At 61.0% G+C, this 57671-nt stretch carries 43 protein-coding genes and 2 pseudogenes (1 of these 45 running past the window's edge); 20 read left to right on the forward strand and 25 right to left on the reverse strand.

Annotated elements, in window-relative coordinates:
- The 3 genes from MMS95_RS09775 to MMS95_RS09785 form a co-directional block, all read right to left on the reverse strand.
- Positions 1-892 (reverse strand): sugar phosphate isomerase/epimerase (locus MMS95_RS09775; RefSeq protein WP_242141609.1); only part of this gene is annotated, 892 nt, incomplete at its 3' end.
- Positions 893-902: 10 nt separating this feature from the next.
- Complete coding sequence (locus tag MMS95_RS09780; RefSeq protein ID WP_103085275.1) at positions 903-2078, reverse strand: Gfo/Idh/MocA family oxidoreductase; 1176 nt, start codon at positions 2076-2078, stop codon at positions 903-905.
- 66 nt (positions 2079-2144) lie between these two features.
- A complete protein-coding gene (locus tag MMS95_RS09785; RefSeq protein ID WP_242141610.1) occupies positions 2145-3068 on the reverse strand; it encodes a substrate-binding domain-containing protein in 924 nt (307 codons plus the stop codon).
- A 317-nt stretch (positions 3069-3385) separates the two neighbouring features.
- Between MMS95_RS09785 and MMS95_RS09790 the strand changes: the two genes are divergently transcribed.
- Positions 3386-4408: a LacI family DNA-binding transcriptional regulator gene (locus tag MMS95_RS09790; RefSeq protein ID WP_060559671.1), complete on the forward strand. Its 1023-nt coding sequence runs from the start codon at positions 3386-3388 to the stop codon at positions 4406-4408.
- 34 nt (positions 4409-4442) lie between these two features.
- On the opposite strand, the gene MMS95_RS09795 is transcribed toward MMS95_RS09790, so the two are convergent.
- The gene (locus MMS95_RS09795) at positions 4443-5105 is read right to left on the reverse strand and encodes a hypothetical protein (protein WP_242141611.1); all 663 of its coding nucleotides are present in this window, start codon (positions 5103-5105) and stop codon (positions 4443-4445) included.
- A 174-nt stretch (positions 5106-5279) separates the two neighbouring features.
- Between MMS95_RS09795 and MMS95_RS09800 the strand changes: the two genes are divergently transcribed.
- A complete protein-coding gene (locus MMS95_RS09800; RefSeq protein WP_033633032.1) occupies positions 5280-5660 on the forward strand; it encodes a nuclear transport factor 2 family protein in 381 nt (126 codons plus the stop codon).
- A 253-nt stretch (positions 5661-5913) separates the two neighbouring features.
- On the opposite strand, the gene MMS95_RS09805 is transcribed toward MMS95_RS09800, so the two are convergent.
- Positions 5914-6255 (reverse strand): GrpB family protein, encoded by a 342-nt coding sequence (locus tag MMS95_RS09805; protein ID WP_050501253.1) that lies wholly within the window; start codon positions 6253-6255, stop codon positions 5914-5916.
- Positions 6256-6526: 271 nt separating this feature from the next.
- Here MMS95_RS09805 and MMS95_RS09810 point away from each other — a divergent pair, with 271 nt between their 5' ends.
- On the forward strand, positions 6527-6904 hold the full coding sequence (locus tag MMS95_RS09810) for a VOC family protein (protein ID WP_033633031.1): 378 nt from the start codon (positions 6527-6529) through the stop codon (positions 6902-6904).
- A gap of 85 nt (positions 6905-6989) precedes the next feature.
- On the opposite strand, the gene MMS95_RS09815 is transcribed toward MMS95_RS09810, so the two are convergent.
- Positions 6990-7448, reverse strand: coding sequence for a YbaK/EbsC family protein (locus MMS95_RS09815; protein WP_016927702.1), 459 nt, complete (start codon positions 7446-7448; stop codon positions 6990-6992).
- Between the two features lie 168 nt (positions 7449-7616).
- On the opposite strand from MMS95_RS09815, the gene MMS95_RS09820 reads away from it, so the two are divergent.
- Both MMS95_RS09820 and MMS95_RS09825 read left to right on the forward strand, forming a co-directional pair.
- Positions 7617-8042: a DUF2231 domain-containing protein gene (locus tag MMS95_RS09820; protein ID WP_021503704.1), complete on the forward strand. Its 426-nt coding sequence runs from the start codon at positions 7617-7619 to the stop codon at positions 8040-8042.
- A 10-nt stretch (positions 8043-8052) separates the two neighbouring features.
- Positions 8053-9354, forward strand: coding sequence for a sorbosone dehydrogenase family protein (locus MMS95_RS09825; protein ID WP_103085278.1), 1302 nt, complete (start codon positions 8053-8055; stop codon positions 9352-9354).
- Positions 9355-9394: 40 nt separating this feature from the next.
- On the opposite strand, the gene MMS95_RS09830 is transcribed toward MMS95_RS09825, so the two are convergent.
- On the reverse strand, positions 9395-10003 hold the full coding sequence (locus tag MMS95_RS09830; RefSeq protein ID WP_242141612.1) for a class I SAM-dependent methyltransferase: 609 nt from the start codon (positions 10001-10003) through the stop codon (positions 9395-9397).
- A 231-nt stretch (positions 10004-10234) separates the two neighbouring features.
- Between MMS95_RS09830 and MMS95_RS09835 the strand changes: the two genes are divergently transcribed.
- From MMS95_RS09835 to MMS95_RS09845, 3 genes are all read left to right on the forward strand, one after another.
- Positions 10235-10636 carry a DUF2946 domain-containing protein gene (locus MMS95_RS09835; protein ID WP_072010104.1) on the forward strand — a complete coding sequence of 134 codons (402 nt, stop codon included), beginning with the start codon at positions 10235-10237 and terminating at the stop codon, positions 10634-10636.
- Between the two features lie 280 nt (positions 10637-10916).
- On the forward strand, positions 10917-12929 hold the full coding sequence (locus MMS95_RS09840) for a TonB-dependent copper receptor (protein WP_347340951.1): 2013 nt from the start codon (positions 10917-10919) through the stop codon (positions 12927-12929).
- A 140-nt stretch (positions 12930-13069) separates the two neighbouring features.
- The gene (locus MMS95_RS09845; RefSeq protein WP_015377897.1) at positions 13070-13231 is read left to right on the forward strand and encodes a hypothetical protein; all 162 of its coding nucleotides are present in this window, start codon (positions 13070-13072) and stop codon (positions 13229-13231) included.
- Between the two features lie 19 nt (positions 13232-13250).
- Here MMS95_RS09845 and MMS95_RS09850 read toward each other — a convergent pair.
- The 3 genes and pseudogenes from MMS95_RS09850 to MMS95_RS09860 form a co-directional block, all read right to left on the reverse strand.
- Positions 13251-13451, reverse strand: a pseudogene (locus MMS95_RS09850) (LysR family transcriptional regulator); the annotation flags it as partial.
- Positions 13452-13455: 4 nt separating this feature from the next.
- A pseudogene (locus tag MMS95_RS09855) lies at positions 13456-13568 on the reverse strand (LysE family translocator); the annotation flags it as partial.
- A 92-nt stretch (positions 13569-13660) separates the two neighbouring features.
- Entirely contained in the window at positions 13661-14215 is a 555-nt protein-coding gene (locus tag MMS95_RS09860) for an NAD(P)H-dependent oxidoreductase (RefSeq protein ID WP_033633026.1), read from the reverse strand.
- Between the two features lie 101 nt (positions 14216-14316).
- On the opposite strand from MMS95_RS09860, the gene MMS95_RS09865 reads away from it, so the two are divergent.
- A complete protein-coding gene (locus MMS95_RS09865; protein ID WP_004937947.1) occupies positions 14317-14676 on the forward strand; it encodes a helix-turn-helix domain-containing protein in 360 nt (119 codons plus the stop codon).
- 4 nt (positions 14677-14680) lie between these two features.
- Here MMS95_RS09865 and entS read toward each other — a convergent pair whose 3' ends face one another.
- Genes entS through fes form a run of 4 tightly spaced genes read right to left on the reverse strand, consistent with a single transcriptional unit; the run spans position 14681 to position 26143 of the window.
- Positions 14681-15964: an enterobactin transporter EntS gene (gene entS / locus MMS95_RS09870; protein WP_103085280.1), complete on the reverse strand. Its 1284-nt coding sequence runs from the start codon at positions 15962-15964 to the stop codon at positions 14681-14683.
- Between the two features lie 58 nt (positions 15965-16022).
- Positions 16023-24533, reverse strand: coding sequence for a non-ribosomal peptide synthetase (locus MMS95_RS09875; protein ID WP_242141613.1), 8511 nt, complete (start codon positions 24531-24533; stop codon positions 16023-16025).
- Positions 24534-24581: 48 nt separating this feature from the next.
- Positions 24582-24806, reverse strand: a complete 225-nt coding sequence (locus MMS95_RS09880) for an MbtH family protein (protein ID WP_033633649.1) — start codon at positions 24804-24806, stop codon at positions 24582-24584.
- A 29-nt stretch (positions 24807-24835) separates the two neighbouring features.
- The gene (gene fes, locus MMS95_RS09885; RefSeq protein ID WP_242141614.1) at positions 24836-26143 is read right to left on the reverse strand and encodes an enterochelin esterase; all 1308 of its coding nucleotides are present in this window, start codon (positions 26141-26143) and stop codon (positions 24836-24838) included.
- Positions 26144-26367: 224 nt separating this feature from the next.
- On the opposite strand from fes, the gene MMS95_RS09890 reads away from it, so the two are divergent.
- Positions 26368-28557 (forward strand): TonB-dependent siderophore receptor, encoded by a 2190-nt coding sequence (locus tag MMS95_RS09890; protein WP_044031220.1) that lies wholly within the window; start codon positions 26368-26370, stop codon positions 28555-28557.
- Positions 28558-29297: 740 nt separating this feature from the next.
- On the opposite strand, the gene MMS95_RS09895 is transcribed toward MMS95_RS09890, so the two are convergent.
- Together MMS95_RS09895 and MMS95_RS09900 are read right to left on the reverse strand one after the other, a co-directional pair.
- Positions 29298-29918 carry a PAS domain-containing protein gene (locus MMS95_RS09895; RefSeq protein WP_082996789.1) on the reverse strand — a complete coding sequence of 207 codons (621 nt, stop codon included), beginning with the start codon at positions 29916-29918 and terminating at the stop codon, positions 29298-29300.
- Positions 29919-30028: 110 nt separating this feature from the next.
- Positions 30029-31486, reverse strand: a complete 1458-nt coding sequence (locus MMS95_RS09900) for an amino acid permease (RefSeq protein WP_004937969.1) — start codon at positions 31484-31486, stop codon at positions 30029-30031.
- Between the two features lie 619 nt (positions 31487-32105).
- Between MMS95_RS09900 and MMS95_RS09905 the strand changes: the two genes are divergently transcribed.
- Positions 32106-33380, forward strand: coding sequence for a Glu/Leu/Phe/Val dehydrogenase (locus tag MMS95_RS09905; RefSeq protein ID WP_004937972.1), 1275 nt, complete (start codon positions 32106-32108; stop codon positions 33378-33380).
- Between the two features lie 39 nt (positions 33381-33419).
- Here MMS95_RS09905 and MMS95_RS09910 read toward each other — a convergent pair whose 3' ends face one another.
- Positions 33420-34958, reverse strand: coding sequence for a long-chain fatty acid--CoA ligase (locus MMS95_RS09910; protein WP_004937975.1), 1539 nt, complete (start codon positions 34956-34958; stop codon positions 33420-33422).
- A gap of 134 nt (positions 34959-35092) precedes the next feature.
- Between MMS95_RS09910 and MMS95_RS09915 the strand changes: the two genes are divergently transcribed.
- From MMS95_RS09915 to MMS95_RS09945, 7 genes are all read left to right on the forward strand, one after another.
- Complete coding sequence (locus tag MMS95_RS09915; protein WP_033633016.1) at positions 35093-35662, forward strand: DJ-1/PfpI family protein; 570 nt, start codon at positions 35093-35095, stop codon at positions 35660-35662.
- 182 nt (positions 35663-35844) lie between these two features.
- Positions 35845-37005, forward strand: coding sequence for an efflux RND transporter periplasmic adaptor subunit (locus MMS95_RS09920; RefSeq protein ID WP_269814190.1), 1161 nt, complete (start codon positions 35845-35847; stop codon positions 37003-37005).
- Positions 37002-40175 carry an efflux RND transporter permease subunit gene (locus MMS95_RS09925; protein WP_242141615.1) on the forward strand — a complete coding sequence of 1058 codons (3174 nt, stop codon included), beginning with the start codon at positions 37002-37004 and terminating at the stop codon, positions 40173-40175. The genes MMS95_RS09920 and MMS95_RS09925 overlap by 4 nt, the downstream gene beginning before the upstream one ends.
- The gene (locus MMS95_RS09930) at positions 40159-41637 is read left to right on the forward strand and encodes an efflux transporter outer membrane subunit (RefSeq protein ID WP_277951802.1); all 1479 of its coding nucleotides are present in this window, start codon (positions 40159-40161) and stop codon (positions 41635-41637) included. Before MMS95_RS09925 ends, MMS95_RS09930 begins: the two co-directional genes overlap by 17 nt.
- Before the next feature lie 61 nt (positions 41638-41698).
- The gene (locus MMS95_RS09935) at positions 41699-44254 is read left to right on the forward strand and encodes a heavy metal translocating P-type ATPase (protein ID WP_242141616.1); all 2556 of its coding nucleotides are present in this window, start codon (positions 41699-41701) and stop codon (positions 44252-44254) included.
- A 12-nt stretch (positions 44255-44266) separates the two neighbouring features.
- Positions 44267-44737 carry a Cu(I)-responsive transcriptional regulator gene (cueR, locus tag MMS95_RS09940; RefSeq protein WP_048323535.1) on the forward strand — a complete coding sequence of 157 codons (471 nt, stop codon included), beginning with the start codon at positions 44267-44269 and terminating at the stop codon, positions 44735-44737.
- Between the two features lie 73 nt (positions 44738-44810).
- A complete protein-coding gene (locus MMS95_RS09945) occupies positions 44811-45008 on the forward strand; it encodes a heavy-metal-associated domain-containing protein (protein ID WP_164123831.1) in 198 nt (65 codons plus the stop codon).
- Between the two features lie 14 nt (positions 45009-45022).
- On the opposite strand, the gene MMS95_RS09950 is transcribed toward MMS95_RS09945, so the two are convergent.
- The 5 genes from MMS95_RS09950 to MMS95_RS09970 all read right to left on the reverse strand — a co-directional run bounded on the left by MMS95_RS09950 (position 45023) and on the right by MMS95_RS09970 (position 52518).
- Entirely contained in the window at positions 45023-45376 is a 354-nt protein-coding gene (locus tag MMS95_RS09950; protein WP_004937980.1) for a DUF1493 family protein, read from the reverse strand.
- Between the two features lie 155 nt (positions 45377-45531).
- Positions 45532-46974, reverse strand: a complete 1443-nt coding sequence (locus MMS95_RS09955; protein WP_033645806.1) for an efflux transporter outer membrane subunit — start codon at positions 46972-46974, stop codon at positions 45532-45534.
- 1 nt (position 46975) lies between these two features.
- A complete protein-coding gene (locus MMS95_RS09960) occupies positions 46976-50113 on the reverse strand; it encodes an efflux RND transporter permease subunit (RefSeq protein ID WP_242141617.1) in 3138 nt (1045 codons plus the stop codon).
- A 1-nt stretch (position 50114) separates the two neighbouring features.
- The gene (locus MMS95_RS09965; RefSeq protein WP_242141618.1) at positions 50115-51257 is read right to left on the reverse strand and encodes an efflux RND transporter periplasmic adaptor subunit; all 1143 of its coding nucleotides are present in this window, start codon (positions 51255-51257) and stop codon (positions 50115-50117) included.
- 124 nt (positions 51258-51381) lie between these two features.
- A complete protein-coding gene (locus tag MMS95_RS09970; RefSeq protein ID WP_242141619.1) occupies positions 51382-52518 on the reverse strand; it encodes an MFS transporter in 1137 nt (378 codons plus the stop codon).
- Positions 52519-52862: 344 nt separating this feature from the next.
- Between MMS95_RS09970 and MMS95_RS09975 the strand changes: the two genes are divergently transcribed.
- Positions 52863-53912, forward strand: coding sequence for a hypothetical protein (locus tag MMS95_RS09975; RefSeq protein WP_060559688.1), 1050 nt, complete (start codon positions 52863-52865; stop codon positions 53910-53912).
- A 92-nt stretch (positions 53913-54004) separates the two neighbouring features.
- On the opposite strand, the gene MMS95_RS09980 is transcribed toward MMS95_RS09975, so the two are convergent.
- The 3 genes from MMS95_RS09980 to MMS95_RS09990 form a co-directional block, all read right to left on the reverse strand.
- Positions 54005-54751, reverse strand: a complete 747-nt coding sequence (locus MMS95_RS09980) for an IclR family transcriptional regulator (RefSeq protein ID WP_004938000.1) — start codon at positions 54749-54751, stop codon at positions 54005-54007.
- Positions 54752-54999: 248 nt separating this feature from the next.
- Positions 55000-55680 (reverse strand): class I SAM-dependent methyltransferase, encoded by a 681-nt coding sequence (locus MMS95_RS09985; protein ID WP_242141620.1) that lies wholly within the window; start codon positions 55678-55680, stop codon positions 55000-55002.
- A 76-nt stretch (positions 55681-55756) separates the two neighbouring features.
- Positions 55757-56896, reverse strand: coding sequence for an agmatine deiminase family protein (locus tag MMS95_RS09990; protein WP_242141621.1), 1140 nt, complete (start codon positions 56894-56896; stop codon positions 55757-55759).
- A 143-nt stretch (positions 56897-57039) separates the two neighbouring features.
- Here MMS95_RS09990 and MMS95_RS09995 point away from each other — a divergent pair, with 143 nt between their 5' ends.
- A protein-coding gene (locus MMS95_RS09995; RefSeq protein WP_060559691.1) for a LysR substrate-binding domain-containing protein crosses the window boundary here: on the forward strand, positions 57040-57671 show its 5' portion. Its footprint extends 232 nt past the window's final position; only the first 632 of its 864 coding nucleotides appear in the window; its start codon is at positions 57040-57042; its stop codon lies beyond the right edge, outside the window.

Genomic DNA, 57671 nt, shown 5'->3' on the forward strand with positions numbered 1-57671 from the left:
CCCCCACCGACATGGTCAAGTCTTCCATTTCCAGCGACACCCAGTCGTTGTAACCCATCATGCGTACCACCGAGAAGAATTCCTTCCACCACTGCAGATCCCGGCCGCAGCCGACGGCGACATAGTTCCAGGCCCGGCCAGCTACCTCGTCGATCGGTTTGGTCTCCAGCAGCCCGTTGATCTCGACGACGCCGCGCTCCAGGCGCACGTCCTTGCCGTGTACATGGTGAATGGCGGGGCCGAGGGCGCGGGCCACCGCGATGGGATCCGCGCCCATCCAGATCAAGTGGCTGGGATCGAGGTTCAAGCCCACCATTGGGCCAACGGCCTCGCGCAGCCGGAACAGCGTTTCCGGGTTCCACACCAGCATGGCGCTGAAGTTTTCCAGCGCAAAGCGCTCGACGCCGCACGCTTTGGCTCGGGCGACCAGCGCCTGCCAATAGGGGATCGCCACCTCATTCCATTGATAGTCCAGACAGTTTTTCACCGTAGGCGGCCAGCTGACGGTATAGGTGATCCAGTTGGGGATGGTGTCATGCGGGCTGGCCGGCGGCAGGCCGCTCATCATCACGATCTTCTTCACCCCCAGCAGGCCGGCCAGCTCCAGCGTATTGTCGGTTTGGCGCAGATGACGCTGCCCCAGCTCGCCCGGATCGAGCGGATTGCCGGAGACATTGAGCGCGGCGATCTCCATGCCGCGGCTGGCCAGCGCTTGCTGCAGCCGCCGGCGTTTGGCGGGGTTGGCCAGCAGTTCCTCGGTATCCAGATGGGGCGCCGGGGACCAACCGCCGGTGGTCATCTCCACACCGCGCACCCCCAGCTCCAGCAGCCGATCCAGCATCGGCTCGAAGGGTAAATGGCTCAGGCTGTCGGTACAGAACGAAAGTTTCATGGTGCTTTCCTTATTGGTAATTAACCCAGGTGGCGCCGTTGTCGGCGGAACGAACACAGTTCTCAATCCAGCGCACGCCTTCCAATCCGGCATCGATATCCGGATAGATCAGCGCGGCCAGCGTCTGCCGATCGCCGCGCTGACTGGCGCTGATGGCGATGGCGAACTTGAGGTAAATATTGGCCCAGGATTCGGCCAGCCCTTCGGTATGCAATGCGCCGAGCCGTTCCTCGGCCAGCGCGCTGTCGTCCAGATAGGGCATGCCGTGGTGCAGCGTCTGGCTGGGCCGCCCCTGGATCTCATAGCGTAATTCGCCGGGTGTGGAATCACTCCATTGCAGGCTGGCGCGTGAGCCCACCACGCGGATGCTTTGGCTGTCCATCGCGCCCGCGTTGATGGCGGAGGCCCACATGCGCCCGACGGCGCCGTTTTCGTAGTGCATCAGCACCATGGCATTGTCTTCCAGCGGGGCGCGGGAAGGGATAAAGCTCTGGCGATCGCACAGCAGGGAGGCAATTTTCATGTCGGGCATGACCAGCTGTGAGATGTAGAAGGTGTGGGTGGAGATGTCGCCCAGCACAAAGGAGGGGCCGGCGATTTTCGGATCGACGCGCCACTTTTGCGCCTCGAACGTGTCCGCGCTTTCATTGGCGTTGAAGCCATGGGTGTACTGCAATTCGACCATGCGTATTTCGCCGATGTCGCCGTTCGCGATCATGGCGCGCATCTGCATCAGCAGCGGATGCCCGGAGAAGCCGTAGGTCACCCCGACGATCAGGCCTTTCTCCGCCGCCAGCGCCTTGATTTCTCTTGCCTCCGCCGTGGTAAAGAACAGCGGTTTTTCGCAGATGACATGCAGGCCGGCATTCAGCGCGGCGCGCGTAATTTCATAGTGGGTGCCGTTAGGGGTGGCGATGGTCACCACCTCAACGCCATCTTCGCGGTTGGCCTCTTGTTTCAGCAACTGCTGATAGTCTTCATAGCAGCGTTCGGTGGGCACACCGAGATTGACGCCAAACTCACGTCCGCGCGCCGCGTCGATATCAAAAGCGCCGGCAACCAGCCGATAGGCGGTATTGTCGCGCAGTGCGCCGGAACGATGCTTGTAGCCCACCTGGCTGAGGCGGCCGCCGCCGATCATCGCCCAACGCAGCGGGCGAGAGATGCTTCTTTCACCATTTAACATGCTGACTCCTGATATTGTGGTTTTGCACTCGGGTGCAAAACGGGTTGAAAAGAGAGTGGCAACGGTTTATTTCTGGTTCATCTGTGCAAATTGCGGGTAGTTTTCTCGCGTCACGGTGGCATAAGGCACCCAGTTGTAAGACTCGGTTTTGGCGCGATCCAACATCGCTCGGGTCACTTGTACCGCGCCGATCGCCTGGGCTTTGGCATCCTGGAAAATGGTCACCGCCAGGTCGCCATTTTTGATAAATTGCAGGCCGTCGGGCGTGCCGTCGATACCGGCAACCAGTACGCCGTTCTTTTTGGCCTGCTTCAGCGCCATGATCGCGCCGATGGCCATCTCATCGTTGTTGGCGGCGATCGCATCGATCGGTACGCCGTTCAGCAACCAGCCGGAGACCACGTCGACCGCTTCATTGCGCTGCCATTTGGCGGTCTGTTTCTCTACCACGTTCAGGTCTTTGTGTTTGGCGATCACCGCCTCCACCGCGCGGGTGCGTTCGCGGGTTTCTTCGTTGGAGAGGGCGCCCATCAGGATCGCCACGTTGCCGCGGTAATTCATTTTTTTCGCCAGGGCCTCCATCTGCAGGCGGCCGCTGAGCGCCGAATCGGAGCCGACGTAGGCCGTCGCGCCGCTCAGCCGCACTTCGGGTTTGCGGTTGACGAAGATAAGGGGGATAGCGGCGCGTTTGGCGGCCGCTATCATCGGCTGGACGCCTTGCGTATCAACCGGGTTGAGGATAATGGCGTCCACGCCCTGATTAATCAGATCGTCTACCTGCTGCACCTGCAGGGCGACATCGCCTTTGGCATCGACGAACTGGCCTTGCAGCTGTTGCGCAGCCAGTTCTCGCGCCATTTGGCTGCGCAGGATGGAGACAAAGTTGAGATCGAAATTGGCCAGCGCCACGCCGACCTGATAGCTCTTGGCCTGAGCGGTCACGACAAACAGCGAGCAGGCTAACATCAACAGCAGTCTGGTTTTTTTCATTACGGTATCCTGTTGAGAAGAGAGGTGTTATGTAAAAACAGCGTTTCTGCAACCGGGTGCAAATCAGAAGAAAAAACGGCGATGAGTCCCTGAATGCCACCGTGAATGTCGGCCATGGATAAAATTTGGTCAACAGGGGAAAGGTGAAAATAGCGCGGACGATCACAAACTCTTTACGTTTTGCACCCGGTTGCACAGCAAATTGCAATCGGGTGCAAAAACGATACATAATTGCAGCTGATATGCCGGCAGGCGCTTAGGGGATCTGAGCGAGCAGGGTATAGTTTAACTTCACCGAAGCAGGGATCGACGCAACCATGAAAAAACACCACAAAGCCACCGCCAGCGACGTCGCCGAAAAGGCAGGCGTCTCTAAATGGACGGTATCGCGCGCCTTTACGCCCGGCGCGTCGATCTCGGACAGCGCGCGTGATAGCGTGTTGGCGGCGGCGGCCGAGCTGGGCTATCGGCCAAACCTGCTGGCGCGCAGCCTGTCGCAAAAACGCACGCACATCATTGGCGTGGCCATCGACGAGATGAAGAACCCGCATTCGATGATGATGCTCGATATGGTCACCAAACAGCTGCAAACTCGCGGTTATATGGCGCTGCTTCTGAACATCACTGCGGGGGAAAACTACCGGGCGGTGATGGCGATGGCCGATCAGCTGCAGGTCGATGGCATTTTGTTCCTGGCGACGGTGTTAACCAAAGAGTGGGCGGCGATCGCGCAAGATCTGCATCAGATCCCGCTGGTGCAGGTATGTCGCAATACGGAAAGCGAACACATTGATGTGGTCAATATCGACGGCTACCGCGCCGGCGAAGAGATCGCTGCGCTGCTGATAGAACAAGGGCATCGGCGCTTTGGTTACATGAAGGGGCCGGACACGCAAAGCAGCCATTTACTGCGCATGGAAGGCTACCGCGACAGGCTGATGGCCGCCGGCTTTCAGCTGGATCGGGTGCTCACCGCCGGCCACTACGATCGCCAACGCGGTTTCCAGCTGATGAGCGAATACCTGCAGGCAACGCCGGAAAGCGAGCGGGTTGAGGCGCTGTTCTGCGAGAATGACGTGCTGGCGCTGGGGGCGCTCGAAGCGCTCAGGCAAACGGCGCCGTCGTCCGCGATGGCCGTGGTGGGCTTCGACGATATCGATGAGGCCGGCTCAGCCAATTGGGCGTTGACCAGCTATAGCCAACGCATCGACCGGCTGGTTGAAGAAGCCTTGAATCGCCTGATCGACAATCGCGCCACGGCAGACGGCGCCTGGCGGCACGGGGAATTGCGGGTTCGGCGGTCGCATGTGAAGCAAGACAGAATTCAGATCGCTGATTGAGCTCATGGCGGATAACATTTCCGCCATGCAAAAATTATGGCGTTTCATCCGGCACTGAGATAAGCCAGGGTGTAGCTGAGCCATTTTTTATGGCTTCAATATAATTTTCTGCCAAAATCTGATTTTTTGCAGATATTTCACAGAACATTACCAGCTGGCCGAATAGTTCAGTATCATCATTGATTTCATTAGGGATTGCTTCCGGAACGAATGTAACTGCGCGTTTAGACAACGTTCGCACGGTGAATTTTTTACCAATGACAGGTAGGTCATCAAACGCATTAACACCTATCTCAAGTGAATTTAGAGAGGGTGAGTAGACGGCATACCAAGATTTTTTATAGCAAAAAATGTCGCTTTTGAATTCTGGCATTTCTTTGAAATCAATTGAGTTTTCCGTTTTTATTCGCTTTATGGCAGCTAATATATACTTTTTCGTTGAGTATACATCCTTGATTAAGATGGCAACACATAAAGAAAAAAAGCCTGCTGCAATAAAAGAAAATATGGCAATCAGAATGCTAGTGTCAGAAAGGTCTGAATTTAATAAGAAAATTATAACAATGCCGATAACTAGAGAGAAGGCTATATTTATCAACCCATCTTTGCTTTTTATTTCCTTCTTGAACTTCACAATAAAATAAATTAATGCAACAAAGACTAAACCATAAAAAAAGAGTAGTGACCGATCGGGCATGATTCCATTCGCCAAAAAATTGATATTACGTTTAATTTATAGTAATGGTTTAAAATAAGCAATGTCAGGTTTGATTTTCAACCGTTATGGCAGGAGTCACATCAACTCAAATCTGACCCTGTGTGAGTTTCTTGTCTCCAGATTTTACGTAGCGCGATCAAAAAAGAGGGCATTTTGACCTGTTTTGCAGAGTTGCTGAATCTAATCCAGATGCTTGAAGTTGAACTGCATCGGCCAATGGTGCGCCGCGATCCGCGGCGCGTCGCGGCATTGCTGCATGAAGACTTTGAAGAGATTGGCCGTTCAGGGCTGCGTTATGACAAACGCCAAACCGTTGCGGCGCTGGAAATGGAAACTGAACATCCGCAGATTTTTGCCGAAGGTTTTAAGCTGGCGCAAATCAGCAAAGGCGCCGTGTTGCTGACGTATAAAAGTTTTCAGCGTGATGCGCAGGGCCACGCCGTTCGTTGCACCGAACGTTCATCGATTTGGCTTCTGACAGCCAAGGCAGGTTGGCAAATGCGGTTTCATCAAGGCACGCCGACTGATGAGTGATTGCATTTAAAAGCGGCCGAGTGGCAGTAAGCCTGGCGGTAAAACGGGATGTCAGAGGGATGGATAGCGTTGAAGGTGAGGCGGGAGATAATGTGCAGGGCTAAACCCGGTACGTCTCCAGTGATTCAATTTAACATAATATACATTATGCGCACCTAAGTGCGGGTATGTAGATTATGCGTCCAGGCCTGATTCATGGGGTTTCTTCTGTGGCCAACCAGGCCAGCGCCAACTGCTCGTGCCGTTGAATAAATTAGTTTTTCAACCGGCCATAAGCCGCTGGGTTTTGCCGGCAGTCTTCTGCTGCCTGGTATTTGATTGCCGCGTATTGCTGAGCAACACCATGATGCTTGCGCAGATAATCTCTGAACGCCAAATGCCCGATCGCCTGTTCACTTCCCGCAATAAATGCATGCACGTGATGCGTGCGTTTGCCGTTTCCCTTGATGTCGTAACGCCTGCCGGCAATGCCGTTCTCGCCACGCGGCGTATATCCCATGTCACGCATCCTGTCATTCAAGCTATCCAACGCCGGCAGACTTTCAACCTCCAGCAATATATCAATCGTTGGGATCGTGATGATGCGCGCTGACATTTTCCACTCCAATAATGATGACCGGGCATGGTTTCCAATGGCGCATACCTGCCGATATTGGCCAAAAATCCCCTGCTTTTTTGATCGCGCTACGTAAAATCTGATAAAACGTGGCGGCTACGATACTGCAGATTTCTCCCAAACGCGTCATATAAGCGGGCAGTATTTGCACGCTAAATGCGCATTGGCGCGCGTTTCATCACTTTCGGCGCCCACTACGGCGTTGGCTATACTGAATGGGAATATTCCTCCACGCTCCAGGAGCCTCTCCATGTTTGATCATGTGAAATTTGGCGTCAGCGACTTTGCCCTCAGCAAAGCGTTTTTCCTCAATGCGCTGGCGCCGCTGGGCGTAAAGATCGTTGCCGAAGGCGAGCCCGGCTATGGCGTCGAACTTTGTCCCGATCGGGGTAATGTGTCATTGTGCCTGTTTCAAACCGACGAAAAGCCGGCACACCTACACCTGGCATTTGTCGCAAGCAGCCGTGAGCAGGTCGATGCGTTCTACCACGCCGCGCTAAAAGCCGGCGGCAAAGACAATGGCGCGCCCGGTTTACGGCCCAATTACCATGCCCACTACTATGCGGCATTTGTGATCGCCCCGGATGGCCACAATATCGAGGCAGTTTGCCACAATCCGATGGACTAGTGATTTTTCCAGTTAAAACAGCATATTAATCACGAGGTAATACATTGGATTTAACATAACACAATTGTGACATCGTCACTTAAAGTTACCCCGTCACGTCAATCCATTCTGCTCCGGTGATGCTGGCCAGCCGCTGCGGCGCAATTCTCACGCCTGAGTTATCGCTGCCGCCTGCCGGAAGCACTTCACTGTAGCTGCACAGGCTGCGATCGCAGTAAACTCTCACCGTTGCCGGAGCGGCAAAGGGGCAAACGCCGCCGGGCGGATAGCCGGTCAGCGCCTCCACCTCCTCCGCCGGCAGCATGCGTGCCTTTACGCCAAAAAATTGCTTGTACTTCTTGTTATCGATTCTGGCGGTTCCCGCCATCACCAACAACACCACGCCGTCGTTCACGCGAAACGAAAGCGTCTTGGCTATCTGCCCGCCCTCCACGCCAAAGGCTTCCGCCGCCAGCGCTACCGTCGCGGTGTTCTTTGCCAGCACCGTCACCGCCGTTTCCGGCGCGTGCTCGGCCAGAAATCGCTGAACGCGCTCTACACTCATGCCCTTCCTCCAGATGTGGCTAAGCCATTGATAATGCCGTAGTGACGGTTTCGGTTTTAACATCGCATGCTAAAAATGAGAATCAAAATTGTTCAAATCGGTGAATCTGAACAAAGCTTTAAGGGGCCAACGCCTTTTTTATCTATCATTTTTCATGGAGATAACCGTATGACCACGCAAACGACAGCAAGGCCTTCAGCGGCCGCGGTGGCCGTCTATGAATGGCTCAATCCGATACCCTACGGATTTTTTACCGCGGCGCTCATTTTCGACATCATCTATGCCTGCACGGCGAATATTCAATGGGTCAATGGTGCCAGTTGGCTGATCGCCATCGGCCTGATTTTTGCCATTATTCCCCGGCTGATTAACCTGGTGCAGGTGTGGTTCGGCAGCGGCCGGCTACAGGGCTCATCGGTCAAGCTCCATTTCTGGCTGAATCTGTTGGCCATCGTTCTTGCCATTATCAACGCTTTCGTGCATAGCCGGGATGCGTATGCCGTGGTGCCGCAAGGCCTGGTGCTGTCTGCGATCGTGGTCGCGCTGCTGAGCTTCGCCAACATTCTGCTGGCCGTGAGCGCCCGCGCAAAATAAGGAGGTTTTCATGAAGCTATCATCCATTGCGATTGCGCTTTCGGCCGTGTTGGCGCTGGCCGGCTGCGATAACAGCGCCGTCATTTCGCCGGAACAACAAATGGGGCCGGATCCGGCGTTGCCGGCGGCGCAAGACTTCCTGATGCCGCCGATGCAGGTGCCAAAGGGCGTGGGCTGGCAGCAAAACCAGATGCCAAAAGTCGCCGAAGGCTTGAAAATTGACAAGGTGGCAGACGGTTTGCTGCACCCGCGTCAGTTGCTTACCCTGCCCAACGGCGATGTTTTGGTGGTGGAGGCCAACGGGCCGGGTACCGAAGCGGTCAGCACGCCCAAGCAGCTGATCGCCGGATTGGTTAAGGGCAAGTCAGGTAAAGGGGGAAAAGGCGGTAACCGCATCACCCTGCTGCGCCCAACCGCCGACGGCAGTTGGGAAAAGCATGTCTTCCTCGAGGGGCTCGATTCTCCGTTCGGCGTTCAGCTGATTGGCAACACCCTGTATGTGGCCAACACCGGCAATATCATGCAGTACGCCTATCAGCCGGGCGAAACGCGCATCAGCGATCCGGGTAAAGAGCTGGCCGATCTGCCGGACACCATCAACCATCATTGGACCAAGGCCCTGCTGGCCAGCCCGGACGGTAAAAAGCTGTATGTCGGCGTCGGCTCCAACAGCAACATCACCGAAAACGGCCTGGCCGTAGAGTACCGGCGCGCCGCCGTGCTGGAAGTGGACACCGCCTCCGGCGCCAGCCGCATCTTCGCCAGCGGCCTGCGCAATCCGACCGGGCTGCAGTGGGAACCGCAAAGCGGCAAGCTGTGGGCGATTGTCAACGAGCGTGACGAGATCGGCGCCGATCTGGTGCCGGACTACCTGACCTCGGTGCAGGACGGCGGCTTCTACGGCTGGCCTTACAGCTATTTCGGCCAGCACGTCGATCGTCGGGTACAGCCGGCGCGGCCGGATCTGGTGGCGAAAGCCATCAAGCCGGACTACGCCCTCAGCTCGCACGTCGCGCCGCTGGGGCTGCTGTTCTACACCGCGAGCGCTCTGCCGGCCGACTATCGCGGCGGCGCCTTTGTCAGCGAGCACGGCAGCTGGGATCGCTCGCCGCTGAACGGCTATCGGGTCAGCTACGTGGCGTTTGAGCAAGGCAAGCCGGTCGGTAAACTCAAAGCGGTGGTCACTGGCTTTGTCTCCGACGACGAGAAGGAACTCTATGGCGCACCGGTTGGATTAGCGGTCGATAGGGCTGGCGCCCTGCTGATTGCGGATGATGTGGGCAATACCGTTTGGCGCGTCAGCGCTAAATAACGTTAACGTGCAGGTTCCGAAGAACCTGCACGTGACATTGTCACTCAATGCTTTGCGCCAACCAGACCGTTCTTCCCCCGCAGGCGGGATCTTCCACCACATGATCAACCACGCGGAAGCCGTTCTCCTGCAGCAAGCGCGTATACTCCTCAGGCGCCAGGCTGGCGTGAAACAGCGGCTGGCCTTCGAAATTGCCGATCGCCACGCCGTCTTCAGGGCCGCTGGTGAACATCAGTGCGGCATTCGGCTTGGCGTGCCGCCTGAACAGTAGAAACATGCGGCGCTGATCGTCGCGCGCCAAATGGAAGAAGCTGTCCCAGGCCAGCAGGCCGTCGAATCTTGTCGCCAGATTCAGCTGGCGCATATCCATCTGCCGCCACTCCTGCTGTGGAAAACGCTGGCGGCAGCGCGCGATCATCGCCTGCGCACCGTCGATGCCGGTGACTCGATACCCTTGTTCGATAAAATAGGCGGCGATCGGCGCGCCATTGCCGCAGCCGAGATCGAGCAGCCGCGCATTGGCCGGGGTAAGCTGTAAAAAGTGGTCGAGCCACGGCCGCTCAAACAGCGTGGTGGGTCTGAGGCGTTCCCAGGCGGCGGCATGTGCGTCATAAAGCGGAATAATCGTGCTCGCCAGTTCTTCCGTCATTAATATTTTCCCCGTTATGTTATTGGCGCAATAAAAATAGCCTTTGGTCAAAATTAACGCGCTTGTCCGATAATATATTCATCAACAGGCCGTTGACCAGGAAATAAAAGGTTTTAACATTTCGACATAAACCAGTACAATTCCCTATCCTGTGTTAACCCTTTTTTTAGGTTGATTGTGTCGTTAATTCAGCCCCATGCATCGCGAAATCGGGCCGCCGCCTGGTTAGGGATGTTTGCCATTCTGATGTTGTTCATTGCGCCGGTGATCTCGCGATCCCTGGAGCATGCGCGCGCCGGAAGTGCTGGAACGACCGTCATGGCGGATTGCGGCATGGATATGCCGATACATCACGAGATGCACTCGCCGCCGCCTGAACCTGAAAAAGCCGCGCAGCCGCTGATGCAGCACGGCGGCGGCCACCACAACATGGCGATGATGATGGACGACAGCGCCTGCGGCTACTGCGTGCTGTTGTTGCATGCGCCGCTGCTGGACGTGAGCCACGCCCCGCTGTTCTGGTCCCTGCCGCTGGCTTCACGCCCGCCGCCGATCCACTATCTCGTTCCCCTGTTTGCCCACGTCGTTCACACCGAATTACAGCCGCGCGCGCCGCCCGTCTCTTTCCTCTGATTTAACAATAAGCCCATTGCCGTTCTCTGTATTGCCGTTGATCGCTTCAACCCGGCGGAATTAATTCGCCCAATGGTTAATCATCGAGACGACATTATTAGCCCGGTTATTTCCGCGTTCAGGGAATTACCCCCCCGTATTTACCGATGGTGATTTTCGCCAGGCCTCCCCACGCCTGAATAATCCCTCGGCCAAGAACGGAAAAAAGTTAGCTTAAGGAAAGATGATGTTTAAACCCGTTTATAAAAAGAACGCCGCCACCCGCGCCATTACCACCGCCATGCCGCTGTTCCTGCTGGCCGGCCACGCGGCGCAGGCGCATCAGCACCCTACCGACACACAGGTTAATGATGGCGACGTGATCACCGTCACCGCACCGCTCTACTCTCCGCTGACCATCGTGACGTCACCGAAAACCCCGCGCCAGCCGGTGCCCGCCAGTGACGGTTCGGACTATCTGAAAACCATTCCAGGCTTTTCTCAGATCCGCAACGGCGGCACCAACGGCGATCCGGTGTTTCGCGGCATGTTCGGTTCGCGGTTGAAGATCCTCACCGACGGTTCGGAAATGCTGGGCGCTTGCCCATCGCGAATGGACGCGCCCACCTCTTATATCTCGCCGGAAAGTTTCGATCTGCTGACCATCACCAAAGGGCCGCAGACGGTGCTGTGGGGGCCGGGATCGTCGGCGGGCACCGTGCGTTTTGAGCGTGAACGCCCGCGCTTCGACAAGCCGGGCGTCAAAGGCAACGCCAGCGTGCTGACCGGTTCCAACGGCCGCTGGGACGAGAATATCGACGCCAGCCTCGGCGCCGAGCAAGGTTACTTGCGGGTGATGGCCAACAAATCCCGCTCCAACGACTATCAGGACGGCACCCATACGCGCGTGCCGTCGCGTTGGGACAAATGGAACGGCGATCTGGCGCTCGGCTGGACGCCGGATGCCGATACGCTGCTGGAAGTGACCATGGGCCGCGGCAACGGCGAAGCGCGCTATGCCGGCCGCAGCATGGACGGTTCGCAGTTCAAGCGCGAAAGCCTGGGCATGCGGGTGGAAAAATCCAACATCGGTGAGGTGCTGGATAAGCTGGAAGCGCAGGTCTACTACAACTACGCCAACCACGTGATGGACAACGTCACCCTGCGCTCGCCGGGCAGCGGCGGCATGGGTGGGCACGGTGGCCATGGCGGCATGAGCATGGGCGGCCATGGCGGGCATATGATGTCCTCCGGCATGACGATGCAGCTCGATCGCCGCACCGTCGGCGGCCGGGTGATGGGCACCTGGCAGTGGCAGGACGTGAAGCTGGAAAGCGGCCTGGACACCCAAACCAATACCCACCGCAGCATGAGCCGCGGCAGCTGGGAAAAAGACGCCCAGTTCAACAGCTACGGCGCCTTCAGCGAACTGACCTGGTCCACCAGCGAACAGGATAAACTGATCGGCGGCGCGCGCCTCGATCGCACCCTGGTGGAAAACTTCCGCAACGGCGGCGATGCGGAGCGTTCCGACACCCTGCCGAGCGGCTTTATGCGCCTTGAGCACACGCTGGCCGAGCTGCCGCTGATGCTGTACGCCGGCGTCGGTTATACCGAGCGTTTCCCGGATTACTGGGAGCTGTTCTCGCCGAAGCTCGGCCCGAACGGCAGCAAGGATCCGTTCGCCAGCGTCAAGAGCGAGAAAACCACGCAGCTTGATATCGGCGCGCAGTATAACGGCAAGCGCTTCAACGGTTGGGTCTCCGCTTACCTGGGCCGCGTCGATGATTTCATCCTGTTCAAATACGATCCGCACAACGCGCGCCTCAGCCAGGCCGACAACGTCAACGCCAACATCATGGGCGGCGAAATGGGCATGGGCTACCAGCTGAGCGAACACTGGAAAACCGACGCCAGCCTGGCCTACTCCTGGGGTAAAAACACCCGCGACGGCCGCCCGCTGCCGCAGATCCCGCCGCTGGAAGCGCGCCTGGGGCTGACCTACGAGTACGGCGACTGGAGCGGCACCGGCCTGTGGCGTCTGGTCAGCAGCCAAAACCGCGTGGCGATCAACGAAGGCAACGTGGTGGGCAAAGACTTTGCCGAAAGCGCCGGCTTCGGCGTGCTCTCCGCCAACGCCGCCTACAAGGTGAATAAAAACGTCAAGCTGAGCGCCGGTCTGGATAACATCCTGAACAAGACCTACAGCGAGCACCTCAACCTGGCGGGCAACAGCGCCTTCGGCTATTCGGCCAACAGCGCGGTGAATGAACCGGGCCGCACCCTGTGGGCCAAGGTTAACGTCACCTTCTAAGCTATTCACCGGGCGATGGGTAACCGTCGCCCGGTCAGGCGATATGCGATCCGGTTCTTAGGATATGAGTTTTAAGTTTTTCCCATTCGGTTAGGCGGCGATTACTATCATCCTCAGGTTAATCATTGCCCGGAGGGAATATGCAAAAGATCACTCGTTTTCTGGCCCTGCTCGGCGAGCTGATGATCGAAAAAGCCGAAGACACCGCACCACAGGCTGCCCAGCCTGACGATCGTGACGACGCGTTGCCACCGCGCCTTGAGCGTGGCGTTCCGCTGGCCGACCGCTTCCTGTTCATGTAATTTCCCGCGCTGTTTCCGCTCACACTGAACGCACGATATGTTCGCGCAGCCACTGGTGAGCGGGATCCCGATGCGATCGTTTGTGCCACAGCATAGTCATTTCAAAACCCGGCACCGCCAACGGCGGTTTGAGTTGCTGCAATAAAGGGTGGTTGCGCGCCAGCTGCTCCGGCAACATCGCCACCAAATCGGACTGCGTCAGTACCGAGATAACTAAGAGAATTGAGCAGCGCGATACGGCGGCCTAGGCCGATACCCCGGGCCAGCGTGAGCATCATGTCTGGCCCAGGAGAGTGAGTGCAACAAGAAAAGCAATAAACGTTTCGGCCGAAGGCATGGGGGTTATCACCGGCGAGTCATAGGAGACGGTAATCATATTCCTCCCCGGACATTCGCAACAGCACTATCAGGCGCATCAGGGGCGTGTCGTTAATTCAGGGCAGCGAGAAATGCCCGATAGCCCTGCGCGCTGCTGTCCAGCTCGTGCTGCTGAACCTGCTCTGCCGCCCCGTCCGAAGCGGCTTCCTTGCCGTAAAAGGCAAAGAACGAAGCATAGTCGGCCCGCACGTAACCGGCGGTGACTTCAAACGGCCGGAAGATTTCCTCCAGCGAGTAGCGATAACGCCCTTCACGCGCGTAATCTTCTGCGCGCACGCCCGCCGTGACCGCCAGCGCCAGTTTCTTGTTCTGCATCTTATAGCCGCTGCGGGAACCGTAGGCCCAGCCGTAGGTGAGCACGTCGTCCAGCCATTTTTTCAGCAGCGGCGGGCTGCTGAACCAGTAAATCGGGAACTGCAGCACGATGTTGTCATGCGCTTCAATCAACTGCTGTTCTTTGGCAACGTCGATCTGCCAGTCCGGATAGGCCTGATGCAGTTCGTGCACGGTATACAGCGCCGGATAGCGGCGCAGTTCCTCCAGCCAGCGTTTGTTGACCACCGAGTTCGCCATATCGGGATGGGTCACGACCACCAAGGTTTTCATACTGAGTTCTCCAGTCAGGTGTTTCGACGCATCTTAGGGTATGCTGACAGAATGTAAAATACGCACACTCACGACACATACTTACCCTGGAGAAAGTGTAAATGACCGCCGAATCCCGCTGCAGCCCAACGGGCATCAGCCTCGAAGACACCGGCTATGGCTATACGCTGTCGGTGATCAACGGCAAATACAAAATGATTATTCTTTACTGGCTGGCGCTGTATAAGCCGGTATTGCGGTTCAACGAACTGCAGCGCTGTATCGGCACCATTTCGTACAAGACGCTCAGTTCGACGCTTAAAGAGCTGGAAAAAGATCGGCTAGTGGTGAGAAAGGAGTATCCGCAGATCCCGCCCAAGGTGGAGTACAGCCTGTCCGAGCGCGGGCGTTCGCTGATCCCGGTGATCGACATGATGTGCCACTGGGGCGAACAGCACCGGCCGGAGCCGCCGGTGCCATAAGGGGTTAATTGTCCGCCGCCGCTGAGGTTGCCGGAGCGGGTTCATCGTGCTCGACCAACGCGTCTGCCGGCCGGCACTGGCGCAGCGTGCGCACGCTGCAGGCCACCAGCACGCCCAACAAGGCGGCGAACGCACCGAACGACAGCACGCTCATCAACGGGGTAAACATCCTGCCCAGAACGCCGAGCCCCAGCGCGCCGATCGAATCGCCGGTCACGTCCTGTGCGGTGCCGAGGCTGTTCACCCGCCCCAGCAGATGGTCCGGCGTGTTGCTCTGGATCAGCATGAACTGCAGAAGTGAGGCGATGGCATTGGCATAGCCGTAGCACACCAGCGCCAACAGCGCCGGCGCCAGATGGCTGAACAGCCCCAGCGATGCGATGGCGGTGAACGCGACGATAGCGGCGGCCAGGATCAGCACGCCAGGGCGAGAGAAACGCCCCACCCAACCGCTGGTCAGCGCGCCCAGCATCGCACCGAGCGGCACCGCAGAATACATCAGGCCAATTGAGGAGGCGCCGACGTGGTAAGCGTCCTGCGCCAGCGCCGGGAACAGCACCCTGACGGCGCCGACGATGCTCATCAACATCCCCAGCAGCACCACCGAGCCGACCACCTTATTGCGCCAGACAAACTGGAAGCCGCTGGCGAGCGCGCGCAGCGGGTGTTCCGGCTCCTGCTGCTGCGGCAGCAGCGTCGGCAAGCGCACCAGCGGCACAAGGGTGCCCAGCGTCCCGGCCGCCGCGACGGCGAAGGCGAGACCGACGCCGCCGAACACGATGATAATCCCCCCCAGCGCCGGCGCCAGGATCGCGCCGATGCGCACCGTCACCATGCTCAAGGCCCCCGCCGCCGCCAGGTTTTCGCGCCCGACCAGCAGCGGGATCACCGCCATCAGCGCTGTCATGCCCAGCGCGCCAAAGAACCCGTCCCAGGCCGCCAGCAGGTAGAGCGCCCACAGCGAAGGCGCCGGGGTAAAGGCGTTCAGACTCAGGGCGACAAAGCCCAGCCCGCAGGTGCCGCGCGCGAACAGGATCAGCTTGCGGCGATCGTAGCGATCGGCGAGCACCCCGCCCAACATCAGGCCGATAAACATGCCCACCCCGTCCAGCGCCACCGCCACGCCCACCTGCAACGTGGAGCCGGTCATCGCCTGGATCTGAATCGGCACCCCCACCGCCAGCATGCCGAGGGAAAACACCGACAGCATGCGGGCGCAGAAAATCGCGCGAAAATGCGCATTGCTTCTCAGCAAACTGAAATCAAGAAAAAAAGAAGGTCTGGCCATAGTGTCCTGCATATCATGTTTTAGTACGGGCCGTGGCGCACGCCCCGGCCCGGTTGCGTTATATCAACCCGTATTGCCGCGTCAGCAGCGAATGCAATAGCGGCCCAAGCGTCTCCAGCGAGGCCGGCGACAGGATGTCTGCGTGCTCGCAGCCTTGGTGATGGCAGATCAGCCCATCCAGATACGGCGCCCACACGGCGTTGATATCCATCTCTGGCGGCAGCGTCCGGTCGGCGACGAACAGCGTCGCCGTGCCGTGGAAACGCTGACTGCGCGCCTGAGAAAGAAGGCGCACCGCGTCGCGGTAGTTGGCGACAATGCTGTCAAACATCGCCGCCTTCTCCGCCATCAGCGCCGGATCGCCATGATCTTCCGCCATAAACTCGGCCTGCTCCTGCGCCACCTCCTTCTGCGCCTCCTCCTCGGTGGGGCCGGTCCAGTCCTGGCCTTCCGGCGGATAGGTATCCAGCATGCCGAGGAACGCTACCTCCTCCCCCTGCTGCTGCAGACGCGCGGCCATCGAATGCGCCAGCGTGCCGCCGAGCGAATAGCCCAGCAGGTAGTAAGGCCCCTGCGGCTGCAGGCGGCGCAGAGTGGCGAGATGACGATCGACCATCTGCTCAATGTCTTCGCAGGTGGCGATGGCACCATCCGGCCTTGGCGACTGCAGCCCGATAATCGGATAGCTCCCCGGCAGATACCGGCTCAGCCCCGAGTACTGCCAGGCGAAACCGGAAGCCGGGTGCAGACAGAACAACGCCGGGCCTTGGCCGGCCCGCAGCTGCAGGCATTCGCCGACGCCGCGGCTTTCGGCCGAGTTGGCGGCCTGCACGTCATCAAGCAGATGCGCCATCTTCTCCAGGCTACGGGCGAACATGATTTGCCCGACGGTCAATGGCCGAGGGACGCGCCGCCGCAATTCCGCCGCCAAACGCATCGCCAGCAGCGAGTGGCCGCCCAGTGCGAAGAAGTCGTCGTCGGCGTACACGTTTTCACGACCCAGCAGTTCCCCGAACAGCGCCGCCAGTAGGCGCTCGCTGTCGCTGTGCGGCGCGCGGCCGCTCTGCGGGTTCAGCTGCGGCCGTGGCAACGCCTTGCGATCCAGCTTGCCGCTGGCGCTGAGCGGGAAGCTGTCGGTCATGACATAGCTGACCGGCATCATATGCGCCGGCAAACGCGCCTCCAGCGCCTGATGCAGTACGGCGGTATCCAGCGTCACCCCCGGTTGGGCGATCAGCCAGGCGACCAACTGCCGCATATCGGCGCCGCCCAGTCCCGTCGCGCCCTCGCCCAGTTCGATGGCGTGCACCGCCGCTTGCGCTACCCCCGGCTGCGCCAGCAGCGCCTGCTCGATTTCACCCAGCTCAATGCGCTGGCCGCGGATCTTCAGCTGATCGTCGCTGCGGCCCAAATACTCGACGCTGCCGTCCTCCAGCCAGCGGGCGATATCGCCGGTGCGATACATGCGCGCGCCGTTGCCGGCGGGATCGGCGACAAACCGCTGCGCCGTTAATCCCGGCCGATGCAGATAGCCGTCGGCCAGCTGAATGCCGCGCAGGTAGAGATCGCCGGCGCAACCGACGGGCACCGGCCGCAGCATGGCGTCGAGAATGCTCAGTTGGGTGTTCCAGACCGGTTTGCCGATCGGCACGCCGGCGCCGCTCACCGCCGCCAATGCCTCGCCGGACGCCGGTTGATAGGTAACATCGACCGCCGCCTCCGTCGGGCCATACAGGTTATGCAGCGGCGCGGCAACCAATGCCTGATAGCGGGATGCCAGTTCACACGACAACGCCTCACCGCTGCAGAACACGCGTTTCAGGCTGGCGGCGGCGCGCTGCGGCGCCCATTCGTTCAACGCCTCAACCCAGATAGCCAACATCGACGGAACGAAATGCAGCGTGGTCACGCCATAGTCGTCGATCAAGGTCGTCAGCGCCTGCGGATCGCGGTGCGCCTCCGGCGGCGCCATCACCAGACGCGCGCCGACCATCAGCGGCCAGAAGAACTCCCAAACGGAAACGTCGAAGCTGCACGGCGTTTTCTGCAGGACCACGTCCTGCGTATCAAGCGCATACTCATGCTGCATCCAGAACAGACGGTTGACGATCGCCCGGTGGTTCACCACCACGCCTTTCGGCCGCCCGGTCGAGCCGGAGGTATACAGCACGTAGGCGGGATAATCGCCGCTCCCCGCCGCTGGGCGCGGTGCCGGTTCACGCCCGCTGTCATCCAGCGCATCGAACCGCAGCGTCGGCGCCAGCGCGGCGAAGCGGGCATCCAACGCGCTCTCGGTGATAATCAGCCGTGGTTTGGCGTCCTCCACCATGTAGGCCAGCCGCTCGTCCGGGTAACCGGTATCCAGCGGCAGCCAGGCGGCGCCGGTCTGCACAATCGCCGTCAGCGCCAGGCTGAGGCGTACCGAACGCGGCAACGCCACCGCGACGATATCGCCCGGCTGAATGCCGGCCGCCGTCAGCCGTTCGGCCAACAGCGCGGCCTGGCGCTGCATGTCACGGTAGCTGAGGCTGTGCCCGGCGTCCTGCAGCGCGATGCGTTCCGGCGTGCGCCGCGCTTGCTCGGCGATCGCCTGATGCAAGGTGGTGTCCGCCACCGCCTGCCCGGTGCGGTTGACCGCCGCGACCAGCGCCTGCTCCTGCGGCGTTTGCAATTGCCAGTGCGGCAGCGGCAGATCCGGCTGCGCTATCCATTGTTGCAGCAGCGCCATCAGCCGTGCGGCGAAGCGTTCAGGCTGCAGCACCGAATCGCGGTACTCCATCAGCAGACGCAGGCGCTCGCCCGGCAGCACCAGCAGCGTCAGCGGATAGTGGGTATAGCCTTTGTTACGGATGGCATCGCAGCGCAAGGAACCTGCGCCGCCAAGCAAGGCGTCGTTGTCCGGGTAGTTTTCCACCACCAACAGCGTGTCGAACAGCGTGCCCGCCCCGGCCAGATGCTGGATCTCCCCCAAACCCAAATCGTCGTGCTCCAGCAGTTCAATCTGCCGATGCTGCAGTTCGGTCAGTTGATCCGTCAACGAACGGTCATGCTGCAGACGAACCCGCACCGGCAGCGTGTTGCTGAACAGGCCAACGTGTTCCTCAATCCCTTCTATCTGGCCAAAGCGGCCGGAAACCGGCGAGCCGAACACCACGTCCTGATGGCCGCAACAGCTGGCCAGCTGCAGCGCCCAGATGCCCTGCATCAGGGTATTGAGCGTCAACCCGCGTTCGCGGCACAGGGTCAGCAAGCGCCTTTCCTCGGCCGGCGGCAGCGTCATTTCCAACTCATGCACGCGATCGTTATGCGATTCACCGAACAACAACGTCGGGCGCACATCCTGCAGCGTCTCACGCCAGAGGCGGCGCGAGGCGTCGGCATCCTGCGCGGTCAGGCGGCGCACGATATCGGCGTAGTTCGAGCGCAGCGGCGGCAACGCCTGCTCGCCTTCACGCAGGGCCAGCATCAGATCGTTGAGCACCACCGGCGTCGACCAGCCGTCGACAATCAGATGGTGCGCGTTAAGGAACAGCGTGTAGCGTTCGCTATCGCCGTGTTTGATCCGCAGCGCATGCAGCATCGCGCCCGGCTGATTAAACAGATCGCGCCGCAACTCTTCCTGTTCCAGTTCATGCAGCGCCTGCGCTTCTTGCTCTTCGGACAGCGGCGGCAGCTTACGACTGTCCAGCGGCCAATGGCTTTCCTGCGGTATCAGCTGCAGCGGTTCCCCCTCGCGGTTGAACCGGGCGGCCAGCTGCGGATGGCGGCGGATCACCGCATTCAGCGCCTGCTGGAGTTGATGTTCGTCCAGCTCGCCGCAGAGGCTCAGGCGCGTCAGCGAGTTATAGCTGCCGCCCTGCTGCGCCGTCTGCGCATGGAACAGCAGGCCATGTTGCAACGGCAACAGCGGCAGCGCCGCGGCCAACGGCCCGCACTCTTGCTCCCAGGCGCGCACCGTCTCATCGTCAACGTTCGGCTGGGCGATCTCGGCCGCCACAAACGTTGCCGCCGCGCGTTCGGGATGACGCTCGGCAAACTCGCACAGTGAACGCACCGCTTGCTCGATGCCGCTGTGCAGCTGCGCAATGTCGCTCTCGCTGAAAATCGCCTCCAGCCAGCTCCAGTTGATCGCCAGGCAGGCGCCGTCGCGCCGCTCTTCGACAAAGATATTCACCTCCAGGCCATACGACAGCGCCTGCTGCGCATCCTGCGCCACGGCGAAGGCGTCGCGGAAGCGGGTTTGGCTGCGTTGCGGCGTCCAGTTCCCCTCATCCTGGCTGAAACGCCCGAGGTAGTTGAACAAGATTTCCGGCGCATTGCGCTGCGCCAGCGCCGCCAGTTCGTCACGCTGCGGATGCAGATAACGCAGCTGGCCATAACCGACGCCGCGATCGGCCACCGCTCGCGTCGCCCGTTTCACCGCACGCACGGCCTCATTGTGCTCAGCGTCGTGCAGTTCAATGTGCAGCGGATACTCCGCCGTCAGCCAGCCGACGGTGCGGGCCAGATCGATTCCGTCGTCCAGTTCGGCGCGGCCATGCGACTCCAGAGAGAAACGCAGCGAAGCGGCCTGGAAACGGCGGCGGCAGGCCTGAGCCAGCGCGCACAGCATGATCTCTTCAACCTGCGCGCGGTATCCCTGCGGCAATGTGCCGAGCAGCGCGGCGGTCAGCTGGCTGTCGAGCAGCGTGCGTTTTTCCGATACGTCGCCAGTGCGATCGCTAAGCGGATCCAGCGCGCGTCGCCCCAAACGCGGTGCGCCGTCCGCCAGCATCCGCCGCCAGAACGGCAGCTCGGTTTCCCGGCGTTCAGCGTCGGCTCGTAGGCGTGCAGACCACTCATAGAGCGAGGTTTCTTCCGGCGGCAATGTGATCGGCTGCCCCTGCATGGCGCTGTCGGCCACCTGCCGCAGCTCGTCGAGCAGGATGCGCCAGGAAACGCCGTCGACTACCAGGTGATGGATCGCCAGCACCAGCCCCAGGCTCTGCCCGTCGCGCTGCAACAGGATGCCTTGCATCATGGCGCCGGCAGCCGGTTCGAGATGGTCAAGTGCGGCATCAAACGCCTGTTCCGCCGCTAACTCCAGCTCACCGGACACGCTATCAACCTGCATCAGCTCACCGGCGGCGGTGGTTTCAACCACCAACTGACCGTCGCGGATCCGCGCGCCCAGCGCCGGGTGCGCCGCACGCAACTGCTCCAATGCATAACGCAGCTGTTCCGGTTGCAGCTCGGCAGGCACGCGCAGAAAAACGCCGTGCGCGAAACGACGATGCATATCGCCCGTCTCGGCAAACCAATGCAGGATCGGCAGCCCGTCGATCGGGCCTTGTTGCACGCTGCGCGCAGCCTGAGAGTCTACGGCCAGCGGCTGCATCGCCTGCGCCATGCGCGCGGGGGTGTGCAGCGCGAAGATCTCGCGCGGCCGCAGCAGATACCCTTTGCGCCGCAGGGCGGTGCCCAGCCCCATCGCCGAGATGCTGTCGCCGCCGAGCGCGAAGAAATCGTCGTCGGCGCCGATGCGATCCATCCCCAGCAGCTGCGCCATGGCGCCGCAAATCAGCCTTTCCTGCTCGGTGGCCGGCTCGCGAATGCTTTGCGCCAGCGTCTCCTGCGGTTTGGGCAGCGCCTGGCGGTCAATCTTGCCATTCACGTTAAGCGGCAGCTCCGGCATCACCACCAGGATCGCCGGCACCATATAATCCGGCAGACGCTGCGCCAGTTGCCCCAGCAGTTCGCTTTGCAGCGAGGGTGAGGCACGGCGCGCGTCATCCTGTACCGAGCAATAGCCGATCAGGCGATAGGTGGCGCCGATCGGCTCGGCGATCGCTACCGCCCGCCCCACGTCCGGCAAGGCGGCCAAAGCGCTTTCCACCTCACCCAGCTCGACGCGGAAGCCGCGCACCTTGATTTGGTGATCGGTCCGGCCAATGAACACCAGCTGGCCCTCCGCGCTCCAGCGCATCAGATCGCCGCTGCGGTACATCACCTCGCCTTCGGCGAACGGATTGGCGACAAAGCGCGCCGCCGTCAGATCCGGGCGCCGCAGGTAACCGCGCGCGATGCCTTTGCCGGAAATGTACAGCTCGCCCGCCGCGCCGATCGGCACCGGCTGCAGGCGGCCGTCGAGCAGCCAGACTTCGGTATTGGCGAGGGGACGGCCAATCACCGGCTGTTCGGCGGCAGTGACCGGCGCGCCGAGGGTATCGACGGTGTATTCGGACGGGCCGTAATAGTTGTGGATCTCCACCTCCGGATGCTGCTGCATCAGGTTCCACAGCGTCGGCGTCGCCGCCTCGCCGCCGATCATCACGAACGCTGGCAGCGGGAACTGCCCCTTCAGCAGGCCGCAGTCCACCAGTTGCGAGAAGAATGACGGCGTGATGTCCAGCAGATCGATCGGCGTCTGTTGGGTTTGTTCGAGCAGCGCCCAGGGATCGCGGCGCAGCTCCTCATCGAAGATGACCAGTTCGCTGCCCATCATCATGCAGAACAGCGGTTCCCAGGAGGAGTCGAAAGAGAACGAAGCGGTATGGCCGGCGCGCAGGCGGCGCGCATGGCGAGCCTGGAATTTTTCGATCGCCGGGCCAAACAGCGAGGCCTGATGCGACAGGAACAGGTTCAGCAGCCCGCGGTGCGTGGACATCACGCCCTTGGGTTTGCCGGTCGAACCGGAGGTGTAAATCATATAGGCCAGATGCGCCTCGTTCAGCGGCGCACGCCGTTCGGCATCCGTTATCGGCGCAGCTTCGGCGGCCGCGCAGCGCGCCAGGCACGCTGCGTCGTCCAGGCACAATACCTGTGGCAGATCCGGCATATTGATCTGCGTAGCGCGGTGGGTCAGCAACATCGCCGGCCGCGCGTCGTCGCACATCAGCGCCAGGCGTTCACGCGGGTAATCCAGATCGAGCGGCATATAGGCCGCGCCGCTGGCCAACACGCCGAACAGCGCGACCAGCGTGTCCACCGAACGCGGAATGCCGATGGCGACCACGTCTTCCGCGCCGATGCCGCTTTCGATCAGCACTCGCCCCAGCTGCATCACCCGTTCGGAGAGCTGACGGTAGCTGAGGCGCACATCGCCGCAGGCCACCGCCAGCGCCTCGGGCTGCCGCTCAACCTGGCGCTGAAACGCATCCATGATTGACACCATGCCCGCCGGCGGCGTCAGATGCGCGCCGCGCCCCCAGGCCGCGAGCTGCTTTAACTCCCCTTCGCCGATCAACGCCAGTTGACCGTTCGGCTGGTGCGGCTGCCGCGCCAGTTGCTGCAGCCAATGGCCGATGCGCTCCGCGTGGTGATGCAAGGTGCGCGGCGAGTATTTGGCCGGGTTGGCCACCAACGACAGCGTCAGCACGCCGTTGCGAAAGCCGATCTCAAACTCGAGATCGTCGACCGGCCCCATCGCCAGCGTATGGGTAACGGCCGCCTGCCCGTCGAAAGACAAGGCGCTGTGGTAAACCTTGACGTTGATCACCGGGCCGTACAGTTCCTGATGGCCGCCGACCAGGCCGAGATCGCGTTTGATCTGCTCCGCTTCATAGCGTTGATGGCGGCGCGCCTGTTTGATTTGCGCCACGGTCGCCTGGCAGACGTCCGCCAGCGACATCTCCGGCGTCACATTCAGCAGCAGCGGCAGCACGTTAACCACCGGGCCGACCGCCGCCAGCGCTTGGGAGCCCATACGGCGCATGAAAGGAAAACCGAGTGAAAAACGGGTTTCGCCGCTCATGCGCGCCAGATACATCGCCAGCGCCGCCGTGACGATATCGGCCGGTTGCAGCGACTGCAGCGCGCCATCGCGCAGCGCTTCGTCAAACAGCGATTCCGGCAGCACCAGCGCCTGTTTGAGCGGCCGGGCGCCCGGTTCAACCTCCCGACTCTCCGTCGATAACGACAGCGGCGACGGCAAATTGCGCAGATGCTGTTGCCAGAATTCGGCCGCCCGCCGGCGCGCCGGCGACGTTTGCCATTGCTGAAACTCTTCCACCACCTTGCCGAACGGGGTAAACGGCGATGCCGCCGGCGACAGCCCGTGTCGCAGCGCGCGATAGATATCGGCGATCCGACGGGTGATGGCCTCGAAGCTGAAGCCGTCCAGGGTCAGATGATGAAAGCGCTGGTACCAGAACCAGCGATCGGCGCTGACGCGGATCACCGCATGGCGATAGAGCGGCCGTTCGCCGTCCGCCGGCAGATCCTGCGCCAGATCGTCGTTCATCAGCGCCAGCGCCGCCTGCTCGGCGTCCGGCCGCGCGCTGAAATCGAACCACTCCGGCGCCTGCACGCGTGCGGGATCGGCTATCAGCGGTAAACGCTGCACCGGCTGGCCGTCCTGCGCCTCAAAGAATCGCGCCTGAACCGTATCCGCTTCGGCCAGCCCCTGACGGATCGCGCGCTCCAGCGCAGAACGATCGATAGCGCCGTGCAGTTCGGTGTAGTGCGCCACGGCGAAGCTGTTGCGGCGCAGCGCGATTTGGTCGGCGATCCAGATCCCCGGCTGCGCAGCAACCAGCGGATAATCCCGATACTCGACCTGAGTATCCGGTAAAGAAAGCGTTTCTGACATGGTGTCTGTCCTTTCCCTCAAACGGAATATATCGATTGTGCCTGGCGCTTAACGCGCCGCATCCGTCGCTTTCAGCGCCGCCGGCCGCATGTCCTGCCAGTGCGTTTCGATGTAGTCGATGCACTCGCCGCGCGACGCCGGCCCCATCAACACGCGCCACCCCTGCGGCGTATCGGCAAACTGCGGCCACAGCGAATACTGCTGCTGCGCGTTGACCAGCACGGAGAAACGGAGGCTTTCGTCATCGAACGGGTTTTGTTGTTCCTGAGTCATTTTCATTACCTGTCTGTCAAAATGTGGGATTACTTCATTGCGGAAAGCAGCCGGCGCACGCCGTCCACCAGGCCGCCGCGCCAGCAGAGCGCGTCATGTCCGCCGGAATACACGCGGTAGTCGGCGCGGTGCCCGGCCGCCGTCAGCGCCTGGTGCATCTGGCGATTGACGAATTCGATGTCCGCCTCCCGATCGCCGGCCTGTTGGATCACGGTGAGCTTGGGTGCCGCCGCGTTGCGCTGCCGAACCTGGCGTATCAGCCAGCCTTCCTCCAGTTCGTGGCGTTTTTCGAACTGGGTCACAAATTGCACCGTAGGCCACCAGAAGGAGCCGGACTGGCTCAGCACGTGGCCAAAGCGCTCGGGCCAGTGCAAACCGGCGTATAACGCCGCCAGCCCGCCGTAGCTCTGGCCGGCGACCACGGTGCGCGCCCCAGTCTCGCTGAACGCTTCGCGGCGCTGCGCCTGCGGCAGCAGTTCGTCGATCACCGCTTGCCAGAAGGCGGCGTTGCAAGGCAGCTCGTTTTCTCGGTGTTCGCCATCGATCGCATCGATCAGCAACCAGCACGCGGGCGGCAACTGCCCTTTTGCGGTCTCGTTCTCAATCACCGGCAGCAGCGCATGCCTTTCGATCCAGTTTTGGCCGTCGAGCAGCAGCACCAGCGGGCGGTTCGCTTTCACCGCCGCGTCGCCGCTGGCATACAGCCAAACGCGCCGCTGGTTACCCAGCCGTTCGCTGCGCCACTGAAATAGCTGTAGCCGCGCCTCATCCAGCGGCCGATCGGCGGCCTGCCAGGCGCTTTGATCGTCGGCATCCGGCCCTTGCGCCAGGGATACGGGCCGCGGGCGATGAGACGGCCCCAGCGAGAGCCGATTCAGCGGATCGGCGATCGCCAACGGGAACAGCGATACCCACCAGGCACGCTGCTGGCGGGCGCGTAACGTTTCGTCGTCGCTGAAGACGGGGGGCAGGTCTCGCTCGGTAATGGGGATCAGGCTGTAGCTGCCGCGCCAGCGGCGATCGATAACGGCCGAGCCGTACCAAACGTCGGTGCCGGGGAGCCTGGTCAGGCTGCTGGGGGACGTGCTGTGGTGATCGGTAATGCCGTTGATATCGGCGTAAACGCGGCATATCGGCGAGTGCCGTTCATCGCCGGCGGGGTCGCGCCATAGCCAGGTCATTTTGACGTGGCGTTCGTCGAGCGCGTCGACGATGGGCGTGCCCTGCGCGGCAACCTTCTGCCACCACGCGGATTGCCCTACCGCCTCTTCACGCAGCCATTGCGCCGCCAATCCCTCAAGGTCGTTTCCTGGCCTCTTTTCCGGCAAAAACTCCATAGCGCCCCTTACATAACATGAGTGATTTTTACAAAATCTGACAATCGTATTGATACTCATTATCATTTTCAATACTATTTGTCGGATTTTTACCGTCGTGCACATACGGCGTCTCCGCGTCGACGGGTGAATACCGCTCGCCGATATTTCGGGGTTTATCAGGGTGGCATAACACACAACGCAGGTATGCAGGTATGCAGGTATGCAGGTATGCAGGAGAGATAATGAAGATTAAAAACAAAGGGATAGCTAACGGGAATGCGGAGGCGATGTCCGCCAGGCATCTGTTGCTGGGATCGGCGCTGGCGTTATTGCCCTTGGCGCAACACGCGTCTGCGGCAGCGGACGAAACGATTTTGGTGACCGCCGACGCGCAAAACAGCGTGACCGCGCCGGTCAAAGGGATCGTCGCCAAAGAGAGCGCCGCCGGCACCAAGACCGCCGCCTCTCTGCGCAAGACGCCGCAGTCCATCTCGGTGGTCACGCGCGAGCAAATGAACGACCAGGAGCCGGCGTCGGTCGCCGACGCGCTGAACTACACCAGCGGAGTGATCACCACCTACCGCGGCAACTCCAACCGCAATGACGAAGTGATCAGCCGCGGCTTCCGCTATGCGCCCAAACTGCTCGACGGCCTGCACTTTGGCCTCTCGAGCCAAAATGGCGGCGCCGGACAGATCGATCCCTGGCTGCTGGAGCGCGTGGAGATGGTGCACGGCCCGGCCGGCGTGCTGTACGGCCAGGTCAGCCCCGGCGGCGTGGTGGTGATGACCAGTAAACGCCCTACCGCCCAGAGCATTCACGAAGTCAAATTCAGCACCGGCAACCGCCATCTGGCGGAAACGGCGTTCGATTTCGGCGGCAAACTCAACGACGACAACACCCTGTTCTATCGCCTGAACGGTATCGCCAGAACCGAGCACGAGTTCGTCAAAGACAGCAAGCAGCAACGGGTGGCCATCGCGCCGGCCTTCACCTGGCTGCCGAACGAAGACACCAGCTTTACGCTGCTGACCAGCTACCAGAACGATCCGAAAGCCGGGTCGCGCAACTTCCTGCCGCGCGCCGGCACGCTGTTCCCGACCAGCGCGGGCTACGTGCCCTATGACTTCAACGTCAGCGAGCCCAGCTTCAACAAATCGCGGCGCGAGCAGGCGTCGATCGGTTACAGCCTCGAGCACAACTTCAGCGATGCGCTGTCGTTTACCCAGAACCTGCGCTTCACTCACCGCGATGAAGACTATAAATATCTGGTCTATAACGTAAATTCTGACGTTAACGACCACACCGTGACGCGCAGGGCGCAGCATGAAACGCAGATGACCAACGAGTTTGGCGTGGATAACCAGCTGAAGGGCCTGTTCGATACCGGCGAGGTGAAGCACACCGTGCTGGGCGGGCTGGATTACCGCTACAGCCATAGCGATTCGAAGATGTATCGCGATCGCGGCAACGATTACCCGATCGACTGGGCCAATCCGGTTCGCCCCAGCATTGATGGCAGCGCGCTGACGCTGGTTTCCAGCGAATTGAAGACACTGAATCAGGTCGGGGTGTATCTGCAGGATCAGCTGGAGTGGAATAACTGGAACCTGCTGCTGTCCGGCCGCCAGGACTGGTCGCAGGTCAACACCCGCGATCGCACCGCCGGCGGCAAAGAACAGACCTACAACGATGCGCAATTTACCGGCCGTGCGGGGCTGCTTTACGCCTTCGACAACGGCATTTCGCCGTACGTCAGCTACAGCACCTCGTTCGATCCTAACCTGTATCCGAGCGCGCCGGGCGCCGATCCGCTCAAGCCGACCACCGGCAAACAGACCGAGGTGGGCGTGAAGTACCAGATCCCGGGCGGCAATACCCTGCTGACCCTCTCCTGGTTCGACATTACCCAGCGCAATGTGGCGTCCTATAACCGTCTCACCTCCGCCTACGAGCAGATTGGCGAGGTGAAATCCAAGGGGATTGAGGCGGAAGTGCACGCTCAGCCGACGCCGGCGATCAAGCTGACCGCCGCCTATACCTACACCGACGTAGTGACCAAAGACTCCAACTCGGCGGACGAAATCGGCCACAGCCCGGCGGGCATTCCGCGCCACGCGGCGTCCGCCTGGGGCAGCTACAGCTTCCTGAGCGGCGCGCTCAACGGCCTGACCGTCGGCAGCGGCGTGCGTTACATCGGCGATGCGCCGGCCGACGCCACCGGCCAGTACGACGTGCCGCACTACACGCTGTACGACGCCATGGTGAAGTATGACCTCGGTCAGGCTTCGTCGGCGCTGCGCGGCGCTGCGCTGCAGCTCAACGTGCAGAACCTGACGGACAAGAAATACGTTTCGTCGTGCAGCGGCGAGTACGCCTGCTTCTACGGCAGCGGCCGCAGCATTATCGCTTCGGTCAACTACCGCTGGTAACGAAAATGGGCGGCCAGCGCCGTAATGCGTGTCAGTTAGCGTTTTTCTGAAGGTATTGGTGACGTATTTCGGTCGATAAATGTGAGATGCACCATGAAACTCATGCGCCTCGACCGAGCAAGGGACCGTAGGCGCGGTCCCTTGCAACCCGCGCCTTTGCCCTATCAGACGGTTGGCTTTGCCAACTGCCCTCCCTCCGCCATAGCGCATTGAGGCCGGTTGCGACAGGCGTCCCTGCCTGTCTCACCTGAAACCGCCGTCCATGGCGGTTTCGCCTAATGCGCTATGCCTGCGTTCGGCGTCTTCAAGGGCGCCCAACACCGCGCTCATCTCCAACGTCTCTACCACAACCTCATAAGCGACAGATTTCCCGGTAGCCGCCAGCTCAGGTGTTGACCTTGGGCGCGCATCACCGGCTGCCGAGCAAGACGGCGTTGTCAGGGGCAACCGGCCAGGGAAGGCCGGTTGAGGCGAGACTAACAGGGACGTTTGTCGCAGCCGACCCGCCCGACAATGCAGACGCGGCGAGGGTATCCGCATAGCGGACAGACGGTGTTAAGCGAAGGCGCGGGTGTAGGGGCCGCGCCTTCGGCCCCTACAATTGCCGTTCATTGTGGTAACAGAGAAATTCGGGGTATTTACGGCAATTTTTCCTGCACGGCGCTGACAGATACCGGATAAAAAATGCCAGTCAGGTTTACGGCCAGCGCCGCCCCTTTCTTCCGCCTTTCTCGCCGCCTTTACTCCTGCTTCAATTCCCGCAAGTGTTTGTACACCGTGGCGCGCCCCATCGACAGCACGTTGGCGATGTAATCCGCCGCGCTTTTGGCCTTGAACGCCCCCTGATGATAGAGATCGCTGACCAGCCGCCGTTTCTGCTCGCGGCTCAGCGCGCCGAGCGCAGCGTTCTCGCGCCGCAGCCAGTCATGCAGGAAGGTGTTGATCTTCTCCTGCCAGTCGTCTTTGAACAGCTGTTGCGGCTGCGGCTGCAATCGCGTGACCGATAAAAACATGTCCAGCGCATTGCGGGCGTCCTCGAACATCGCGGTGCTCAGGTTGATGCACAGCAGATACCTGGGCTTGCCCTGCTCGTCGCGCGCGGCGATGCTCACCGAACGCATTTTTTTGCCGTCCCAGTTCAGCTTTTCATAGGGGCCGGTCACGCCGGCGCCGCCATCGAGCTCGAAGTCTTCCAGCCCGGCGTCATCGCCCGGTTTGCGCTTCGACAGGTTGTTCGCCAGATAGGCAATCTTGTTGGTGGCCAGATCGTGGATCACCACTTCCGCATTCGGGAAAAACAGCGCGGCGATGCCGTCGGCGACCGATCGCAAAAGGTCGAGTTGAGAAGAAGAGTTCGGCACGCTGGGGGTCTCCGTATAGCCCGGTTTGGTTTGCGGTTCAGCCGCTTAGCATACCGCAGTTGCCGCCGCTTGCCGAGCGGAGCGGCGGCAAGCGGCGTATCCTTCGCCGGTTATTCCGCCTCGGCGCCGCGCCGATAAAACACGTAGCTCTCGCGCGCCACGCTGTCGCGGACCCGATAGCGCCAGATCAGGCCGAGCGTGGTAAACCACAGCGGCATGCTGCACAACGCGATCAGCGTATCGCGATCGAACACCATCAGCACCAGCGTAAAGGCGAAAAATGCCAGCGTCAGCCAGGCCATCGCTACCCCGCCCGGCATTTTGAAGTGGGAAGCGGCGTGCAGATCCGGCCGCTTCTGGCGATACACCAGGTAGGCGACCAAAATCATGCCCCAGCTGTAAACCACCAGGATCGCCGCCACGGTAGAGACGATGGTGAACAGCGTCATGACGTTCGGCACCAGTACCAGCAGCAAGGTGCCGGCCACCATGCAGAAGCAGGAAAACAGCAGGCTGCGGATCGGAATGGCCGTGGTGCGCGACAGAATGCGGAACTGACCGTGGGCATGCTTTTCCATCGACAGGCTGTACAGCATGCGGGTGCTGGAATACACCCCGCTGTTGGCCGAGGACATCGCCGAAGTCAGCACCACGAAGTTGATCACTGCGGCGGCGGCCGGCAGCCCCGCCCGATCGAACAGCATCACGAACGGGCTGCTGTCCGGCGAGATGTGGCTCCATGAGGTGACGGCGATAATGGTCAGCATCGAGCACACGTAGAAGACGATGATGCGGGCCGGGATCGCGTTGATCGCCTTCGGCAGCACCTTCTCGGGGTTTTTGGTCTCCGCCGACATCGTGCCCAGCAGCTCGATGCCGGTGCAGGAGAAAATGGCGATCTGGAAACCGGCGAAAAAGCCGAAGATGCCGTGCGGCATGAAAATGGCGGGATCGGTGACGTTATGCAGCGAAGCGGTCACGCCGTCCGGCGAGGTCCAGCCGCTGAACACCATCCAGGCGCCGGTAGCGATCAACGCGACGATCGCCACCACCTTGATCATCGCGAACCAGAATTCGGCCTCGCCGAACATCTTGACCGACAGCATGTTGAACAGACACAGAAACCCCAGCGTCAGCAGCGCCGGCAGCCAGGGCGAGACGTCTGGCAGCCAATATTGCACGTAGCCGCCGCACACCACCACGTCGGCAATGCAGGTTACGACCCAGCTCAGCCAGTAGGACCAGCCGAGAAAAAAGCTGGCGCGCGGCCCCAGGTATTCGGAGACAAAATCAGCGAACGAGCGGTAATCGAGTCGCGTGAGCAGCAGCTCCCCCATCGCTCTCATCACCATGAACATGAAAAAACCGACGATGGCGTAAGTCAGTACGATGGAGGTGCCCGATAGCGCGAGGGTTTTCCCGGCGCCCATAAACAGCCCGGTGCCGATGGCGCCGCCGATCGAAATCAGTTGAATGTGGCGCGCACTCAGCCCGCGCTGCAAGGTTTGGGCACAGTGAGGCCCCTCGGCTGAACCTGGGTTCAGCCGATCGCAGTGGTTTTTTGTCATGGTGTTACCTGTCCGTCGTTAAGGCGATTAAGCAACCGATGCGCGGTTGCAGCAGGAATGAAACGCCCGCGGGCGCTCTAACCGGCAAAAAAATTGAGACCAAACGCTGCCCGCCCCGTTGTGACAGGGAGGTAATAATAATGGGTACCAAGAAAATGCTCTCGTGAGCCGTCGTATCGCCCACGTTTGGCGTACAAAGCCTGAGCGTGGTGGGTAAACACTACAATATCAAATGGTTATACTTTCCCTTGTGCAACAAAAAAACGACGCCGGAGCCGTTTTAACATTAATTTAACTCTGGCGAGGGGAAATGCCATTGTCAACATGGCAGTTAAATAAAATGAAACTTTTTGATCACATTCAAGCTTCTGAAAAATAGATAAAAAGGGTTTTTATGCGCTTTATATGCATAAATTATGCATGTGATCGCTCACCACCGACAAAAAGTAATTAACTATTCATTTACCGCTCTGCAGGCGGCGAAAAACCGTCCGCTGGCCCGATGAGAGGGGGGCTAACAACCGGCATAATTAGTGGTAAATTTAGCGTCGCAAAGTGTTATGCGCTTGCTAATCCACGGTTAAACGAAATAAATACCTCTAATATATAAAGGTTGGTTATGGAAAAGCTATCCTACGCTTCAGACAGCAGCACCACCGCTTGGGCTACATATCTGCAACAAATCGATCGCGTCGCCCCTTACCTCGGCGACCTGTCACGCTGGGTTGATACGCTGCGTCACCCTAAGCGCGCTTTGATTGTCGATATCCCGCTGCAGATGGACGATGGCACCATCCGTCACTTCGAAGGTTTCCGCGTACAGCACAACCTGTCGCGCGGGCCGGGCAAAGGCGGCATCCGCTTCCACCCTGACGTCGATCTGAACGAAGTGATGGCCCTGTCCGCCTGGATGACCATCAAGTGTGCCGCGGTCAACCTGCCGTACGGCGGCGCCAAGGGCGGCATCCGCGTCGATCCGTTCAAACTGTCTGAAGGTGAACTGGAGCGACTGACCCGCCGCTACACCAGTGAAATCGGCTTCATCATCGGGCCGCAGAAAGACATTCCTGCGCCGGACGTCGGCACCAACGCCAAAGTGATGGCCTGGATGATGGACACCTACTCCATGAACCACGGCACCACTATCACCGGCGTGGTCACCGGCAAACCCATCCACCTCGGCGGCTCCCTGGGCCGTGAGAAAGCGACCGGCCGCGGCGTGTTCGTCACCGGCAGCGAAGTGGCCAAGCGTCTGGGCGTGCAGATCGAAGGCGCCAAAGTGGCGGTACAAGGCTTCGGTAACGTGGGCAGCGAAGCGGCCCGTCTGTTCGTCGGCGTCGGCGCGCGCGTCGTCACCATCCAGGACCACTCCGCTACCCTGTTCAACGCCGACGGCATCGACCTGGCCGCGCTGACCGAATACCAGGCCAAGCACAAGCAGATCGCCGGCTTCCCTGGCGCCAGCGAGATCGAGAGCGAAGCGTTCTGGTCGGTTGACATGGACATCCTGATCCCTGCGGCGCTGGAAGGCCAGATTACCCGCCAGCGCGCCGAAATCCTCAGCGCCAAACTGGTGCTGGAAGGGGCTAACGGCCCAACCTTCCCAGAAGCGGACGACATTCTGCGTTCCCGCAACATCACCGTGGTTCCGGACGTTATCTGTAACGCCGGCGGCGTAACGGTCAGTTACTTCGAGTGGGTGCAGGACATGGCGAGCTACTTCTGGAGCGAGTCCGAGATCAACGAGCGTATGGACAAGATCATGACCGACGCGATGGTCCACGTCTGGAACAAGGCCGCCGAGAAAGAGTGCAGCCTGCGCACCGCCGCTTACATCGTGGCCTGTGAGCGCATCCTGACCGCACGTAAAGAGCGCGGCATCTACCCAGGTTGATACCCGTATTCCGGCCTGCCCCGGCAGGCCGGATTTTCCTCAGCGCAAACAGCGTTTCAACACCTTACCGGTACTGGTCATCGGCAAGCGTTCGACAAACTCGACGATACGCGGATACTTGAACGCCGCCAGCCGCTCCCGGCTCCAGGCGATCAGCGCTTCTTCCTCGATCGGTTCTTCCGTTTCCTTCAATACCACCACCGCTTTGATCTCTTCGCCCAGCGAAGGATGCTCGACACCGATCACCGCCACCAACGACACCGCCGGATGGCGAATCAGCGCCTCTTCAATCTCGCGCGGATAGACGTTGAACCCGCCGCGAATGATCATGTCCTTGGCACGATCGACGATAAAATAGAAGCCGTCGGCGTCGCGGCGCGCCAGATCGCCGGTGCGAAACCAGCCGTTTTCCAGCACCTCCGCCGTCGCCTCGGGACGGTTCAGATAGCCTTTCATGATGTTGTAACCGCGCACCGCGATCTCCCCCACCTGATCGACACCGTCGATCGGCTGCCCGGTGACGTCGAGCAAGCGAACCTCCACGCCCCAGATCGGTTGGCCGATGGAGCCGGGTTTGGTCACGCGGTGCGGATGGTTAAAGGTGGCGACCGGGCTGGTTTCCGACAGCCCATACCCTTCGAGAATGTTGACGCCGAAGCGGCGCGAGAAATCCTCCAAGATCTGCACCGGCAGGCTGGCGCCGCCGGACACCGCCATACGCAGCGTGCTGCGCAAGCGTTCGATATCCGTGTGCTCATCCAGCGCATTCAACAGCGCCCAATACATGGTCGGCACCCCGGCGAAAAAGGTGATGCCGTGCCGTTGCATCAGCGCGATGGCCTGTGCGGCGTCGAAGCGCTCGACCAGCACCAGGGTGGCGGCGGCGGCAAATCCGGCGTTCATCTGCACCGTCGAACCAAACGTGTGGAACAGCGGCAAGGTTACCAGGTGACGATCGGGATTCGCCTCTGAGCCGTCGAACAGCCGCACCGATCCCAATGCGTTGAGCACCAGATTGGCGTGGGTCAACTCCGCACCCTTGGCCCGGCCGGTGGTGCCGCTGGTATAGAGCACCACCGCCGTGTCGCTTTCGAGCGTCGCGGCAGACGCGAACTCAGTGGACTGTGCGGCTATCGCCTGGCTGAAACGCTCCCCCTCGAGCGGCAGCCGATCGCCGATAATAAACACCTCGCGGCATTGTTCCGCCTTCGCCGCCGCCCGCAGCGCCTCTTCCCCCAACGGCAGAGTGCTGCTGCCTTCGAAACAGAACAGCGCCACCGCCGCCGAATCCGCCAGGTAATAGTCGAATTCGGCGCTTTTAAGCAAAATATTCAGCGGCACCACCACGGCGCCGCTTTTGAGGATGCCGTAGTAGATAGCCGGAAACTCCGGCCGGTTTGTGCAGGCCAGCGCCACCCGTTCACCGGGCTGCACGCCGCGCGCGACCAGCAAATTCGCCACCCGGTTGGCCATTTCATTCAGCGCCCGATAGCTGAGCGGGATATCGTCCTGTATCACCGCCGGCCGCTCCGGCCAGGTACGCGCACTCTCTTCAAGCAAGGTTGCCAGATTCAGCATCGGGGATTCTCCCTGAGGTTGAGCGGCGAGAAAGCGCCGCAGTATCACGAGTATAGATAGGCGCTTTGCGGTTCGCATTCCAAGGGGGGCTGGGCTATACCTTAGGCATTCCCCCTCCTGCAGGAGTTGTGATCATGAGCAAGAAAAAGATCCTGATGCTGGTCGGCGACTACGCCGAAGATTACGAAACCATGGTGCCGTTTCAGGCATTGCAGATGATCGGCCATTGGGTGGACGCCGTGTGCCCCGGCAAAGCCGTCGGCGACTATATCCAGACCGCGATCCACGATTTTGACGGCGCGCAGACCTACAGCGAGAAACCCGGCCACCGTTTCACCCTGAACGCCGACTTCGCCGCCGCCAAAGAAGAGCACTACGATGCGCTCTTGATCCCCGGCGGTCGGGCGCCGGAATACCTGCGTCTGAACCCCGACGTGATCGCGCTGGTACAGGCGTTTGACGCCGCGAAAAAACCGATCGCCGCCGTTTGCCACGGCCCGCAGCTGCTGGCGGCGGCCGGAGTGTTGAAAGGCCGCACCTGCAGCGCCTACCCGGCCTGCGCGCCTGAGGTGCGGCTCGGCGGCGGTCATTATGCGGAGATCGGCATCGATCAGGCGCACGTCGACGGCAATCTGGTCACCGCCCCGGCCTGGCCGGCGCATCCGCAGTGGCTGGCGAAGTTCGCCGAGGTACTGCAGCAATAAACGCGCAACCTCGTACCGCTCTTGCGGCACGAGGTTATTGTCACTCGTCATGCGGGTATCAGCGACCGCACTATCGCCCCGCCCTAAATCGCTTGACCTTGCCAACGTTGGAAGCCGGATAACGCAGGATGAGCTGCTGCTACGCAGTAAATTCCACAGTCGACGTCGGTAGAAAAGGTCAAATGATGAAAGCTAAAACTCTCCTCTCGACGGCAGCGGCGGTAAGCATCGCTTTCGCCGTCGCCGGGTGCAACGACAGCGCACCGTCCGCCACCGCACCGCCGCCACCTGCCGTACCGGTGGCCGAGGTGCTGGTGCGTCCGGTCACCCCTTTTGTCGAATTCAGCGGTTCCCTGACCGCCGTCCAGCGCGTTGAGCTGCGGCCGCGGGTCGCCGGGTACATACAGGCCGTGAACGTCCCTGAAGGGCGCGTCATTGAAAAAGGCCATCCGCTATTTCGTATCGATCCGCGGCCCTTCCAGGCGGCGCTGGACGCTGCAGCGGCGCGACTGCAAGAGGCCGAAGCCACCGCTACGCTCGCCCAGGCCGACTTTGCGCGCGCCCGAACGCTGTTCAACCAAAAAGTCATCGCCCGCGAGCCTTTCGATGCCGCCACTGCCGCGATGAATGTGAGTAAGGCGCGGGTCAACGCGGCAAAGGCGGCGTTAACGGCGGCGCAATTGGACATGACGTTTACGCGCGTCACCGCGCCAATCGCCGGGCGCGTCGGGCGGACGCTCATCACCGAAGGCAACTATGTCGCCAGCGGCGTCACGGCGCTCACCACCATCGTTTCCGTCAACCCACTCCACGTCTACTTTGACGTCGATGAACGCACCTATTTGCAATCGCTGGCCGCCTGGCGCGATAAGACGGCAACGCATGAGATCAAGGTCATGACGGCGTTGATCGGCGACAAAACGTACTCACGTCCCGGCCGCGTCGACTTTATCGCCAATGCTGCCGAACGGACGACCGGCACGGTACGCCTGCGCGCGGTAATCGATAACCCCGATGGACGGCTGTCTCCGGGGCTGTTCGCCAAGATCAAGCTGGAAACCGGCGCACCACAGGCGAAGGTGTTGATTGCCGATCGGTCGATTGGCACCGATCAAAGCCGTCGTTATGTCCTGGTCGTCGATAAAAACAACAAGACCGAATACCGCCCGGTAGAACTTGGCCCGGTTGTTGATGGGATGCGCGTGATAGAGCGAGGGCTGCAACCGGGAGAACGCATCGTGGTGAAAGGGCTGGTGCGCCCCGGCATGGCGGTCACCCCCCGCCCTACGATGATTGACGGCACGCCGGCGACACAACCGAACACGATGGGAGATGCGACATGACATTTCCCCGCTTCTTCATCAAACGCCCGATCTTCGCCATTGTTCTTTCCATCTTGACGTTGATCGCCGGCATCGTGGCGCTGTTCCAATTGCCGCTGAGCGAATATCCGGCGGTCACGCCGCCCACCGTCCAAGTGACCGCCTTTTACCCCGGCGCCAACCCGAAAGTGATCGCGGAAACGGTGGCCACGCCGCTGGAGCAAGCCATCACCGGCGTTGAAGGCATGCTTTATATGTCTTCACAGGCGGCGACCGACGGCCGAATGACGTTGACCGTCACGTTTGCGCAAGGAACGAATGCCGACATGGCGCAGATCCAGGTGCAAAACCGGGTGGCGCGCGCGTTACCCCGGTTGCCTGCAGAGGTGCAGCATCAGGGCGTGGTGACGCAGAAAACCTCACCGGACATCCTGATGGTGGTGCATCTTCTGTCGCCCGACCAACGCTACGATCCGCTGTATATCTCGAATTACGCTTACCTGCAGGTTCGTGATGAGCTGTCCCGTATTCCGGGTGTCAGCGATGTCCAGGTTTGGGGAGCCGGCGAATACAGCATGCGGCTCTGGCTGGATCCGGATCTGATCGCCGCACGCGGGCTAACCGCCGGCGATGTGATCGCTGCGGTGCGCGAGCAAAACGTGCAGGTGGCGGCCGGTTCCGTCGGTCAGGCGCCCGACTCCAATGCCGCATTTCAGGTTACGGTCAATACCCTGGGGCGGCTGGCCGATGAGAAACAGTTTGGCGATATCATCATCCGCACCGGCAGCGACGGCCAGGTGACCCGCTTGCGCGACGTCGCCCGTATAGAAATGGGCGCCGATGCGTATGCGCTGCGCAGCCTGCTCGACGGCGAGCCGGCCGTCGCGCTGCAAATCATTCAGAGCCCGGGCGCCAACGCGCTGGACGTCGCTCGGGCGGTCAGAGCGACCGTCAAACGCCTGGAAGGCGACTTCCCTGCCGGGCTCAGCTCACGAATCGCCTATGATCCGACGGTTTTCGTGCAGGCATCGCTCGAATCGGTGGTGACGACCCTGCTGGAGGCGATCCTGCTGGTGGTGATCGTGGTGGTAGTGTTCCTGCGTAGCTGGCGAGCCTCGCTCATTCCGCTGCTCGCGGTGCCGGTCTCGCTGGTCGGCACGTTCGCCATCATGCATTTGATGGGCTTCTCGCTCAATACGCTGTCCCTGTTCGGTTTGGTGTTGTCTATCGGTATCGTCGTCGATGACGCTATTGTGGTGGTAGAGAATGTCGAACGGCACATCGAAAACGGTAAAACGCCGCAGCAAGCCGCACGGCTCGCCATGGATGAAGTCACCGGGCCGATCATCGCCATCACCTCGGTGCTGGCCGCTGTGTTCATTCCAACGGCGTTCCTGAGCGGTTTACAAGGGGAATTTTACCGTCAGTTCGCATTGACTATCGCCATTTCTACCCTGCTGTCGGCGCTCAATTCCCTGACGCTCAGCCCGGCGCTGGCCGGCTTGCTGCTGCGGCCGCATCCGGCGGAACATCGCGCTCCCGGCCGTATTCAGCGTATCGTGCAAGCCGCCGCCCGGCCTTTCCAACGCGCGCCGGACGCGTATGCCAATGCCGTGCGTAAAACGGTGCGCGTCAGCGGCGTGGCGCTGGCCATTTACGGCGGGCTGCTCGTTCTGACGTTTTTCGGCTTCCAGGCCGTACCGCCGGGCTTCGTGCCCATGCAGGATAAGTATTATCTCGTCGGCATCGCCCAATTGCCCAACTCGGCCTCGCTGGATCGCACCGATGCGGTCGTTAAACAGATGTCGAAGATCGCGCTGGCGGAACCCGGGGTGGAAAGCGTCGTGGCCTTTCCGGGACTGTCTATCAACGGCTTCGTCAATGTGCCGAACGCCGCCGTGATGTTCGTCATGCTCGATCCGTTTAAAGAACGCGCCACGCCCGATCTGGCCGCGTCAGCCATCGCTGGTCGGCTGCAGGCGAAGTTCGCCGACATTCCCGATGGTTTCCTCGGCGTATTTCCGCCACCGCCCGTCCCCGGTCTCGGCGCCACCGGCGGATTCAAGATGCAGGTGGAAGATCGCGGCGGCGCGGGGCTTGAGTCTCTGGTTGAGCACACGCGGCTCCTGATGGTGAAAGCCACCGAATCGGGACAGATCGCCGGTCTGATGACCAGCCTGGACATCAATGCGCCGCAACTTGATGTGGTTATCGACCGTACGCAGGCGAAAAGTCAGGGTGTCAGCCTGGCGGATGTGTTCGAGTCGCTTCAAATCTACCTCGGCTCGCTTTACATCAACGACTTCAACCGATTCGGCCGCACTTACAAGGTGACCGCCCAGGCCGATGCCAACCATCGCATGCAAGCGGAAGCCATCGGCCGACTGCAGGTGCGCAACGCGGCCGGTGACATGCTGCCGCTGTCTTCCTTTGTTACCGTGACGCCCGGCTCCGGCCCGGATCGCATCATCCGTTACAACGGCTACCCATCGGCCGATATCACGGGCGGCGCGGCGATAGGTGTCAGTTCCGGTCAAGCGGTGGCCTTGATGGAGCAACTGGCAAAAGAGACGCTGCCGGAAGGCATGACCGTCGAATGGACCGATCTCACCTATCAGCAAAAGCTCGCGGGCAACGCGGCGCTGTTCATTTTCCCACTGTGCGTACTGCTCGCTTATCTCATTCTGGCCACGCAATACAACAGCTGGCTGCTGCCTTTGGCCGTACTGCTGATCGTGCCGATGTGTCTGTTGAGCGCCATGATTGGCGTCTGGCTGTTGGGGGGTGACAACAACGTTTTCGTGCAAATAGGCCTCATTGTGCTGGTCGGTTTGGCCGCCAAAAACGCCATCCTGATCGTCGAGTTTGCCCGCAGTCTGGAGGATGAAGGTGCAAACACGCTCGAGGCGGTGATTAAGGCTTGCCGACTGCGGCTAAGACCGATCGTGATGACTTCGATCGCGTTTATTGCCGGCGTCATTCCGTTGATCTTCGCCAGCGGTGCGGGTGCGGAAATGCGCCATGCCATGGGGGTTGCGGTATTCGCCGGCATGCTGGGCGTGACCTTGTTCGGCCTGTTCCTGACACCGGTGTTTTATGTGGTGATCCGTGGCCTGACGGCGCGATTCGAGCAATACCGTACCAAAGGCAAAGCCAGCGTAAGGAGCGAGTCTGATGAGAAATCTTCGTAGAACCTTTTTATTGCCGCTGAGTGCGATCGCCTTGTTAACCGGGTGTGCGGCGGTCGGTCCAGATTACTCGCCGCCCGCCCCCCGGCCTCTCTCCGGCTTCGGCCCGTCGCCGGCGGGACTCGGCGCCGGCGATGTCGAGATCGCATGGTGGCGCATCTTCGACGATCCGGCGCTCACCGAATTGATTCGGCGCGCGTTGGCGGCGAACCATGATGTCGGCATCGCCGTCGCCCGGTTGGACGAAGCCAAGGCCCTGTTGCGTGAACAACGGCGGGATTTCCTGCCGCGCGGCGACGTCGCGTTGAGTTATGAGACGCGTCGACGGGGGGAGGCAGAAAAAATGGCCGCCCAGCCGCGCCAGGCGGAAACCTACCGCGGCGCGCTTGACGCCGCATGGGAAATCGACCTCTTTGGGCGCGTTCGGCGCTCGGTTGAACTCGCTCAGGCGCAGGCGGGAAGCCGTGAAGCACTGCTGCGGGGCGTTCAGGCGGGCGTCGCCGCCGAAGTGGCCGCCACCTGGTTCGAACTGCGCGGTGTTGAGGCCGAACTTAAGGTGGTCGCCGACATCAACCAAAGCCAGCGTGAAAGCCTGGCGCAGATTGAAAGACAAATGCGTGCCGGCGTCGCCAGCGAAGTTGACCGATTGCGCGCCGAGGCGCTCTTGCTCAGCGTCGAAGCGACGACGCCGGAACTGGAACGCCGCCGATCCGCCGCCGTCAACGTATTGGCGACGCTGCTTGGCGAAACGCCCCAAACATTCCGTCCTCCGGCCACCGAACGGGAGAGTCAGCTGCCTGCGCTGCGGGCTATCGCCGTGGGTACGCCCGGCGCCCTGCTTGCCCGGCGCGCCGACATTGCGGCGGCGGAGCGGGAGCTGGCCGCGGCCACCGCCCGGATTGGCGTTGAAACAGCGGATCTCTACCCGCACGTTGAGGCGCGAGGCTCGATCGGACTGGTCGCCGGCAATCTCGATGCGATAAATGGCGCCGGCGTGCTGTCCGGCTTCATCGCGCCAATCATTCGTTGGTCATTTCTTGATATCGGCCGCGTGCGCGCCCGGATCGCCGCCAGCGAGGCGCAGGCGCGACAGGCGTTATTGATTTATGACCAGACGGTGCTGCGTGCGCTGCGTGAAACGGATGATGCCTTCAAAGCCTACGTCGAAGCGGCCGACCTGCTTGCGCTGCGGTTGCTCGAAGCGGCGTCGAACCGCGAAGCGGCGAGGCTCTCCCGGCTGCGCTTTGCGGCGGGTCAGGGCATTTACCTGGAGGTTCTCGAAGCCGAACGGGCCGACTTCAGCAGTCGGCGGGCTGTGGCGCACGCACGCACCCGGCAACGGCTTGCCGTGGTGAGCATCTATAAAGCGCTCGGTGGTGGCTGGGAAGTGTGCGCAACGGCGATGAGCGACTGCCGCGGCGCAGGTAATTCGTCCATAGCGAAAAAAGTTGACGGTAAACCTTGACCTTCCCGCGATGGGAAGCTCTAGCCTTTTGATACCCGTTACTCTTTTAAGGGCTCGTAACATGAACGCATCCAATACCCACTTACCTCAGCCTTCGTCCGCGCGTCTGAGCCTGCCGGTTGCAGGCATGACGTGCGCCTCGTGCGTCGGGCGCGTCGAGCGTGCCTTGAGCGCGATTCAGGGCGTACAGGCGGCCACGGTCAATCTCGCGACCGAACGCGCCGACATCACGTTCAACGGACAGGCCGATCCGCAGGCCGCCGTTCGCGCTATTGAAGGCGCCGGCTATACGGTGCGAGAGGAAACCGTCGAACTGGCGATCGAAAACATGACCTGCGCCTCCTGTGTCGGCCGGGTGGAGAAAGCGTTGGCCCAGGTTGCCGGCGTGATCGAGGCCAATGTCAACCTGGCGACCGAACGCGCGCGGGTGCGCTATCTCGCCGGCACCGTATCCGCAGGCGATCTGGAAGCCGCCGTCACCCGTGCCGGCTATACGTCTCGTCGCTTGACGGCGGATAGCGCCAGCGCGGACGACCAGGCCGCCGAACAGCGCGAAAACGAGGCGCGCGCGTTGCGGCGCGCCCTGTTCGGCGCCGCCCTGTTTACCCTGCCGGTATTCCTGTTGGAAATGGGCTCGCACCTCATTCCCGCCATACATGAGTGGGTCATGCAGGTGTTGGGCGCGCAGACGAGCTGGTATATCCAGTTTGTCCTCACCACCTTGGTTTTATTTGGCCCCGGCCTGCGCTTCTTCCGCAAAGGCGTTCCGGCGCTGCTGCGCGGCGCTCCCGATATGAACTCGCTGGTTGCGGTCGGCACGGCGGCGGCTTACGGCTATTCGCTGGTCGCCACCTTCGCCCCCGAGGTGTTGCCGCAGGGCACCGCCAACGTCTATTTCGAGGCCGCCGCCGTCATCGTCACGCTGATCCTGCTCGGACGCGTGCTGGAGGCACGCGCCAAGGGGCGCACCTCGCAGGCCATCAAACGGCTCGTCGGCCTTCAACCCAAGGTCGCGCGCGTCCAGCGGCATGGCGGAACGGTCGAAATCCCTCTCGAGCAGGTGGTTACCGGCGATGTGGTGTTCGTCCGGCCGGGGGAGAAAATCGCGGTGGATGGCGAGGTCATCGAAGGCGCGTCTTATGTCGATGAAAGCATGATCACCGGTGAACCGGTGCCGGTCGAGAAAATCGTGGGGGCCGACGTGGTCGGCGGCACCATCAACAAAACCGGCGCGTTCAGTTTCCGGGCGACAAAAGTCGGCGCGAATACCGTCCTGGCGCAAATCATCCGACTGGTGGAAGAAGCGCAGGGTTCCAAGCTGCCGATTCAGGCGTTGGTCGATAAGGTCACCATGTGGTTCGTTCCTGCGGTGATGGCCGCTGCGGCGCTGACGTTCCTGGTCTGGCTGGTCCTCGGCCCCACCCCGGCGCTGACGTTCGCACTGGTCAATGCGGTCGCGGTGCTGATCATCGCCTGCCCTTGCGCCATGGGGCTTGCGACGCCAACCTCGATCATGGTCGGCACCGGGCGCGCCGCCGAACTGGGCGTATTGTTCCGCAAAGGTGAGGCTCTGCAGGCGCTGCGCGATGTCAGCGTTATCGCTCTCGATAAAACCGGTACGCTGACCAAAGGCCGCCCGGAGCTGACCGACCTCGAACCCGCAGAGGGCTTCGACTATGACGAGGTGTTGGCCCTGGTCGCCGCGGTCGAGACGCGATCCGAACACCCCATCGCCGAAGCGATCGTCGCGGCGGCAAAACAGCGTGATCTCACGCTCGCCATCGTCGACAGTTTTGATGCCGTACCGGGTTTCGGCGTCTCGGCCAACCTCGGCGGCCGGGCGGTTTCCGTCGGCGCGGATCGCTTCATGACACAACTCGGGCTTGATGTGACAAGTTTTCGGTCCGTCGCCGAACGCCTCGGCGCCCAAGGGAAAAGCCCGCTTTATGCCGCCATCGACGGCCGTTTGGCTGCGGTGATCGCCGTTGCCGATCCGATTAAGGAAACATCGCCGGAAGCCATCGCGACATTGCATGCGCTCGGGCTCAAGGTTGCGATGATCACCGGCGACAACGCCGCAACGGCGGCGGCGATCGCCCGGCAACTGGGGATTGATGAAATCGCGGCCGAAGTGCTCCCCGAGGGCAAGGTGGCGGCGTTGAAATCCTTCCGCAGTAGCGGCGCGAAAGTCGCCTTCATCGGCGACGGCATCAACGATGCGCCTGCGCTGGCGGAAGCGGACGTTGGGTTGGCTATCGGCACAGGCACCGATGTGGCGATAGAAGCGGCCGACGTGGTGTTGATGTCGGGCGATCTGCGCGGCGTAGCGAACGCCATTGCGCTCAGCCAGGCGACGATCCGCAACATCCAGCAGAACCTGTTTTGGGCCTTCGCCTACAACGCCATACTGATCCCGGTGGCGGCGGGCCTGCTCTATCCGTTGAACGGCACGTTGCTTTCACCGATCTTCGCCGCCGCCGCGATGGCGCTTTCCAGCGTCTTCGTTCTTGGCAATGCGCTGCGGCTAAAACGTTTTCACGCGCCGATGGCCGTCGAGAGCCGCGCTGCAGCGGTGGCAGAAGCAGCGCACCCCACCGGGATATCGGCATCATCGTAACAGGAGGACAGGATGAATATCGGACAAGCCGCCAAATTATCCGGCGTTTCGGCGAAGATGATTCGCTATTACGAGCAAATAGGCCTGATCCCGAGAGCGGCTCGCTCCGATGCGGGATATCGCCACTACGGTATGCCTGAGGTGCATAGCCTGCGTTTTATCCGGCGTTCACGCGACCTGGGTTTTTCCGTTGAACAGATATCTGCATTGCTGCTGCTGTGGCACGACCGCGAACGCGCCAGCGCTGATGTTAAAGCCGTAGCGCTGTCGCATATCGCAGTGCTGAAAACCAAGATTGCTGAACTGCAGTCGATGGCGCAAACGCTGGAACGCCTTGCCGGCCATTGCCGCGGCAATGCGCGCCCCGACTGCCCTATTCTGGCCGATTTGGCGGAGCCGGAAACCGCCGCCATACCGCGCCAAACGCCGCGTTTCGGGTTGATGCGCGAGCCGAAACCACGGCGGCTGCGTGAATCGCCGTAAAAAGAGTTTGACCCTGCCATGCTGGCAAGCTTTACCGTTATCAAACACCGTAATCGACGAGGAGAGTAAAATGATTCGTTTTCATATTCCAACCATGACCTGCGGCGGCTGCGCCAAATCCGTCACCCGGACGCTGCTGAGCGTTGACCCGCAGGCTCACATTCAAACCGAGCCGGCCAAACGGGAAGTGCTCATCGAGAGTCTGTTGCACAGCGATACCTTCATCGCCGCGCTGGACGAAGCCGGTTTTCCTCCGGCCGAGGCGGATTAAGCGCTGCATCAGGCTTAGCGCAATTGTTCGATCAGAAAATGGATGTCGTACAGCCAGCGTTTGGCGCGCGCGGAGCGCACCAGCATAGACACGCACAGCGGCCGAGTGTGTTCTTTACAGGCGGAGGGAGAAAACCAGCGCCCGGTATTGCTCGGCGGCTGGAAATACAGCTCGTGGTTATAGTTGCCGCTGTCGACGCCGAAGGTGTCGAAGTAGCGGCGCATCAGCGTGTTGGAGTCGCTGAACGACAGATTGAGCACGGTATTAATCTCGGTTTCCGGGGTGATGGCCACGCCCTTCTGCAGCCGCCCTGATGCGTTGAAGGCGGCGATAAGCGCGATGACCTGTTGCTGAATGTCTTCTGCCATGACGACCTCGAGCCGATATGAAGAAAAAGTGAGTGCAATTATCTGTCTGACTCTGCCCGCCGCGGCGAGTTCGGGCCGCCGCGCGGGTTTTCCGTTTCTTTACACTTTCCATAAAAAACGCGCGCAGCCAAACGCTCGGCGCGCGCGGTCGAAGGTTAGCGGCTGAGCGTCGTCTTGTCGGCGATGACGCCATCCCCCTGGCGCTCGGCGGCAACCCCGCCGCCCAACACTTTATACAGGGTCGCCTGATTGTCGTACGCCGTCTGCTGCGCGGCGATCAGCGACTGCTGCGCCGTATACAGCGTGCGCTGCGCGTCCAGCACGGTCAGATAGCTGTCCACGCCCTGGCGGTAGCGCAGTTCGGCCAGACGATAATATTGCTGCGCCGCCGCCACATAGCCGGTTTGCGCCGCCAGCTGTTCCCGCAGCGTGGCTTTGCGCGCCAGCGCGTCGGCGGTTTCCTGAAATGCCGTCTGCACCGCTTTCTCATAGGTGGCGACATACAGATCTCTCTGCGCTTTGCTGTAGTTCAGTTGCGACGTGTTATAGCCGCCGCTGAAAATCGGCAGGCTGATGCTCGGGGCGAATGACCAAACGCCCGCGCCGTGGCTGAACAGCGACGAGAGTTCACCGCTGCCCACCCCGCCGCTGGCGGTCAGGCTGATCGACGGGAAGAACGCCGCCCGCGCCGAGCCGATATTGGCGTTGGCGGATTTCAGGTTATGCTCCGCCTGCAGTACGTCCGGCCGCGTCAGCAGCACCTGCGAAGAAACCCCGGCCGGCAGGTCGCGCATGATCCCGCCCAACGCGTCGATGCCGCCGGGCAGCAGGTTTTCCGGCACGCTTTGCCCCACCGCTAAATCCAGCGCGTTTTTCGCCTGCGCGGCGCTGGTCGCATAGCTGGCGGCGTCCGATCGCGCCTGTTGATAAACGGTCTCCGCCGACGCCACGTCGACCAGCGACGAGATGCCGTGCTGCTGGTTCTTGCGTGTCACCTCCAGCGACCGTTTGGCGCTTTCCATCGTCTGCTGCGCCACCGCCAGATTGCTGCGCTCGGCCGCCACCGCCACCCAGTCGGTGACGATGTCGGCGATCAACGTCAGGCGGGTGCTTTTCGCCGCCTCCGAGTTCGCCAGATAGGTTTCGAACGCCGCCCGCGACAGGCTGGCGTTTTTGCCGAACAGATCCAGCTCAAAGGCGCTGACGCCGGCCTGCGCTTCGTAACTCTGGCTGATGGCGGTGGCATTGCCGTTGCCGGTCAGCGAACGCCCGCGACTGCCGTCTGCGGTGGCGTTGATCGTCGGCAACAGCGCTGCCCGCTGCTCACCGTACAGCGCGCGCGCCGAGGCGATATTGGCGATCGCCTCGCGCAGATCGCGGCTGCTGCTCAGCCCCATCGCCACCACCTGGCGCAGCCTGGCGTCCTGCACATAGTCGCGCCAGGCGACGTCCGGGTAGCTCAACGCCTGCTTGCCGGCGGCCTCGCCCTGCGGCAGGTTGGCGGGCACCGGCGCCGCCGGGCGCTGGTAGTGCGGATCCAGCGACAGACACCCGCTCAGCAGCAGCGGTAAAGTTAACATCATGACTCGTTGCAACACGTTATTCTCCTGCCTGCGACGGCGAGTTGGCGGGCCGACGGGTAAACATGCGGCGCACCAGCACATAAAACAGCGGGACGAAAAAGATCGCCAATGCGGTGGCGGTAAGAGTGCCGCCGATAATGCCGGTACCGATGGCGATGCGGCTGTTGGCGCCGGCGCCGCTGGATACCGCCAGCGGCAGCACCCCGGCGGTAAACGCCAGCGAGGTCATCAGGATCGGCCGCAGGCGCATGCGCGCCGCGTGAACCGCCGCGCCAATCAGCGTTTCACCGCGCTGGTGCATTTCCTCGGCGAACTCGACGATCAGAATGGCGTTTTTTGCCGACAAACCGACGATGGTCAGCAGCGCCACCTGGAAGTAGATATCGTTCTCCAGCCCGCGCAGCGTGATCGCAAGCAGCGAACCGACGATGCCCATCGGCACCACCAACATCACCGCAAACGGAATCGACCAGCTCTCATACAGCGCCGCCAGGCACAGGAACACCACGATGAGCGAAATGGCGTACAGCGACGATGCCTGGCCGCTGGTCAGCCGCTCCTGATAGGAGAGCCCGCTCCAGGAATAGCTGCTGCCGGCGGAGAACTTCGCCGCCAGTTTCTCCATCTCGCTCATCGCCGTGCCGGAACTGACGCCGGCGGCGCCCTGCCCGGTGATCTCGAACGACGACAGCCCGTTATAGCGCGACAGGTTTTCCGGGCCGTAGATCCAGTGTGAGGACGCAAAAGCGGAGAACGGCGTCATGCTGCTGTCGCCCGCTGCGTTGGTGCCGCGCACAAACCATTTGTCGAGATCTTCCGGCTTGGCGCGATACGCTACGTCGCCCTGCATATAGACTTTTTTCACCCGGTTGCGATCGATAAAGTCGTTGACGTAGGTGCTGCCGAACGCGCTGCTAAGCGTGCTGTTGACGTCGCCGGCGCTCAGGCCGAGCGCCTGCAGTTTGCCGCTGTCGATCTCCACCTGCAGCTGCGGCGTGTCCGGCAAGGTGTTGGCGCGCACCGCCAACAGCGACGGATTGCCGGCGGCGGCGGCGACGATCTGATCGCGCATCGCCTGCAGCTCGGCGCGGGTGGTCGCCCCTTTGGCCTGCAGCTCGAAGGTGAAGCCATCGGACTGACCGAAGCCGTCGATCGCCGGCGGGCTCATGGAGAACACCTGGGCGTCGCGCAGCGAGGCGAAGTGCGCCATGGCGCGTTTGGCGATGGCGTCGGCGGTGTTTTCGCTGCCGCCGCGTTGGCTCCAGTCTTTGAGGCTGACGAACGCCATGCCGGCGTTTTGCCCGCTGCCGCTGAAACCGAAGCCGTTGATGGTGAAAATAGTGCTGACGTTGGCCTTTTCCTGCTCGAGGAAATAGGCGGTGACCGCCTCGCTCACCGCCGAGGTGCGGGCATTGGTGGCGCCGGCCGGCAAGGTGTACTGCACCATCACCGAACCCTGATCCTCATTGGGCAGGAAACCGGTCGGCAAACGCAGATACATCACGGCGGTGGCGATCAGCAGCAGGCCGTACAGCAGCAGATAGCGCGTCGGCCGGTGGATCACCCCGCCGACCTTGTCGGCGTACTTCTCCTGCAGCCGGTTATAACCGCGGTTGAATTTACCCAGCAGCCCTTTGTCGGTCTGTTCTTCATGCGACGCTTTCAGCAGCGTGGCGCACAGCGCCGGCGCCAGCGTCAACGCCAGCACCACCGACAGCACCATCGAGGAGACGACGGTGATCGAGAACTGGCGGTAGATCACCCCGGTGGAACCACCGAAGAACGCCATCGGCAGAAACACCGCCGACAGCACCAGCGCGATGCCGACCAGCGCGCCGGTGATTTCGCGCATCGATTTCTCCGTCGCCTCGCGCGGCGGCAGCTTATCTTCACGCATCACGCGTTCGACGTTTTCCACCACCACGATGGCGTCGTCCACCAACAGCCCGATCGCCAATACCATGCCGAACAGCGTCAGGGTATTGATCGAGTAGCCGAACGCCGCCAGCACGCCGAAGGTGCCCAGCAACACCACCGGCACGGTGATGGTCGGGATCAGCGTGGTGCGCAGGTTTTGCAGGAACACGAACATCACCACCACTACCAGGACCACCGCTTCGAACAGCGTTTTCACCACCTCCTCGATCGAGATGTTGATGAAGTCAGTGCTGTCTTTCGGGTAGGCCACCTTATAACCCTGCGGCATCGCGCTTTGGTATTCCGCCACCTTGGCCTTTACCAGCTTGGCGGTGCTCAGGGCGTTGGCGCCCGCCGCCAGCTTGACCGCGATCCCCGCCGCCGGGTGGCCGTTGAGGTGCGCGCTGGCGGAGTAGTCTTCGTTGCCCAGTTCAACCCGCGCCACGTCGCCCAGCCGCACCAGCGCACCGCTGCTGTCGCTTTTCAGTATGATATTGCGGAACTGTTCCGGCGTTTGCAGCCGCGACTGCGCCTTCACCGTGGCGGTCAGCTGCTGGTCGGCGGCGGCCGGCAGATCGCCTACCTTGCCGGCGGACACCTGGGTGTTTTGCGCCTCGATCGCCGTCTGCACGTCGGAAGGCATCAGCGCATAGCTCGCCAGCCTGGTCGGATCCAGCCAGATGCGCATCGCGTATTCCGAGCCGAACACCTGCACGTCCCCCACGCCCTCGATGCGCGACAGCGGATCCTGCAGGTTGCTGACCAGATAGTCGGAAATGTCGGCCATCGTCGCCTTGTCGGTCTCGTCATACAGCCCGACGATCAGCAGAAAGCTGCTCTGGGATTTCTTGACCGTCACGCCTTGGGCGGTGACCGCGCTCGGCAAGCGGCTTTCCGCCTGCTGAACTTTGTTTTGCACCTGCACCTGCGCGATATCCGGATCGGTGCCCTGATCAAAGGTGACGTCGATGCTGACCGAGCCGCTGGAGCTGCTGGTTGAAGAGAAATACAGCAGGCCATCCAGCCCGGTGAGCTGCTGCTCTATCACCTGGGTGACGCTGTTTTCCAGCGTTTCCGCGTCCGCGCCCGGATAAGTGGCGGAGATGGAAATCTGCGGCGGTGACACGTCCGGGTACTGTGAGATGGGCAACGAATTGATCGACATCAGGCCGCACAGCATGATGATGATGGCGATCACCCAGGCGAACACCGGGCGGCGGATAAAGAACTGCGCCATATCACTGCTCCCCGCGTTGGGCTTTGTCGAGCGAGACGGCGACCGGCTTCACCGCCGCGCCGATCGTCACCTTGCTGGTGCCTTCGACGATCAGGCGATCGCCTTCATTCAACCCGCTGCCGATCAGCCAGTTGCTGCCCACCACCCGTTCGGCGGTGACGGTGCGCTGCGCCACTTTATTTTGCTCGTCGACCACCAACGCGGTGGCTTCGCCCTTGGCGTTGCGGGTGATGCCCTGCTGCGGCGCCAGAATGGCTTTGGGATCGACGCCGTTATCCACCGTGGCATGGACATACATGCCGGGCAACAGCTCATGTTCGGGGTTGGGGAACACCGCGCGCAGCGTGACCGAACCGGTAGCCTCATCCACCGCCACCTCGGTCAGCTCCAGCTTGCCGGCATGGGCATAAGACGTGCCGTCCTCCAGCTTGATGGCGACCGGCGTGACCGCGCCGCGCTGTAACGCCGCCTGCTGGCGCCGCAGTTTAAGCAGTTGGGCGCTGGACTGGGTAAGGTCGACATAGATAGGATCCAGCGCGCGGATGGTGGTCAACGCATCGCTTTGGCCGGCGGTCACCAACGCGCCCGGCGTCACGGATGAGATGCCGATGCGCCCGGCGATCGGCGCACGCACCTGGGTATAGCCGAGATTGATGCGCGCCGTCTCCAGCGCCGCCTGATACTGCGCCACCGACGCCACGGCCTGCAGATACGCGGCTTTGGCGTCGTCTGCGTCCTGTTTGGAAACGCCGTTTTCTTTCACCAGCGCCGCATAGCGCTGCGATTTGAGCCGGGTGGATTGCACCGTAGCCTGGGCGTTTTTCAACTGGGCGGCGGCCTGATCGTAGCTGGCCTGATAGCTGGCGGGGTCAATTTGATACAATACCTGCCCGGCTTTCACCTCGGCCCCTTCGGTAAACAGCCGCTGCTTGATGATGCCGTCGACCTGCGGCCTCACGTCGGAGGTCATGGTGGCGTTGACCCGGCCGGTCAGCTCGCTGCTCAGGGTCACCGACTGGCCGCGCAGCGTGACCACGCCGACCTCCCGTTCACCGCCTGCGCCCGTCGGCGCGCCGGCGTTTTGCCCATCGCAGCCGGCCAGCAACAGCGACAGCCCCAGCGCTAAAAGCGTTTTCCTCTGCATTGCAATACGATCCTATTGAGAATGACTATTCTCAATATATCGAATGCCGCAATGCGCTTCTGAAAGGGTTGCGTAAGGATTGCGTAAAATCTTTTCGGGCTGGAAAACGCGCAGCGCGGTGGGTTTACCCTAATCTGCGCGCAAGCGTCAGCGCCAAAACCGTGGCGATGCTGATACCCGCCGCTCCCAGGAAAACGGCGGATGAACTGCCGGGAATGAACGCCATAAAGGATGACAAGAACTGGCCGGAGAAAATCGCCATCGATAAATAGGCCAGATTTCGCCCCCGGGTGCGGGGGGAGCTTTGTTCTACGGTCATATGATTAACCAACGGCACCGAGAAGCCGAACCCGCATCCCATCAGAATGCCGCCGGCAACAAATGCCGCAGTGTCGTGCGCAGAGGCGAAGAGCAGATGCGCTGCGGCATAACAGACAAACGCCGCGCCAAGCGCGCCGTTGTCTCTGAGTAAAGCCACCAACCTGGGCATCAGCGCGGCGGCAAAAACGGCGATAAGCGAGATAAACGACAGGAAGTATCCCGTTTGCGCCGCCCCGATATTCATGTGGTGGAAATGCTGCGGGATGACAATGATCCCGGTGAAGAAGCAGATCATGGAAAGCACAGCGGAAAAATAGACCGCGGTTAATCTGCCGGCGCCGGTGGAAATGGCATCACCGCGCTGAACGTTGTCTGATTCGCCCACATCGGACTGGGGTTTGGGCACAAACAGCAACTGCATCGCCAGCAACACCCAGGCGACAAGATACAACAGGAAGGGCCAGCGCCAGCCGAGCGTCGCCAACAGTCCGCCGATAAACAGAAAGATGACGCCGCCCAGCTCGATCGACATGCCTTGCGAAGCGATCATTTTCAAGCGCGCCTGCCCACTGTAAAAAGCAGAAATCAGACCGGTGCCGGCTGACATCACGATCGCCGTGGCGCCGCCAAGCAGCAGGCGGTCGAGCATCACCGGCCAAAAGCCGCGAAGCAACAGCCCCCCCGCCCCAAGCAGGCCATACAACAACAGCCCCCAGCTGAGCGCCGCGTAAGCGCCCGCCTTGTCAATAAAACGTCCGGCAAAGGGGCCAAATATCACCACGCCCAACGACGGCACGGTGACCAGCCAACTGGCCGCGGAAGGCGTGCCCAACTGGCTCGCGATCTCCGTCAAACCGGGAACGATCACGCAACCGACCATGATCGTCAGACAGGCCACGGCCAAGAGCGTAAACGCCGCCATTTTTCTTAATTCACGCATAGAGAGCCTCACTAAGGTGTCCGTTATATGGATTCAATATCCATTATTTGGACGGTATTCTTGAGGCTTCTGCCCAACATGTCAACGCGCAAACTGTAAACCGAATGTCAATCCTACCCTGCCAACGTCGGCAACCCTCCAGTTATTACCTGCAATGGCTGGCAGGCGCTTTTTGGCAATCCATGCGCTTTGTCACTCAATGAGCGTTGACATCGCCCACATCCGGCAACAGAATAATAACCATTATTCGGATGAATGATCCATCATGCGGATAATTCAGAATCAATATCAACCACACCACATCTCGCTGCCGTCAAGTCGGCGACAACCTAAGTGAGGATCTCATGAGTAAAGAAATTTCACGTCGTAATATCATCAAGCGCATTCCGCTGTTGGCTGGCGGCGCCTTGCTTTCTCAATCCCTGCTGTCTTCCGCCATGGCGGCGCCATCATCCGCCCTACCGGCGGCGGCGCGGAAAGGCGCGTTTACTGATGCAGGCGCATCGCTCGATAAGTCATTGATTTCCTACTATCAGGTGCCGATGCAGAAACGCTTGAAGATCAATGAGAAAGGCATTCAGGGCAAGCCCTACGCCGAGTTCTTCGACAGCAATCTGGATGCGCCCGTAGAGATGATCCGCGCGCTGGAACAGGGGCCGTTGGCAAAAGAACACATCCTTCAACCCACGAAAGCGGGCCTGAAAACCCTATTGGAACGTTTTGACGAGTTTCCGGTATCGGGTTACGCCGTCGTTGAGGATGGCGGCCCCTGCGCCTATGCGCAAAGCCGCCATATTTTTCCGGGCGTGACCACGGAGATGTTCAAGTGGTGGTTCTGCTGGCACCCGATCGAGAGCGAACGCTATTATCTGTGGTTCCCGCATGCTCATATCCACAACTCGGTTGTCGATCCCAAGCGTCTGGCGGATACCCGTCTGTCCTACGCTGAGCGGCTGTACGGCAACCCGAACCACATTACCGAGTACATTGGCGATAACTATCTTGACGGCGTTATCCATTTTAATGCGCCGGAAAGCTTCGGCGTCGAGAGCGAGTTGCTCAAAAAGCATCGCTTTACCTTTAACGCCAGCGGCATCATCACGCCTTATGATGCGCAATCAACGCCGCTGGTGTTGATGATTCATCTGGGTCGCGACACGCCGCAAGGGATGGAAATGGTCAACCGTTACTGGATCGGCACGCATGAATCCTGGGATAGATTCGATAAGTTCCCGGACGGCGGAAAACGCTCCCGCGAATACATCACAAAAGCGGGGATGACGAAAGCGTCGCTGGAAGGCTTTGCTTATGAAATGGCCGTCCACGATATGACGGAGTTTTCTTCGCTCGGCCGTTTCCTGCCTGAAATTTATGCCCGGTTCGGCAACAGCTGACTGCCGCCTTCCCCTCGCCAACGCAGCGCCGGGGGCGAGGCATGCTTGCCCATGCGGCGTTTAGCGCCTGCCGGGCCAAACGCCCCGGCTTGTTATGCCAGCATCGCCTCGATTTCCGCTTTGCACTGCATCAGCGAACCGAGCAGATGGTCAAACTTTTCCTCGAAGCGCATGGCCGGAACCGCAATGGATATGGCGTAAAGCTCGTTGACGCCGATATTGAGATAAACGCCGACGCCACAGACGCCGCGAGCGTGCTCTTCGCGATCGATGGCGTAACGACGGATCCTGGTTTCCCGAATGTCCTCCAGTACGGATGAGACGGTTCTGAGGGTATTATCCGTTCTGACATCCGGCTGGCCGCCAAGCAGATCCGCAATCTTTTCGTCAGGCAGCTCGGCCAGAATGGCTTTGCCATGCGCCGTGCAGTGACACGGAAAGGCGGTGCCAACGGCTGATACGACGCGAAGTTCCTGATCGGAAACAAACTGGCCTACCGATACCGCGTGGCTGCCGCGGTAAACGCACAAATCGACGGTTTCACGCGTGCGGCGGCCCAGCGTTTCCATCGCCGGTTTTGCAAGGGTGATCACATCCGTATGCGCGGAAGCCGCCAGGCGGGCGAGCGCCGGTCCTAATTGAACGCCGCCGCTGCCCATGATGAGCAGCTGTTGCGATTCAAGCGAGGTGACCAAACGGTGTACGGTGGTGCGCGGCAGCCCCGTTTCCCGGGACAATTGAGAGATGGTCATGCCCTTCGGTTGAGTTTCCAGCGCCCGCAGCAGGGTGGCGGCCCGGGCAATCACCTGTGAGCCGCTATTATCCGCGTCATTACTCATCGTGATGTTCCACATTGAATGGGGTCAGGGACGAAAGAATATCACAGGTTGTCCACATATTGGATAGGTGGACAAGATCCATGGAAAATCCCCCGCCTACCTGCCTCATCACAGATACCAGGAATTTTTAGAGCAACACAGTGAGATAAAAGCAATAGCTCCCCCCCATGATATTCAGGATGGCAGTCTGCCCATGCTTCATCATCGCGCAGGCGCCTACGCCAACAGCCTCGCGTGCCTACGGCTTTTTACGGCTTCGCCAATCTGAACACCGTTTTGGTGTGCCAATAGTAGTCGATCGCCGCCGTGATATTCGGCATCCAACCGTCCGGCTCATAGGGCACGAAGCCGGAAAAACCCAGCCTGCGGGCAGAGACCTGGAACCCCGCGCCGGAGAAAATGCGCGCATAGTCGTCCAGCGAGCGATCCTGCACCACGGTATGCGTCTGTTCAGCGACCCTTGCGCGCCATTGCGGCCACAGCGGGTTGTCGGTGTGGCAACCGGTCACCGCATAGTAAACGCCGCCCGGTTTCAGCGCCCGCAGCATATCGGCGGCATGCTGCGCGATATCTTCGATCAGGTAGATGACTTCATGGCTGAAAGCGATATCGAAATGGTCATCCCAGCCTGTCAGCCGCGTGTCGGTTTGATAACCGATCGGCAGGTTTCCTTTCAGGCGATTGGCGTGTTCGACGGACTGGCGGGCGATATCGACGCCTAGCCCTTCACGAAATGGCCGGATTTGGTGCAACAGACGCAGAAAACCGCCCTGATTGCAGCCGAAGTCCAGCACCCTGACGCCGGACAGTTCGTGTTCCGGCACCAGAGTTAGCAGATGCCGCCAGATAGGCGCATGGCCTTCGGCCATGGCCTGCTCTGCGTGCGGATCGCGATACCAGGTGGGAATGCTCAAGGATAAGTCGTTCATGATGGCCTCCTTATGTTTCCACTCAGCCAACCACAGCCTATGGCGACAAACAACCGTGCGCGCATTTTTTGAACATTCACTGCTCTGGTTTGCCATGCACCGGCAGCTGGCTGGTCACGCAGTGAATGCCGCCGCCGCCGGCCGCGATGGCGTCGATCTCCAACTGCACCACCTTGCGCTGCGGATAGAGCGCCGTCAGCAGCTCAAACGCCGCTTTATCCGCCTGCGGATCGCCAAACTCAGGGGCGATCACCGCGCCGTTGATCACGAAATAGTTGATGTAGCCCGCCGCAAAATCGGGATTGTGGCGGCTGAAACGACTGTCGCGCGGCGCCAGCGGCGGCGAAAGCGTATGCACCTGCAGCTTGCGGCCGTCGGCGTCGGTCGCTGCCTTGAGGATCGCCAGATGCGCCTGGGTAACCGCATGATCATAAGAGGCCGGATCGGTGTCCAGGTTGGCCACCACCACGCCCGGCCGCACGAAACGGGCATAAAAATCGACGTGGGCATCGGTGATGTCCCGGCCTTTAATGCCCGGCAGCCAGATAATTTTGCGCAGGCCGAGCATCGCCTTCAGCTCCTGCTCCACCCGATCGCGGTTCCAGCCTGGATTACGGTTTGCATTCACCCAACTGCTCTCGGTCATGATGCCGGTGCCGCGCCCATCCACCTCAATGCCGCCGCCTTCGCCCACCAGTGCGCTGCGGCGCGGCTGAGCGACGCCGTATTTTTTGGCGGCGAACGCCGCCAGACGCGCATCCCTGGCATGCCGCTGCTTATCGCCCCAGCCGTTGAAATTGAAATCCACCGCGCCCAGCGCACCGGCGTCGTTGACGACGAAATTGGCGCCAATGTCACGCATCCAGATGTCATCCAGCTCGGTGACGACATAGCTGACGTTCTGACTGCCGCAGGTGGCCTCCGCCAGCTGCCGTTCGTGCGCGCGGCAAAATACCGTCAGCGGCTGAAACTCGGCGATGGCGCGGGCGATGCGCCCCTGCGCTGCCTGCACGTCCGTCGTGAACCCACCCCAAATCGCACGCTGCGCGCCGAAGGCGAGAAACGCCCGCAGCTGAGGTTCCCCTTCGTCGGGCATCCGCCAGGCCGGATTAAGCGCAGCTTCTGCGTGACCGCGTAATGGAAAGCCCAACGATGCCGTCAAGCCGACGCCGGCCACCGCCGAAAGCTGCTTGATGAAGGTGCGACGCGATGACATAAACGACCTCTTTTAATTAATTTAAATTCAAATGGTTAACCGAATTCTTCACTCTCCGGCACTTGAATCCCATGCTAGTCTTCCCCTGCCACCGCGACAAACGATATATTTAGTGGATATCTGATTAGACAGGCTTATCGATAATGTTAAAACACTGGCCCCCTTTGAGCGCACTGCGCGGTTTCGAAGCGGCGGCGCGCCTGGGCAGTTTTCATCAGGCCGCCGAAGAATTGCACCTGACCCAGTCGGCCATCAGCCAACAGATCCGCAGCCTCGAGGCGTTTTTGGAACAGCCGCTGTTCTTCCGCACCGGCCGCAGCGTAACGCTGACCGACGCCGGCCACGATCTGTTCAGCACCGCGCAGGTGATGCTGCAACAGTTGGCCGTCGGCATTCGCCGTTTGGATCAGTACCGCAAACCCAATCAGCTGATCGTCAACACCACCCCGGCCTTTGCCCGCCACTGGCTCGCGCCGCGGCTGGGCGAGTTCAATCAGCGGCATCCGCAGATCGATCTGTGGCTGTTCACCAGCTTTGAGCCGCCGGATATGGCGACGGACAGCATCGATCTGGCGATCCGCGACGATCTCAGCGCGCAGGCGGACTGCACCTTTAACGTTCTCTGTACCGACCGGCTCTATCCCGCCTGCCACCCCAGCCTATTGGCGCTGGCGCCGGAGCAGCGCGTGACCTTGCACGGCGAACGCGAGATGGACTGGAGCCACTGGACGGTGGCGGGCGGCGCGCACGTCGGCCAACGCGACAGCGGGCTGAA

Origin of the sequence: Serratia sp. PGPR-27, assembly GCF_022678525.1 — a bacterium.
Lineage (GTDB): Bacteria > Pseudomonadota > Gammaproteobacteria > Enterobacterales > Enterobacteriaceae > Serratia > Serratia nematodiphila.

Coding starts and splice junctions, on each gene's coding strand:
- MMS95_RS09780 (WP_103085275.1), bottom strand. CDS start 2,078: ATGTTAAATGGTGAAAGAAGCATCTCTCGCCCGCTGCGTTGGGCGATG.
- MMS95_RS09785 (WP_242141610.1), bottom strand. CDS start 3,068: ATGAAAAAAACCAGACTGCTGTTGATGTTAGCCTGCTCGCTGTTTGTC.
- MMS95_RS09790 (WP_060559671.1), top strand. CDS start 3,386: ATGAAAAAACACCACAAAGCCACCGCCAGCGACGTCGCCGAAAAGGCA.
- MMS95_RS09795 (WP_242141611.1), bottom strand. CDS start 5,105: ATGCCCGATCGGTCACTACTCTTTTTTTATGGTTTAGTCTTTGTTGCA.
- MMS95_RS09805 (WP_050501253.1), bottom strand. CDS start 6,255: ATGTCAGCGCGCATCATCACGATCCCAACGATTGATATATTGCTGGAG.
- MMS95_RS09810 (WP_033633031.1), top strand. CDS start 6,527: ATGTTTGATCATGTGAAATTTGGCGTCAGCGACTTTGCCCTCAGCAAA.
- MMS95_RS09815 (WP_016927702.1), bottom strand. CDS start 7,448: ATGAGTGTAGAGCGCGTTCAGCGATTTCTGGCCGAGCACGCGCCGGAA.
- MMS95_RS09820 (WP_021503704.1), top strand. CDS start 7,617: ATGACCACGCAAACGACAGCAAGGCCTTCAGCGGCCGCGGTGGCCGTC.
- MMS95_RS09825 (WP_103085278.1), top strand. CDS start 8,053: ATGAAGCTATCATCCATTGCGATTGCGCTTTCGGCCGTGTTGGCGCTG.
- MMS95_RS09830 (WP_242141612.1), bottom strand. CDS start 10,003: ATGACGGAAGAACTGGCGAGCACGATTATTCCGCTTTATGACGCACAT.
- MMS95_RS09835 (WP_072010104.1), top strand. CDS start 10,235: ATGTTTGCCATTCTGATGTTGTTCATTGCGCCGGTGATCTCGCGATCC.
- MMS95_RS09840 (WP_347340951.1), top strand. CDS start 10,917: ATGCCGCTGTTCCTGCTGGCCGGCCACGCGGCGCAGGCGCATCAGCAC.
- MMS95_RS09845 (WP_015377897.1), top strand. CDS start 13,070: ATGCAAAAGATCACTCGTTTTCTGGCCCTGCTCGGCGAGCTGATGATC.
- MMS95_RS09860 (WP_033633026.1), bottom strand. CDS start 14,215: ATGAAAACCTTGGTGGTCGTGACCCATCCCGATATGGCGAACTCGGTG.
- MMS95_RS09865 (WP_004937947.1), top strand. CDS start 14,317: ATGACCGCCGAATCCCGCTGCAGCCCAACGGGCATCAGCCTCGAAGAC.
- entS (WP_103085280.1), bottom strand. CDS start 15,964: ATGGCCAGACCTTCTTTTTTTCTTGATTTCAGTTTGCTGAGAAGCAAT.
- MMS95_RS09875 (WP_242141613.1), bottom strand. CDS start 24,533: ATGTCAGAAACGCTTTCTTTACCGGATACTCAGGTCGAGTATCGGGAT.
- MMS95_RS09880 (WP_033633649.1), bottom strand. CDS start 24,806: ATGACTCAGGAACAACAAAACCCGTTCGATGACGAAAGCCTCCGTTTC.
- fes (WP_242141614.1), bottom strand. CDS start 26,143: ATGGAGTTTTTGCCGGAAAAGAGGCCAGGAAACGACCTTGAGGGATTG.
- MMS95_RS09890 (WP_044031220.1), top strand. CDS start 26,368: ATGAAGATTAAAAACAAAGGGATAGCTAACGGGAATGCGGAGGCGATG.
- MMS95_RS09900 (WP_004937969.1), bottom strand. CDS start 31,486: ATGACAAAAAACCACTGCGATCGGCTGAACCCAGGTTCAGCCGAGGGG.
- MMS95_RS09905 (WP_004937972.1), top strand. CDS start 32,106: ATGGAAAAGCTATCCTACGCTTCAGACAGCAGCACCACCGCTTGGGCT.
- MMS95_RS09910 (WP_004937975.1), bottom strand. CDS start 34,958: ATGCTGAATCTGGCAACCTTGCTTGAAGAGAGTGCGCGTACCTGGCCG.
- MMS95_RS09915 (WP_033633016.1), top strand. CDS start 35,093: ATGAGCAAGAAAAAGATCCTGATGCTGGTCGGCGACTACGCCGAAGAT.
- MMS95_RS09920 (WP_269814190.1), top strand. CDS start 35,845: ATGATGAAAGCTAAAACTCTCCTCTCGACGGCAGCGGCGGTAAGCATC.
- MMS95_RS09925 (WP_242141615.1), top strand. CDS start 37,002: ATGACATTTCCCCGCTTCTTCATCAAACGCCCGATCTTCGCCATTGTT.
- MMS95_RS09930 (WP_277951802.1), top strand. CDS start 40,159: ATGAGAAATCTTCGTAGAACCTTTTTATTGCCGCTGAGTGCGATCGCC.
- MMS95_RS09935 (WP_242141616.1), top strand. CDS start 41,699: ATGAACGCATCCAATACCCACTTACCTCAGCCTTCGTCCGCGCGTCTG.
- cueR (WP_048323535.1), top strand. CDS start 44,267: ATGAATATCGGACAAGCCGCCAAATTATCCGGCGTTTCGGCGAAGATG.
- MMS95_RS09950 (WP_004937980.1), bottom strand. CDS start 45,376: ATGGCAGAAGACATTCAGCAACAGGTCATCGCGCTTATCGCCGCCTTC.
- MMS95_RS09960 (WP_242141617.1), bottom strand. CDS start 50,113: ATGGCGCAGTTCTTTATCCGCCGCCCGGTGTTCGCCTGGGTGATCGCC.
- MMS95_RS09965 (WP_242141618.1), bottom strand. CDS start 51,257: ATGCAGAGGAAAACGCTTTTAGCGCTGGGGCTGTCGCTGTTGCTGGCC.
- MMS95_RS09970 (WP_242141619.1), bottom strand. CDS start 52,518: ATGCGTGAATTAAGAAAAATGGCGGCGTTTACGCTCTTGGCCGTGGCC.
- MMS95_RS09975 (WP_060559688.1), top strand. CDS start 52,863: ATGAGTAAAGAAATTTCACGTCGTAATATCATCAAGCGCATTCCGCTG.
- MMS95_RS09980 (WP_004938000.1), bottom strand. CDS start 54,751: ATGAGTAATGACGCGGATAATAGCGGCTCACAGGTGATTGCCCGGGCC.
- MMS95_RS09985 (WP_242141620.1), bottom strand. CDS start 55,680: ATGAACGACTTATCCTTGAGCATTCCCACCTGGTATCGCGATCCGCAC.
- MMS95_RS09990 (WP_242141621.1), bottom strand. CDS start 56,896: ATGTCATCGCGTCGCACCTTCATCAAGCAGCTTTCGGCGGTGGCCGGC.